This is a genomic window from Mariniflexile gromovii, assembly GCF_017814435.1.
Taxonomy (GTDB): domain Bacteria; phylum Bacteroidota; class Bacteroidia; order Flavobacteriales; family Flavobacteriaceae; genus Mariniflexile; species Mariniflexile gromovii.
Window position 1 is genome coordinate 1 of record NZ_JAGJCB010000007.1, and the last position, 57671, is coordinate 57671.

The window sequence follows — 57671 nt, forward strand, 5'->3', positions numbered from 1 at the left end:
GGTTTTTTTTGTTTTTTTTGCGCCTTTTTTTTCTTCTGGGTGGTTTTCAACAGGTTACGCACAAAAGTTTTTTGGCGCGGTGGGGACCCATGGGTTGCCGAAGGGGTTTTCGTGGGGGTTTGGGAAGGTTTGGCATTGGAAATTGGATGGGAAACTTACCCTTTTTTGACCGGCAACGTGACTTGGAGACCGATTTCTATCTTAAATATGTATATATTCTGTTTTTTACTATACTATATATATGTACAACATATTATCTATACCATATATAATGCCCTTGGCAAAAATGGAATGTTGACTGTACTATATAATAGGACTTGGCGGGTGGAAGCGTTAGGGATGGTAGCGGAAAGCCCACAGCGCCCCGACGTTTTAGGGGCGCGAGGACTTGCAGCGTACAGCCCGACCTTGCTTTTTGCAAGGGAACGCCCTAATTGTTTATATGTTAAAAATTATACCTATATATATATTGTATGTATTTGTTTATACTACTATCTTTGCACACTGAATTTAATTTTATTTAATGATACATATAACATTGCCCGATGGAAGTGTAAGATCGTACGAAGCGGACGTTACACCTATGGATGTTGCTAAAAGCATTAGTGAAGGATTTGCTAGAAATGTGATTTCGGCTAAATTTAATGGTACAACTATTGAAACTGTGACGCCTTTGACCACGGATGGGTCGTTGGTTTTATATACTTGGAACGATAGCGAAGGGAAAACAGCTTTTTGGCATTCATCGGCACACGTTTTGGCGCAGGCTATTGAAGAACTATATCCTGGCGTGAAACTCACCATTGGACCAGCTATTGAAAATGGGTTTTATTATGATGTAGATTTTGGTAATATTAGCATTTCTGAAAAAGACTTTAAAGCGATAGAAGACAAAATGTTAGAAATTGCTAGAGGAAAGCATGAGTTTAAAATGCGTTCGGCTACTAAAGCAGAAGCTTTACAACTATATAAAGGTAACCCATATAAAACGGAGCTTATAGAAAACTTAGAAGATGGCACCATTACTTTTTGTGACCATGCTACGTTTACCGATTTATGTCGTGGTGGCCATATACCTAATACCGGTATTATAAAAGCGGCTAAGGTTTTGAGTGTTGCGGGTGCATATTGGAGAGGTAATGAAAACAACCCACAATTGACGCGTGTTTATGGTATTTCGTTCCCAAAGCAAAAAGAGCTTACCGAATATTTAGAATTACTTGAAGAAGCTAAAAAACGTGACCATAGAAAACTTGGGAAGGAATTGGAATTGTTTACATTTTCGCAAAAAGTTGGTCAAGGTTTACCTTTGTGGTTACCTAAAGGTGCTGCTTTACGCGAACGCTTGGAGAACTTTTTGAAAGCCGCACAAAAGAAAGCTGGGTATGAAATGGTGGTAACGCCTCATATTGGACAAAAAGAACTGTATGTTACTTCTGGGCATTATGCCAAATATGGTGCTGACAGTTTTCAACCGATAAGCACTCCTAAAGATGGCGAAGAGTTTTTGTTGAAACCTATGAACTGTCCACACCATTGTGAAATTTACAATAACAGCCAGTGGAGTTACAAAGATTTACCTAAGCGTTATGCTGAATTTGGTACGGTATATAGATATGAACAAAGTGGTGAATTGCACGGTTTGACTCGTGTAAGAGGTTTTACTCAAGATGATGCCCATTTGTTTTGTACTCCCGACCAATTGGATGCTGAGTTTAAAAACGTAATTGATTTGGTGCTTTATGTATTTGGCTCGTTAGGTTTTGAAAACTTTACAGCGCAGGTATCATTAAGAGATCCTGAAAACCCTGATAAATATATAGGTAGCCTTGAAAATTGGGAAAAAGCTGAAAATGCTATTATGAGTGCTACTATTGACAAAGGTTTGAACTATACCGTTAAAACTGGTGAAGCTGCTTTTTATGGCCCTAAACTAGACTTTATGGTGAAGGATGCTTTGGGCAGACAATGGCAATTAGGGACCATTCAAGTAGATTACAATTTACCTGAACGTTTCAACTTAACATATAAAGGTAGTGACAATGAATTGCACAGACCGGTGATGATTCATCGTGCGCCATTTGGAAGCATGGAGCGTTTTATAGCTATTTTGTTAGAACATACAGCTGGTAATTTCCCGCTTTGGTTGATGCCAACACAGGCTATTATACTGTCAATTAGTGAGAAATATGAAAAATACGCTGAAAAAGTTTTAAATTTGCTAGAAAATGACGAAATTCGCGCCCTTGTAGACCATAGGAATGAAACCATTGGCAAGAAAATACGGGAGGCTGAAATGCAAAAACACCCGTATATGATTATTATTGGGGAGCAAGAAGAAAAGGAAAACAAAATTACTGTGCGACAGCATGGTGGAGAAGATTTAGGAATGATTTCTATAGAAGACTTCTCTAAAATCATAAAAACAGAAATAAGCAAAACGTTGAAATCGTTTTAAAAATAAGTTTAACTAAAAAAATATAAGGCCATAGCAATTAGAAGAAAATCGCAACCCGCTAAAAGGGTTTCACAAGAGGATAAACATAAAATTAACTCTAAAATTAGTTCACCCAACGTTCGTCTTGTAGGTGATAATGTTGAAATTGGTATTTATACCAAAGGTGATGCTATGAGAATAGCAAAAGAGCAAGAATTAGATTTAGTTGAGATTTCTCCTAACGCAGACCCACCTGTTTGTAAGGTTATGGACTATAAAAAGTTTCTTTATGAACAAAAGAAACGTGATAAGGCCATAAAAGCGAAAGCAACTAAAGTTGTTATTAAAGAAATACGTTTTGGTCCGCAAACCGATGACCATGATTATGACTTTAAAAAGAAACATGCCGAAAAATTCTTAAAAGAAGGTGCTAAACTAAAGGCATTTGTTTTCTTTAAAGGACGTTCCATCGTTTTTAAAGAACAAGGACAAATTTTATTATTAAGATTAGCCCAAGACCTTGAAGAATTTGGCAAAGTAGAGCAAATGCCTCAATTAGAAGGTAAACGTATGACTATGTTTATTGCTCCTAAAAAATAGATAAAAGTATATCCAACGAAATGACCCTTGGACTGCGCTCAGGGAGACAAGTTCAGGATTAAAGATAATTAAGCGAAATAATTAAAACCTAGGAAAAGAAAATGCCTAAAATGAAAACAAAATCTAGTGCCAAAAAACGCTTTAAGCTAACTGGTACTGGTAAGATAAAAAGAAAGCACGCTTTTAAAAGTCACATCTTAACAAAGAAGTCTAAAAAACGTAAGCTCGCTTTGACGCATGATACATTAGTAGATAAGGCGGATGAGAATAATGTTAAAATCATGTTACGTTTAAAGTAACAACATTTTAACCGGTTAAAACAAATTATAAACCCTGGAGTTAGGCCACAAGATTAACGATTGTAGATTTTTTATTTACGATTGTTGAAATAACAAAGTGTCGATTATCGACCGCCTACTACAAAAAAAAATTAAAATTATGCCAAGATCAGTAAATTCTGTAGCAAAAAGAGCCCGTAGAAAAAAGGTTCTAAAACAAGCAAAAGGTTACTTCGGACGTCGTAAAAACGTTTGGACAGTAGCAAAAAATGCGGTTGATAAAGCGATGCAATACTCGTATAGAGACCGTAGAAACAAAAAGAGAACATTCCGTGCATTATGGATAACACGTATTAACGCTGGTGCCAGAGTACATGGATTATCTTATTCTCAATTTATGGGAAAATTAAAAGCTAATGATATTGAATTAAACCGTAAGGTTTTAGCAGATTTAGCTATGAATAACCCTGAGGCTTTTAAAGCCGTAATAGAGAAAGTAAAATAAGGCGTTTCGCCTATTGTTAAACATATTATATTCGCTTAATATATTAAAAATCCGGTTCGAATGAATCGGATTTTTTTTATACTCCAAAAGCAGTAATTACTAGGTGTCTTGAACCACCATGGTTTCTGTGTTCACACAAATAAATACCTTGCCAAATCCCTAAATTCAATTTACCATTGGTTATAGGAATTTGCACCGAAGCTCCCAATAATGACGCTTTAATATGTGCAGGCATATCATCTGACCCTTCATAAGTATGTTTATAATAAGGTGCATTTTCCGGAACCATCTTATTAAAATGGCTTTCAAAATCGGTTCTTACGGTAAAATCTGCATTTTCATTTATAGATAGACTTGCCGAGGTGTGCTTTATAAACACCTGTAATTGCCCTAGGTTTATTTGATTGATTTCAGGAAGCGCATCTTCTACAACGTCTGTAATTAAATGGAATCCTCTTGAAAAAGGTTTCAGTTTTATCTGTTTTTGAAAAAAAGTCATTTTAATATTTTACAATTAATCTTTAAGTTTATAGTTATAAAAGTATGAAAGAAATACATTTTTTATGGTTTTATTACGCAACCATATAAAAAATTTATCATCTATAATCTATAAACCCAAATTAAAATTACGCTAAATGAAGTATACTATCATAATTGCATTCCTAAGTTTTGTTACGTTAACCAATTGTTCTCTTGAAGGTGACAACGAAATTAAAGACCAAGTTTATAAGACCTATTGGCACCTAACCAATGTTAGTGGTGGCATTGCGGGCGTAGATAATGATTTTGATTTAGATAAGATTATTTGGACTTTTAATGAAGACACCAATAAATTAGTAGTTAATAACACCAACACTACAGACGTAGAAGATGGATTGGATACTGGTAATTATACATACTCGATTACTGAAATTAAAGGGGAAGGTGAAAAAGTTGATTTGTTTCTAACAGTTGAATCCAATGAATTCGGAAAGTTAACATTTGATGCAACTGAGTTGGTAATAGACCAAAACATAACCACCAATGGCACTGGTGCAGATGGTTTTATTTACACTTTTAAACGCGTAGTAATTTTTGAAGACGCCGAATAAATTAGGTTTTCTGCTTTTTCTTTCTAGCTGCCGGAAATAGCACGTTGTTTAATATTAAACGATATCCTGGAGATGTTGGATGCAAATCGAGTTCGGTTTTAGCATCTCCTACCCTATGCTGATAATCTTCGGGATCGTGACCGCCATAAAAAGTAAAAAATCCCTTTCCCTTAATACCGTGAATGTATTTTGCTTCACCATTTAATTTTGTTTCTCCCATTACCAAAACATTCGACTTAATTTCATCTCTTGTAAAAGCAGTTGTTTGCCCCATAAAACCTTTTACCAAAGCGGTATGGTTTTGGCATAACATGGTTGGAATGGGGTCCCATTTCGCTGAAAACTCCATTAAAGAAAAATAATCGGACTCTTTAGATACTGCACGCTTTTGTGTCATATCTATTGAAGAAAACTCGTAGATATTTGGGTTTCTTTCCAAAATATAATTGGTAAACGCGAAAGTTTTATTGTAATCTATTTTGTTTTGGTAACCCGACTCGCTTCCATCGCCATCAAACATGGGTTCGCAAATATCGATCCCTTGAGCCGATAAAGCTATATCAAAACTATCGGTAGCGCTGCACATAGCGAACATAAAACCGCCACCAATAACATAATCTCTAATTTTTAAAGCTACATCCAGTTTTTCTTGTGACACTTTGCTGTAGCCTAATTTTGCTGCCAAGGCTTCAGCTTCTTTCTTTTCTTCAATATACCAAGAAGCCGCTTTGTAGGCACCATAGAATTTCCCGTATTGTCCTGTAAAATCTTCGTGGTGTAAATGCAACCAATCGAATGCCAAAAGTCCGTCGTTTAGTACTTCTTCATCGTAAATGGTTTCGTATGGAATTTCAGCATATTGCAATACCATCGTTACGGCATCGTCCCAAGGTAATTTCCCTTTGGGCGTATAAACTGCAATTTTAGGTGCTTTTTCTAAAACAACCGCCTCCATATTTTGGCTTGGGCTGCTAATTTCCTCTAAAATAGTTTCAGTTTTAGCATCTGAAAGGATTTCAAAAGAAATCCCTCTAATTTGACATTCGCGTTGAATTTCTTGGGTATCCGGCAATAAAAACGACCCGCCACGGTAATTAAGCAACCATTTTACTTTTTGCTCTTTACTGAGTATCCAATAGGTTAACCCGTATGCTTTTAGATGGTTTTTTTGGCTATCAGCATCCATAGGAATAAGGATATAGGATGCATGGGTTTTTAAACCTATAACTATAAAAAATAATGTGATAAATATCTTTTTCAAAATTGAGGCTAAACTTAATGTGATTTCTCAGTCATTCCTCCATGGAAATGACTAAACAACATATTTACGCTGAAAGATACTTAATTTTTTCTCCTTTCCGGATTGGTTTAACAGAAGATTAGATTTAAAATGGTACGTCGTTATCATCATCATCGTTAAACGAACTGCCAAAGGCTTGATCTGGGCTTGCTTTAAAGTTATCTGATTTAAACGTATCATCATTTGCAGCTGCGTTCATTTTAGAATGGAACTCGAACGGCGAATCGAAATCATCTAAATTATCAAACTTACCTAAATGCCCAATAAACTTCAAACGGATGTTTTCCAAACCACCATTACGGTGTTTTGCAACGATGAACTCCCCTTGCCCTTCGGTTGGAGAACGCTCTTCATCATCCCATTCGTCAATTTTATAATATTCAGGTCGGTAAATAAAACTTACAATATCCGCATCTTGTTCAATCGCTCCCGATTCACGTAAATCTGAAAGTAACGGACGTTTACTACCACCACGGGTTTCAACCGCACGCGATAATTGCGATAATGCTATTACAGGAACGTTCAATTCTTTAGCCAATGCTTTTAAGTTTCGGGAAATCATAGAGATTTCTTGTTCACGGTTTCCACCATGGTTACTTCCACCCGTCATTAATTGCAAATAATCAATCATGATAAGTTTAATACCATGTTGCGATGATAAACGACGCGCTTTCGCACGCAAATCGAAAATAGAAAGCGATGGTGTATCATCTATAAATAAAGGTGCCTTTTCAAGGCCTTTTACCTTTACATTAAGCTGTTCCCATTCGTGTTTTTCTAATTTTCCTGTTCTTAATTTTTCTGAAGACAGTCCCGTTTCACTAGAAATTAAACGGGTTATTAATTGTACCGAAGCCATCTCTAACGAGAAAAATGCTACGGGTATATTTTGATCAACCGCAATATTTCTTGCCATAGATAGGGTTAATGCTGTTTTACCCATACCAGGACGTGCAGCAATAATAATTAAATCGGATGGTTGCCAACCCGAAGTTAACTTATCCAGTTTATTAAACCCTGTTGGAATGCCACTAAGCCCTTCTTTATTTGAAATTTCTTCAATTTTCTTTTTGGCTTGAATTACTAATTCTTGAGCGGTTTCACTCGATTTTTTAATATTTCCTTGGGTAACCTCGTATAATTTTGATTCGGCTTGATCCAATAAGTCGAAAACATCTTTGGTTTCATCATACGAATCTTCAATAATTTCACTTGAAATTTTAATTAAACTACGTTGGATGAATTTTTGTAAAATGATACGTGCATGAAACTCAATATGCGCCGAAGATGATACTTTTTGCGTTAAAGAAATGAGGTAAAAATCGCCTCCAGCAAGCTCCAGCTTTGAATTTTTCTTTAACTGTGTTGAAACGGTTAATAAGTCGATTGGCTCACTATTTTCAAACAACTGAAAAATAGCGCTAAATATGTGTTGATGCGCTTCTTTGTAGAATGCATCAGGACTTAAAATATCGATAACTTCATCGACACCTTTTTTATCAATCATCATTGCACCCAACACAACTTCTTCTAAATCAAGTGCTTGAGGAGGTATTTTACCTTTCTCAAGACTGATAAGTGTGCTTTTGTCTACTTTAAATCCTCTAATTTGGTCGGGTTGTTTCATAACTGCGAAAGTAACTAAAAAGAACTTCTTTTTAATTAAAAAATAACTTATGATTGTTAACTAGTCTTCAACAATCTAACTGTTAATAACTTATAAATATTGTCAATAACACAAAAAAAATCTGAAGTTTTAAGCTTCAGATTTTTTACTTATATGATAATTAAACGTATTAACCTTTAAATACACCCATATGGGAATATTTATCCATTCGTTTTGCAACCAAATCTTTTGGTGATAAGTTTTTAAGCTCTTCAAAATTTTTGGTGATGGCATTGCTAACAGCTGCAAAAGTTTTTTCTCTATCTCTATGCGCACCACCTAGTGGTTCTTTTATAATTTCGTCAACCAACTTCTGTTTTTTCATATCGGTAGCGGTTAATTTTAGAGCATCTGCTGCTTGTTCTTTAAATTCCCAACTACGCCATAAAATTGATGAACATGACTCTGGAGAAATTACAGAGTACCATGTGTTTTCCAACATTAAAACCACATCGCCAACACCAATACCCAATGCTCCACCAGAAGCACCTTCACCTACAATAATGGTAATGATTGGCACTTTTAAACGGGTCATTTCTAAAATATTTCTAGCAATGGCTTCTCCTTGTCCGCGCTCTTCGGCTTCTAAACCTGGAAATGCTCCTGGAGTATCAATAAGTGTTACTACAGGAATGCCAAACTTTTCGGCTGATTTCATTAAACGAAGCGCTTTTCTATACCCCTCTGGGTTCGCCATTCCAAAATTTCTGTATTGGCGTGTTTTAGTATTATATCCTTTTTGTTGACCAATAAACATAAAACTTTGATCACCAATTTTACCTAAACCACCAATCATCGCTTTATCATCTTTAAAGCTTCTATCTCCGTGAAGTTCTAAGAAAGATTCACCACAAATAGCACGAATATAATCTAAAACATAAGGTCTGTCTGGATGACGTGACATTTGTACACGTTGCCAAGGTGTTAGGTTTTTATAAATTTCTTTCTGAGTGTCTGCTAATTTTTTTTCGATGTTTGCGCATGTTTCAGTAACATCCACTTCGCTCTCTTCACCTATAATTCTACATTTCTGCAATTGGTCTTCAAGTTCTTTTATGGGTAGTTCAAATTCTAAATATTCCATAAGAATTTTGTTTTGGCTATTAATTAAGTTAGTGTACAAACCTACATATTTTTTCATTTTAAATTAAGAAAAATCTAAAAATGTTGGTTCTATTTGACTTCTCTACAAAAATAAGCATTCTAAAAGAGAATAGAAAAACTTTTAATTTTGATATAGGTTTATTTTGATTGTCCTTTATTACCTATCATTTGCTATCTCCTCAAGCACAGTCTAAAGTTTATTCAATTAACTTGTATAATAATGAGGTCTCGACTGCGCTCGACCTGACAAAAAAACTCAATAATTACTGATTACTTAAATCAAATTTTCTTTTTAACAATCTTAAATTTTTTAGGACCGCATTTAGCAATACGGTAGTGATAATTATAACTGCTCCATAATAAAAAGATGTGCTCATATGTTCCTTTTCAGGAAACAAAAAAATGGCCATAAAAATACCGTAAATAGGTTCCATATTGTAGCTTAAAACTACGGTATACGGACTTATAACTTTCATTACGTGAACTGCGGCAATAAAGGCGTAAGCGGTACAAATGGAAGCTAAAATAAAAAGGTAACCAAAATCTGTAACACTTAGGTTAAAGAATTCTGTGGAAAAACCACTTCCAAAAATTAAAATATAAATGGATATAAATAAAACACCACTTAAAAATTCGTAAAATGAAATAACTGTTGCGGTATGTTCTTTTAGAAATTTGCCGTTCAATACCGCAAAAAGTGATGATAAAAAGGCCGATGTAATTCCTAAAACAATGCCATCTATATACTTTAATTCGCTTTTAGTAATGACAAAAACACCTAATATAACAATAATTCCAAAGAGGATTTCGTACCAAATAATACGACGTTTATAAATGACGGGCTCTATCAAAGATGCAAAAAAAGCACCACAAGAAAACATTGCAAGTGTTATAGATACGTTTGAAGCATCTATGGCTCCAAAAAAAGTAATCCAATGTAAGGCTATGATAATGCCAGCAACTGATAATCTTAGAATGGATTTCGGGTTAATTTTTACATCAATATTAGCTATTTTAACATAAATTAAAATTAAAATAGCCGCCATTACCATTCTAAACCAAACTAAAGGAATGGCTGTGATGGTAATCAATTCACCTAAAATAGCAGTAAAGCCAGCTATAAAAACTAAAAAGTGAAGATGTAAGTGATTTTTTAGCTTAACGTTTAGCATTGCGCAAAAGGAAAATAGCAAGAATACCAAAAATAACATTTGGAAACCAAACAGCTATTAGTGGAGAAAAATCGGATTGTTCTGCCATAACACCGAAAATTTTATCGAAAAACACAAAAACCATCGCAATACAAATACCAACTGCTAAATTTACTCCCATACCGCCTCGACGTTTTATAGAAGATACCGCCACGGCTATAATAGTTAGAATATACACAGAAACGGGTAAACTCCATTTTCTGTATAGCACCAATTTGAAACGCCCCACATTTGATGAACCTCGAGCTTCTTCTTTTTCTATAAATTGCTTCAAATCGCCGTACATTTTAGTTTCAGCGGCGTAAATTACAGGTATTAAATCATCAACATCAAAAGCAAAAAGTGTGTCCTTGGTTTGTTCAATCTCCAATACATCTTCATTGTCACCTATCGTTCTTTTAACGTAATTAGTCAACCTGTAAGTGGTGTCTTCTTCAATATATCTTATGTTATTCGCCGTAATTTTATACTTTAGTTTGTTTTTTTCAAAATGTTCTAAAGTAAAATTACTTCCGTTTTTATTTGCTACATCAAAACTACTCACATAAATCATGTCGTTGTCATTAATTTGCCTAAAAACATTTTGGTCAGTATCTTCAAAAGCCGTTTTTCCTTTTTTTAGATATTTATAAGTAAAATCATTAAATCCCTCACTCGCTTTTGGTGCTAAAAAAAGACCTAGCAAAATAGACAATATAGCTACCACAGTAGCCCCTATTAAATAGGGTCTTAAAAACCTTGAAAATGACACACCCGAACTTAAAAAAGCAATAACTTCGGTATTATTTGCTAGTTTTGATGTGAACCAAATAACCGATAAAAACAAAAACAGCGGAAACAAAAGGTGTGCAAAATAGATGGTAAAGTCATAAAAATAGATAAGAACCTCGCCAATTGGCACTTCATTCTCAAGAATTTTTCCAATTTTTTCAGCAAGATGCACCGTTATTCCAATAGGAATAAACAGCAACAACATCATAAAAAATGTAAACAAATAACGCTTTAATATGTACCAGTCTAGTATTTTCATCCTCTCCCAACCTCTCCAAAGGAGAGGAGTTTTGGTTTTTTGTTTGGTGTTTGGTTTTTGGTTTTTGGTTTTTGGTTTTTAAGTAGAAATAACTTTTAACTTTTAACTTTTAACTTTTAACTTTTAACTTTTAACTTTTAACTTTTAACTTTTAACTTTTAACTTTTTTTACAATCTATTATCCATTTGTTTTACCATTTGGTCTTTCCAAGTTCTAAAATCGCCTGCTAATATATGTTTTCTTGCTTCGCGAACCAACCATAAATAAAATCCTAAATTATGAATGGTAGCAATTTGCTTTCCTAACAATTCATTAACGGTAAACAAATGCCTTAAATAGGCTTTGGTATATTCGGTATCTACAAAGGTTATTCCCATCTCGTCTACAGGTGAAAAATCGGCTTCCCACTTTTTATTTTTAATGTTGATGGTACCATGCGCAGTAAACAACATACCGTTTCTGGCATTTCGGGTTGGCATCACACAATCGAACATATCAATACCTAACGCTATATTTTCTAAAATATTGATAGGCGTACCAACACCCATTAAATAACGCGGTTTATCTTCTGGCAAAATAGCGGTAACCACTTCGGTCATGGCATACATTTCTTCGGCAGGTTCTCCAACTGAAAGCCCGCCAATAGCATTACCAACTGCACCTGCATTGGCAATATATTCGGCAGATTGTTTTCTTAAATCTTTATAAGTACTTCCTTGTACAATAGGAAAAAACGCTTGGTTGTAATCGTATTTCAAAGGTGTTTTTGCTAAATGGTTGATACATCTATCCAACCAACGGTGCGTCATGTGCATCGAACGTTTTGCGTAGTTATAATCGCATGGGTAAGGTGTACACTCATCAAAAGCCATAATAATATCGGCACCAATGCTTCGTTGAATTTCCATCACGTTTTCTGGTGTAAACGTATGGTAGCTGCCATCTATATGCGATTTAAACTTAACACCTTCTTCCTTAATTTTTCTATTTGCTGAAAGCGAATATACTTGATACCCACCAGAATCGGTAAGAATGTTTCTATCCCAATTCATAAATTTGTGAAGTCCACCCGCTTTTTCAATAATATCGGTTTGAGGACGTAAATATAAATGGTAGGTGTTTCCTAGAATAATATCTGGATTTATTTCGTCTTTCAATTCGCGTTGATGCACCCCCTTTACAGTTCCCACCGTGCCAACCGGCATAAAAATAGGAGTTTCAATAACACCATGATCGGTAGTTATACTCCCTGCTCGTGCTTGACTTTGGGTGTCTTTCGCTTTTAATTCAAATTTCATCTAGTGTTTTTATCGCTTTTATAAGTTGGCTATGCATATTAAAATAGCACTTTGGTTGGCAAAGATAAATAACTGAAAAATGATATTGATTGTTATGAAAAGAAAATAATTTGATTTTGGCAGCGTTTTTGATAACATGATAACATCTAATTTTCGATTAACAAATAATCTAGATGCTAAATTCATTTGTATTATATAAAAAACACAAAGAATTATATAACACCTAAGGATGCTGCATTATATATTTTTGAAAAGAAAAAGAAAAAACTCAAGTCTAATTAAAAACGAACAACATGAAACATTTAAAAAGTAAATTGAATGCTAGCAAAAAAACAGTTTTACTAGCTTTATTTTTAGTAGCAACATTGTCTTATACTTACGCACAATCTGGCACTGGTTTTGGTTTAAAAGGTGGATTAAACTATAATGCCAATAGTGATTATTTCGAATCTATTGGGGATAATGCACAGCATCCAGACAGAAACGTAGGCTACCATATTGGTGTATTTGGAAAAATTGGAAACCAAATTTATCTTAAACCAGAACTAGTTTATACCAGCACAAAAAGTGATTATAACGATGATAGTTTTAAAATGCAAAAACTAGATGCCCCAGTATTATTGGGTGCAAAAGTAATTGGTCCTCTTAGTGTTTTTGCTGGTCCTTCATTTCAATATATTTTAGATTCTGAATTTGATGGAATTACAATAGACGATATTGAAAATGATTTTTCAGTTGGCTTGAATTTTGGTATAGGACTAAACTTTAATAAAGTTGGTATTGATTTGAGATATGAGCGTGGATTTAGTGATAATGAAGCTACCTTTATAAACAATAACGGTGTTGGTACTAGCCGATTAGACACCAGACCTGAACAGTTAATTTTAAGCTTATCGTTATTACTATAAACACAAACTGTCATAAAACAAAAAACCTCACAAATTGCGAGGTTTTTTGTTTTATATATTCCTATTTAACTCTTTTTTATTATATCGGTTTTGTCTAAATAATTAGGAATACCGTTTCCGTTTGAATCGTCGTTGGTTGGGTCTCCATCCTTATTGATATCTTCATTAATGGTTGAAATACCATCCCCATCATCATCTGTGTCTAAAAAATCAGGATTACCATCGCCATCAGTATCATCATCAGTAGTGTCTGATAAATCTTCATAATTAATATTGAACTGTCCATCTCCATTTAAGTCTTCAAGGTATGATGGAATACCATCTCCATCATGATCATTTTCAGAAGTTTGTAACAATTCAAATTTAAAAATTAAAGGTGAATACGCTGGAATTGCAGTAGTAGCACTTGAAAAATAGGCTAAACCCGAAGGAAGAAACATAATCCCTAGTCCTTTGTTTAGAAATGACACTGTCCCATCTCCATTTTCCACAAAACTTTCTGCTGTATTAAATTCTGGAAACACATGTCTCCAACCTTCTAAGACAACTTCAGTAATCAAATCAAAATCAGTTGGATTTACAGAATAATCAAAAACTGCATCATCAAGTGTAAAACCTTCATAATTTACTCTAATATCATCTGCAAATTTAGGCGATTTACTACCACCACCTTGGTTTAATCTAAGCACATAATACTCGTAATCTGTATCAGCATATTTTACAGATTTCTTTTCTAATTTTGGTGCCAAAACATCCCCATTTTTTAATAGTGTATGTCCAACAGGAATGTCTGCCGCTGTTTGATTCTCTAATAACTTAGTAATAACAATATCTGAAATACTAACATTGGTACCCAAAGATTCTATTTCTTCAGAATTATAATAATGTGTGTTTAGATATGTATTTAGAGAAATTATATCCTCCTCCTGTTGTACTGTCCTATCTCTTATTTCAATCAAAACGGGATCTGGTTCATCATCTTTTTTACACGCTAGTACACCAATAGTTAAACATATTAGATATAAACTTACTTTTCTTAAATTCATGTGTTTATTCAATTTTCTTAGCAGGTTTCTTGTAAATTCTTTTTTTGATTTAATAAATCTTAAAAGAATGTTTCAATAATCCTTATTTTTGAGGCGCAAGATACAATTTAAAATAATTTTGCATAACAACATTAACGTAGTTTTTTCAATAATTGTATGCGTATAGATAAGTATTTATGGTGTGTTAGATATTACAAAACTAGAACCCTAGCAACAACAGCCTGTAAAAAAGGGCACATAAGGGTAAACCAAGAAATTGTAAAACCCAGCAGAGAAGTTTATGCCCAAGATATTATTGAGTTACGCAAAGACCAAATAAACTACCGGCTTACCGTAAACGATATTCCTGAAAGTAGAGTTGGCGCCAAATTAGTGGATATTTATAGAACCGATACCACGCCTAAAGAACAGTTTGAAGCGCAGGAGCTTTTAAAATACTCGAAAGATTATTACAGGAAGAAAGGTGTTGGCAGACCTACTAAGAAAGACCGAAGGGATATTGATGATTTTAAGGATGATGATTCGGAGGAATAAAAAGTATAAAATTCCAAAAATAAAATTCCAAATTCCAGAAAATAAAAATTCCAAATTTTAAAAAGGAAACTACTATTTAAAAAAACAACTTCCTTTGAAAAAAAAAAATTAAAAGAAACAGGTAAAAATGAGTAATTTTATACCTTAAAACAATGCTACAGCTATGAACGTTACCAATAATGTAATATTAAACCACGACGAGATTAACCATAAAATAAGACGTATTGCTTTTCAAATATATGAAAACAATGTATATGAAAAAGAGGTGATTTTAGCTGGTATTGATAGTAATGGTTACATTTTTGCGAAAAAGTTAAAAACGGTACTTCAAAAAATATCAGACATAAACCCGATACTTTGTAAAGTGAGCATTGATAAAAAAAACCCACATTTACCTATAAAAACATCTATTCAGGTGGCTGATTATGAAAATAAATCGTTGGTTTTAGTTGATGATGTTTTAAATTCTGGCACTACCCTAATTTATGGTGTTAAGCATTTTTTAAATGTGCCTTTAAAACAGTTTAAAACGGCTGTTTTAGTAAATAGAAACCATAAAAAATACCCTGTAAAAGCCGATTTTAAAGGTATTTCTTTATCAACCTCGCTACATGAACATGTTAACGTTGTACTAGACGGTAAAAAATTTGAAGTGGTTTTAGAATAGCAGAAGTACTAATTCTTCAATAATATCCTTTTCTGTTTTGTTATCGGTCGTTAAAGTAACGTTTGCCAAACTATAAAACTGTGAGCGTTCAAAAAGGTGCTTCCCTATAAATTCGGCTAATAGCTCGTCCGTTTCAATATGAGCAATTAATGGACGTTTACCCTTCTCATTCTTTAACCGTTCAATTAAAGTGGGTATAGAGGCCTTTAAGTAAATACTTTTTGCGTTGGGTGCACTCAAAATCACATCCATATTATTACTGTAGCATGGTGTACCTCCACCTAAAGACAAAACCAGATTAGTTTTAGTAGCCAATAATTCACTTAAATATTGTGTTTCTATCTTTCTAAAATGAATCTCCCCTTTTAATTTAAAAATATCTTTAATTGTTGAATTTTCTTTATCTTCAATATAATCATCCAAATCTAAAAACTCATAGTTTAGTTTTTTAGCTAAAATTCGGCCTAAAGTAGATTTACCGGAAGCCATATACCCAATTAAAGTTACAATCATTTTTACCGTTATAAATTGATTATTAAAAACATACGTTTAAGAGATGCAAAAAAACAAAAAATTCTTTAAAAAAAGCCTTGTTTTATTGAAAATAGGTTTTATATTTGCACCCGCTAACAACAACACGATAGCACAACAAAAAAATGACCTGGTAGCTCAGTTGGTAGAGCATTTCACTTTTAATGAAAGGGTCCTGGGTTCGAATCCCAGCCCGGTCACTAAGTAGGATATCATCCGAAATCAAAACCTTGTTAATCATATGATTAGCAAGGTTTTTTGTTTTTTATCAACTCAATTCTGTAAACATATTTTAATTTAATAATTTCACGTTATTGCTTTAAATCATTTTCAAACATCCGTTGGGTGGCATCATTATAATCTACATTTTCTTTAGTAAGAATATCTATTGGAAGGTATAACTTGTCATTTAAAACTTTGTTTTTCACAAGATAATTTGATACAATTCTTACAGCTTCATACCCTTGGTCAAAAGGTTTTTGAGAAATTAAAAAAAGTACTGTATTGTTTTTTAAACAGGCTACATTTTCAGGTGTATTATCAAACCCAATCAATTTTAGATATTTTTTTTGTTCTTCAGATAACACATCAACCACCGCCGAAATTCTACTTGATGGCACAAATAACCCTTTTATTGATGGAAATTCTTCTAAAAATTGATGAACACTGGATGCCAAATTCATCCTATCTCCAAAGCTTTGTACTTTTAATTCGTATAACACACTTTCAATTGGACTCCCTTCATAATAATCCTTAAACCCTTGGATGCGTTTTGCAATGGCTTGATTATCGCCAGTACTTGTACTTGTTTTCAGAATGCCACAACCCGATCCATCGGGCAAACTCAGTTTCATTAATTTACCCGCAATATACCCCGACATATAAGAATCTTGACCAACATACACGCTACCTTCAACACCTTCAATATCTACATTTAAAAAAACATACGCTGTCTCAGTTTTTTTTAATTCTCTAACAATTAAATGGGTCTCCTTAATAAACATGGGTACTAACACCACCGCTTTAGGCTTCGTTTTAATCAAATTATTAAAAGTCTCAACATAAGATTCTGGACTATATTGGTTAAATTTAAAGTAAGTTACATTTACCCCAATATTCTTAACTTCTTCACTTCCTTTTAGCAAACCTAAATATGGTAATTTCCAAAAGGAGTCGGTTTTATTATATTCCGGAATTAAAACAGCTAAATTATGGTTGTTTTTCATAGCCAACGCACTAGCAACAGGATTAATACTAAAATTTCTGCGCTCAAGTATTTTTTTAATTTTTTCCTCTGTTTTCTTTGAAACACCACCCCTGTTATGCAAAACCCTATCAACCGTTCCTTCTGAAACATTGGCTTCTATTGCTATATCTTTTATTCTTACCATGAACTATTTAAAGATTTTAATTGCTATTGAAAGTCATCAATATTTTTAGCAAGTTAACAATTAAATTTATAAAAACGTGTGCGCACACTATTTTTTGTTATATTTGTATTCGTTCAAAAAGAAGCATACAATATTATCAACTAAATAAAAAAGAATTAATGAGTAAAGTAGTCGTATTAACAGGTGCCGGAGGGGTGCTTTGTAGCACATTGGCAGAAGCTTTGGCTAAACAAGGGCACAGAATAGCGGTATTAGATTTAAAACTAGAAGCTGCTGAAAAAGTTGCCAACACTATTAATGCCGCAGGTGGTAATGCCATTGGTGTAGTTGCAAATGTTTTGGAAAAAGCATCTTTAGAAACTTCAAAAAAGGAAGTAAACGCCAAGTTAGGTGCTTGCGATATTTTAATAAATGGTGCCGGTGGAAACCACCCACTAGGAACAACTTCAAATCCTTTTTTGGTTGAAGAAGATTTAAAAAATACGGCTGAAGGTTTTAAAACCTTTTTCGATTTAGATTCTGAAGGGATTCAGTTTGTATTCAATTTGAATTTTATTGGCACGCTATTACCTACTCAGGTTTTTGCAAAAGATATGGTTGGCAGAAAAGGTTGTAGTATTCTAAATATCTCATCAATGAATGCGTTTACACCATTAACCAAAATACCTGCATACAGTGGTGCTAAAGCAGCCGTTTCAAACTTTACACAATGGTTGGCAGTACACTTTTCAAAAGTTGGTATACGCGTGAATGCGTTGGCTCCTGGATTTTTCTTAACAGATCAAAACAGAACCTTATTAACCAATACAGACGGTAGTTTAACCCAAAGAGGTCAGCAAATAATTGACCAAACCCCTATGGGAAGGTACGGTGTACCAGAAGATTTAATTAGTACCACATTGTATTTATGCGACGATTCGTCTTCATTTGTTACAGGCGTTGTCATTCCAATTGATGGTGGTTTTAGTGCATATAGTGGCGTTTAAACTAAAAGTAAATTCCAAATAGCAAAAAGAGTAAATTCCAAAAAAACAATTAAGAAATAACACAAAAAAATGGAACAAACATGGCGCTGGTACGGACCCAAAGATCCCGTATCATTATCAGATATAAAACAAGCAGGAGCAACAGGTATTGTTTCTGCACTGCATCATATTCCCAACGGAACGGTTTGGACGGTTGATGAAATAAAACTTAGAAAAGAAACTATTGAAAAAGCAGGGCTTACCTGGAGTGTGGTTGAAAGCATCCCGGTACACGAAAACATAAAAACCCGTTCTGGAAATTTTCAAACCTATATTGAAAATTATAAAAAAAGCATCGAAAATTTAGCAAGCTGCGGTATTCACATTGTGTGCTATAATTTTATGCCTGTTTTAGATTGGACACGTACCGATTTAGATTTTCAAGTTGAAGATGGCTCTAGAGCGCTTCGTTTTGACGTCACAGCATTTGCTGCCTTTGAATTATACTTATTGAAGCGCCCTGGTGCTGAAACGAGTTATTCTGAAACTCAAAAAGCAGAAGCCAAAGCCTATATTGAAAACCTTTCGGAAGCTAAAAAAAAGCAACTAGTAAACAATATAATTGCAGGTTTACCAGGCGCAGAAGAAGGCTATACGTTGGAACAATTTCAAAACATTCTTGATACTTATAAAAACATTGATGCATCTAAATTAAGAGAAAACTTAGTCGCATTTTTAAAGGAAATTATACCCGTTGCGTCTCAAAACAATGTGTTGATGTGTATTCATCCAGACGACCCACCTTACCCAATCTTAGGCTTACCGCGTGTTGTTAGTACGGAAGCAGATTATGCGCATTTATTTGAACAAGTACCTAATAGATCTAACGGTATTACTTTTTGTACAGGCTCTTTAGGTGTACGTGCCGATAATAATTTGGCTCAAATTTTTAAACGTTTTGCAGATCGTGTGCACTTTTTACATTTAAGAAGCACGCAACGTGATGAAAAAGGAAACTTTTACGAAGCCAACCATTTAGAAGGAGATGTAGATATGTTCAGCATTGTAAAAGAAGTGGTTGCTGAAGAAAAACGCCGAAAAGCAGCAGGCATGAAAGATACGCTTATACCTATGCGCCCAGACCATGGGCATCAAATGCTTGACGATTTAAACAAAAAAACCAACCCTGGTTATTCAGGAATAGGACGTTTACGTGGTTTAGCGGAATTACGTGGATTGGAATTGGGCATTTCTAAAAGTTTGGCATAAACCTTTATTCAATTATTAAAATATAATTATCTAAAAACTCTGTATCAAGATACAGAGTTTTTTTCATTTAATTAGAGAACAAAATTTAACTTACTTAGTCTAATAATTTTCTTCATACCACCTATACAGAATAAAAAAATATTATTCTTTTTCTTTTTATTACACTATTTTGTAACTAGCTATTGGTCGTAAAAACACAAAAATCGGTAACATTGGTATTTCCGACCCACATATAATAGTGTTTAATGATATACTGTTTTTTATACAGTGGTCATGACGCTACTCCAAACGTCAAAACATGGATTATGAAAGATTGGCGCTTTTTTTTTGGTGGAAAGGCCAATTGTACCATATTTGGTGCTACTACCAAAAAACCGGATACAAATACAGAAAAACCATTATTACTTATTGTCATTTTGATGATGACGGAAACATTGTAAAAGACACTTCACTTTTAGACAAACACTTTAAACATGGTGTGGGACAATACGATGTTTCATGGAACAAAATAGAAGCTGAATGTTACTATGTAATTTCAGAAGGCATAAAAAAACAATTAGTTATATGAGGTATTTAGTTTCTGCCAAGCATGATGTAAATTAAAACAGTAACAACACAAAGAGCAATTGCCATAGGTTTTGTATACTTCCATTCTTTTAAATCTACAATGTGTAAATCTTCTTGATTAAAATCTTTATCGGAAGGATAAAAATAAGACACTCCAAACATCACAGCTAAGTTCAATAAAAACTCAATACCCCAAATATGCACAAAGTGAATATCTACCTTTAATATGAAAGTGGTTAAAATGTAAAATGCTAGCCCTACAAACAAAGCCGCTTTGGCGCCCAGAGCTGATATTCTCTTAAGAAAAAATCCTGCTAACATAATAGAAGCAATCGGTATGAAAAAGATACCATTCAATTGTTGTAAAAGTTGGTACAATCCATCTGGCGCATTCGCTACCATAGGCGCTACAAGTATAGCGAAAACGGCTAAAATAGTAGAAGTTAACTTCCCTACCATAACTAATTTTTTATCGCTACTGTTTTTCCCTAAATGCCTTTTATAAACATCAATACTAAAAATAGTGGCTGCGCTATTTAAAACACTGTTAAATGTACTCAATACAGCCCCCATTACAATAGCTGCAAATATACCCACTAAGCCAACAGGGAATACGTTTTTAATAAGTTCTGGATAAATCATATCCTGATTTTCATATAAGGAATCACCAAAATAATAATAGCCAATAACACCTGGTAAAATTATAATTATAGGAACTAGTATTTTTAAAACACCTGTAAACAAGAGTCCTTTTTGAGCTTCAACCAAATTTTTAGCTCCCAAAGCACGCTGAATGATAGTTTGGTTCATGCTCCAAAAATACAATTGATTAATAATTAAGCCTGTAAAAAGCACACTAAAAGGAAGCACCGAATCTTTAGCCCCTACTACATTAAATTTTTCAGGACTGTGGTTATACACTTTTGCTAAACCTTCTAAAGGATTCCCGTCACCAATACTTACCAATGCTATAAAAGGTACGGCAAGTCCGCCAATTAAAAGTCCATAACCATTTATAGTATCGGAAACCGCTACCGCTTTCAAGCCTCCAAAAATGGCATAAACAGATCCTAAAACCCCAATGGCAACCACGGTAATCCACAGGCCTTGTTCCTTAGAAACCTCTAAAACTTCTGAAATATTAAAGATACTTTCAATATTTATCGCTCCCGTATAAAGTACGATAGGCAATAGAGTAACTATAAAGGAAATCATTAAAAAGAGCGCCACCAAGGTTCTTGTGGTACTATCAAATCGTTTTTCCAAATACTGTGGAATGGTGGTAAGGCCCATTTTTAAATATTTAGGCACGAAATAAATAGCTGCTGCCACTAAGGCTAATGCCGATGTGACTTCCCAAGCAATAATGATGAATCCGTTTTTATATGAAGAGCCATTCATGCCAATAAGATGTTCTGTTGAAATATTCGTAAGTAGCATGGAACCTGCTATCACTACACCCGTTAGGCTTCTTCCTCCCAAAAAATAACCGTCTTTTGAATCTAATTTTTCTTTTCTAAGTTTATACCAAGAATAGAAAGCAACAAAAGCTGTGAAAGCAAAAAAGGTAAGCACAGTATACATAGGTGGTGGTTTAGTTTAGTTTTTAATAGGCAATAAAATATCTGTTGAATTGATGATTTTAACCAACTCAACAGATGACATATATTTTTAAATATATTTAGAAATTTAACTTTTCAGGTAAATATTTAGCGACCAATTCTTTGTAATAAGGCATTAGTTCTTTTACATTTGGCGGTACTGGTGCTTTTGAATACAAATCATAAGGATTGAATTTTTTAACCCATTCAAACATTTCAACGTCTTTATTATTCATTAAATGCCTATAATCATTTTCTCTGTGTTGAGAGTAAAATGAATGGTAACGAATCATATACAAAGCGGGGTCTGGCAAATGGTCTTTCATTATTTGATATAAATACTCGTCGTGCCCCCAACTCATTTTCACATAATCCAATCCGCAATTTGGTTCATAAACACCATATTTTGTATTGAAACGTTCGTTGGTATTGTCTGGATTTTCTTTAAAGAATTCTGGATATACAATTTTATTTGAAAAAGCACAGCCTACAGGAAACGTATCGCCTACAACTGCCCACTGTGGTTCACCAAACAAACATAAAATCTTTCCTAAATCGTGAATGAAACCTGTAAGCACGAACCAATCTGGATGTCCATCGGCACGAATCGCTTCAGAAGTTTGCAAAAGATGTTGTGTTTGATCTAAATCAATATCAGGATCGCTGTCATCAACCAACGTGTTTAGAAACTCCACAGCTTCCCAAATAGACATTTCCTTTTTATCGAACTTTAAAAATTCTGCTTCCTTATTACAAACAAAATCATAGGTTTGATATTCATGATTTATTCTGTAAAATTCTCTTACGGTATCTAATCGTTCAGAATCTACATAGTTTCTAAATTCTTCTTTTTCCTTTTTAGCTTCAGAAGGGTCTGGATATCTGTGTAATAAATTTTCTTCCCAATCGTCAACATTCTCCATCGGATTTTGCTGGTCTTTATGTAGTGACTCTTTCATCGTTTATAATTAAATTATACTTCAATACGAAGTTAAAATAAGTATTAAATATGGAAATGGATTATTACATCAAAAACATGGATGAATTTTATAAGACTATAAAGAGACTGCTTTTACTTTAGTAATTTACTTGGCGGAAACCCAAATTGCTTTTTAAAACACCTGCTAAAGTATAACGGATCATTAAAACCTACCATAGTTGTAACTTCGGATACGTTATGCTTTTTAGATTTTAGAAGTTGTGCCGATTTTTTTAACCGAATGGTTCTTATAAATTCATTGGGAGCCAAATCTGTTAACTCTTTTATTTTTCGGTATAATTTTGAGGAACTCATGCCTAACTCGTTGCATAAAAAACTAGTGGTTAAATCAATATTATTTAAATGGTCTTCTATGAGGTTCGTTATTTTCTCCATCAAATCTTTATCAATGGGAGAATGTGTTAACAAACCTACTTCACTTTCTACTTCTCCTGAAAATTTTGCTTTCAATTCAAGACGTGTTTTGATAATGTTTACTATTACAGTTTTAAGCAATTCAGGATCGAAAGGTTTTACTAAATACCCATCTGCACCTACATCATAACCTTTTACTTTATCTTCATTCTCAGAAAGCGCTGTGAGTAAAATTACAGGAATGTGACTAATAAACTCATCATTTTTTAATTCTTTACAAAATTCGAGCCCGTTTTTTACAGGCATCATTACATCGGCCACACATAAAATGGGCTTTATTTGACGGCAAATTTGAAGACCTTCTTCGCCATTTTCAGCTTCATAAACTTTGTAATAATCAGATAAATAATCAATTAAATATTTTCTAAGTTCTAAATTATCTTCAATCACCAATACTTTTTCCTTAATTTCAGTATTACTAGTTACTTTTTTAACAGGAATATATTCTGGCGCTTCTTGTTTTTCTTTTGATGGGACAAATTCAAAAATCTCTTTTTTAGTATAAGCTTCCTTATTTATGGAAATTTCTACGGTAAACACACTGCCTTCATTAGGTTTACTTTTCACCTTTATCGTGCCTTTATGCAATTCAACTAAAGACTTCACTAATGATAAACCAATCCCTGAACCTGTATTATTCTCTTTACTATTGGTGGCTTGGTAAAATCTTGTAAATATTTTTTCTTGACTTTTTAATGGGATACCTATTCCGTCATCACTTACTTCTATAACCAAAACCTCTCCCTTATCATCTTTCAACCTCACATACAATTCAACATGGCCGTATTTATTGGTAAATTTGATAGCATTGGACAAAAGATTATATAGAATTTTATCATATTTATCTTGATCTATCCACCCCAAAAAAACGTCATCTTCTGTATTAAAATTCATTTCAATTTGCTTATTGTATGCAAACTCTTTAAAGGAGTCGAAGGTGTTTTTAGTATACGATAAAATATCGGTTTGTGATACTTTTAGTTTTAATTCACCTGTTTGTGCTTTTCTAAAATCGAGTACCTGATTTACCAAATTTAAAAGTCTACTGGCATTTTGATGTATTAAATTATACCTGCTTTTTTGATACTCGCTACTTTGGCTATTCCGCTCACCAGCTTCAATCAATTGTTTTACAGGGCCTAAAATAAGGGTTAAAGGCGTTCTAAGTTCGTGTGATATGTTGGTAAAAAAACGAAGTTTCTCGTTATTCAATTTAATATCACGCTCTCTATTAACTTTTTCTGTAACTAATTCTTGTTTTAGGCGAATACGGTTTTTAACTTCCTTTCTAATTAAATAAAAAATTAAAAACAAAAGCAATAAAATTAAAACAAGCGCTTTATAGGTTAACCAAAACGGCGGCGTAATTTTTATTTTATATGAAACAACATCGCTCCAATGCCCATCGCTATTGCTGGCCTTAATTTTAAACACATAATCATCCGGAAATAAATTAGTGTATTGAATGGTTCTAGAATTGCTGCTAGCAGCGATCCAATTTTTATCAAAACCCTCAAGCATGTACTCAAATTTATTTAACTTTTCATTAGCGTAAGATGGTGTTGAAAACTGTAGCGAAAAATTTCTATTCTTATAATTAAGTTCAACACTTTTAGTTTCGTTTAAATCTTTCTGTAAGGGAATTTGATCATTAATTTCTAAACCAGGTTCTATTTCTTTATTCTGAATTTTAAATTCCGTAATAATAGGCTTAGGGGCTATTTGATTTTCTTTTATGGTATAAGGGGAAAAATAAATGATGCCGTTTTTCCCACCTAAATAAATATTGGAATTTCCAAAATTGAAGAACCCGCTAGAACTAAAAACATCCAACCTATTTCCGCTGTTTACATGGTAAATATTAAAGTCTTTTAGGTTTTTCCTAAACCTCGCAATACTATTATTATTCATGTTTAACCACAAATCGCCATTAGCATCTATAACCATATCTGTTACCCACTTACCAGCAAGCTCACTTGGCTCTTTTATGGGTATAAAGTCGTTAATTTTAGTATCAAAAAAGCTTACTCCTTTTCGTGTGGCCGCCCAAAGTTTACCCGTTGCGTCAAAAGTAATATCACTCACGTTATTATGCGGAAGCCCCCTATCGGGGTTTGAAGTTGTTTTATAATACGATATAGATTTTGAATTTATTTCATACCTAACAACACCTATTTCGGTAGCAAACCATATGGCATTGTTCTTATCTTTAATAATTTCATTTATTTCAAAACCTTTTAACAATACACCTATTTTCTTATTTAACTCTAAACTTTTCGTATTTAAAACGGTAGCGCCCTCTCCAAAGGAACCAAACATAATTTCGTTATTACCCATATCCTCAAAAGCAAAAATGGGCGATTTTTCAAAACCTACATGAATAACTTTAGAGCTGTTATTCGAATAATTATAAACCAATACTTTTCCTCCCCACAAACCACAGTAAAATATTTTACCATCTATAGAATAAATGCTTGCAATATCTTTCTGGTTATTATATAATGGTTTAAAACTATCATTATCAGATACAAAAAGTCCGTTATGCCTGGTAGCTACAATCACTTTATTATCGTGCGTTTTAGAAAAACCACGAATTCTAGGGACTTGATTACCTATAGATTGTGAAATATCTTTATTAATATTGAATTGGTTTTCGTAGGGGTCGTACTTATCTAAACCATCTTCTGTTCCAATCCAAAGCACTCCTGAATTATCAAAATACAAAGCAGATACTAAATTATCTACCAACGATGTATTATCGGATAATACCGAAAAGTGCCATTTAAAATCACCTTTATGAATAGCGTCTAATTGATTGCACACAATTAAACCTCCTAAAGTGCCTACCCAATATTTACCGTCTGGCGCTTGAGCAACCGATATAAAGTAGGGACCTAAACTGTCTCTAACATCATTATCTGTTATATAGAGATTTACAAATTGATTTATACTCTTATTTAATTTGTAAAGGCCTTCTCGGGTTCCAACAAAAACATCCGACTTAGCATCTTCATATATAAAATTTATATATGGGTTTTTTTCTTTTGAATTAGGAATATCTAAGGTATAGGTAATAACTTGATCGATTTCACCTTTTATATTTAGCTTTATTTTCGCTACAGAAGCCGATTCATAACTACCAATCCAAATATTGCCGCTTTTATCTTCAAAAATTTCTTTTATATAATTAAACCCTTCTAATTTTATTTTTTTAAATCGGTTCTCTTCAACAAAAAACATGTAAAGCCCTTCGGTTTTGGTACCTACCCAAACTCGATTAAACTTATCTACATACACCGCCCTTACTTCCTCATCTGGCAAACTATTTGCATCATTAGGGTCTGGTAAAAAGGTGGTGAATTTTTGGGTAGATGTTTCAAAAAGCGTCAATCCTTTTCGGGTTCCAATCCAAAGATTACCGGATGCTTCATCAAACTTTAATGCTGTGATGTCATCATTCTGAATCTTATTGTCTTTTGGAAAGGAACTTAAATAGGTTTTAAACTCATAACCATCAAACCGGTTAAGGCCTGAAAATGTCCCTATCCATAAAAAACCATGTTTATCTTGCACTATGTGCCGTATTGAATTATGGGAGAGCCCATCATTATCGTTATAATGCTCAAATTTTATGCTCTGGGATACAGCACAGTAAAATGACATGAAGCATAAAAATAGTATTGCAAAATGATGTCTCATTAAGATTTTGTAGTAATTTCTATTATTGGTTTATTGGCTCAATATTTTTTGAACTTAAATCTATTTTAAAATGATTTGATGGTTGCCCGTTTTTTGTTTTTTCAAAAATAATACCCCAAAGTTGAAATAATTCATTATCCGATCGCTTCAATTGCTCACAAACCAAGGTGTATTGATTTAAACGAGTTTCACCAATATCTGGAATGGCTAATGCATCTGCACTATGCATTCTACAAAAATCATAAATCATATCAAAACCAGTCCAAGTTTCAAATTGGCTTAAAGATAATTTTTCTGAAGTTAATTGTTCATTGATTTTAACTTTATCTGAGGAATTGATCAAGAGTAAATCCTTTCCTGAAGCTTCCAAAAAGATTTCAGAAAAGGCAACAGGCCAATCCTCTGGTAGAAATCTTAACCGCAGTAATTCTTTTAAATGCCATTGCGTTAATATCTTGTAGGTTTTAGAACTCAAAATATCTTTATTCCAAACCTGTGTCAATTTTTCAGCTTTTAAATGCGCATATTCTTGCTCATATAAAGGAAACAAACTATTAAAATTTGTAGCAGAATCAATCACAACCGTTTCTACTTCAAACTCGGTGTTACTTTGAATAGATAAAATTTTATAAGCAGGCATATAGGCCGCTAATGATGGACTTTGAATATTAAATAATGTGTTTCCCTTTTTTGTTGTTCTTACCCCAGTATCATTAATGTGCATATGCCCTCCAAAATGGATTTGAATGCCCGCATCAGCAAAGGTTTCTGCCACTTCTTCTTTTGGCACACGATGTAATTGCATTTTATCGGCTCCAAAAAAAACTTTCATTTCTTCTGAAGCGTCATCATTAAAATCTACCATAGGGTAATGACTAAAGGCAATTAAAATTTTTCCTTTTTGCTTCGCCTGGTCTGCTACTTTCTTCACCCAACCAATTAAATGACTTTTTTGTAAAATCACGTTATTATAACCAACACTGGCTCCTGAAAAATCTTTTGGATTTTCAGAAAAACCAGTTAAGTCTTTATTAGACATGTACACATTGGCATCTATAGCTAAAAGCCATAATCCGGGTGTAGGTTCTACCAAATAACTGGCATCGGGATGAAAGTTATGGACACCCACAGGATAAATTCTCTGGGTTAGAGAAGATTCAAGTATGGCCTTTTTTAAATTATAATTCTTATAGCTATAAGTTGAAAAAGGTGTTTCCCAATATAAATATTCTTTTTGCGGATAAAAACCAAAGGGAGCCATTTCATTTAAAATTTCTTGATACCCCCATTTTTTTATTTTTGAAGTGATGATTGGCTTTAACTGCCCGTCAACCACGGCTTTTAAATTATTAACTGAACTTATTATGATTTGTTCTTTTCCGCCTTCGCCTAAAAAATCGGTTTTACCAGCTTCTTCTGTAAAAGGTTTAGCTGGATCGTGATTGCCCGTGATTGCAAAAAAGAAGATACCGTGTTTCCCTGCATAGGCTTCTAATATTTTCCGTAAGCCTTTAACGTGGACTGGTTGTCCATCATCGCTAAAATCGCCCGGTAAAGCCACATATTTTATGCCTTTAGCTACTATATCATCCAAAGCAGCTATAAAAGCAAAATAATTTTCATTGAATAGTCTTGTGGATGTTAATTGAGACTGCATGGTTCTTATATTAACATAAGAATCCGATTCTGTATTTTTAATCCCTTGATATCCAGCATCTTCAAACTTAGCATAAATATCTTGAAAATGAGCATCAGCGATGAAGGCAATTTTAACATCTTTAAGTTCAGGCTTTAATCCTTTCGAACAAGAAACCAGTACAAACAGTATCAAAATCAATATAAAGCATTCTTTAAATCTCATAGTACAAAAACCTCCATCCTTTTACTTTTTATATTAATTTTTTATACGTTCGAATGTATTGTTTTTAAAACTTACATGATATGTTGATGGAAAAAACAGTGACGGTGTGTAATAATCGGTTGAAATAACTTGTGCTCCCGATGCTTCTGCTTTTTTAAACCGGGTATAATCATTAGACCGTGCTTCTTTAGTATCGGCATCGGCACGCGTTCTAACCATATAGCCTTTAGACACCAATTCTTTAATATAATTGAAATCGCCCACAGGGTTATTAACAATTCTAAACGCCGCTTCAGGATTCCCTTCTTTACTATTCACAAACAAAACCCTGTTTTTTAATGTTGGATGACCTTCTAAATACCTGTTTATTTTATCTTCCTTTTCATCTAAAACAAACAAGAATCGCCCCTTTACATCGTCTAAATTTGGCCAACCTTTGGTTAAAATAGCGGCTTCCAAAGTTTCAAAATTACCACGAACAAAATCTGGGGTTATTAGCTTATCTTCAGTTAAAACCGATTTAATTTCATTATCTATTTCATTTAAGGCTTCTTTAGTAAATGGAAGCGGATTTCGAGTTCTTTTAACTTTTTGATCTTTTGCATTAACAATAATGATAATAGGTAGGTGATCGGGGTTTCCATCCGACCAATTTTTAATTGCCGTTAAACCTTCTTTGAACAGCAAATAATGACTTCTAAAATCTAAATCTTGTATATGAAAAAGTTTCAACCCTGGTTGGTTTAGTTTCTTTTCTTCATCGTAGGGCAAGGGCGATTTTAGTCTAAACTTTACTAAACCTAGGCCTTTTGGTTTTGAAAAATGACCTCCATCAGGATCGTAAAACACATCGAGTTCTAAACTTCGCAACCCTAAATCCAATTGGTCTTCCATAGCTATATGGCCATATTGCAATTTTTTTGCCGTTTTAGAATCCATGGTGTTTATAATTTTCCACAATGGGGGTTCTATAGGTATTTTATACGAATTATGACTTCCAATCACTTGAATGTCGTTTAACTTATTGGGCCTTAATGTTTTTTCAAGCCATAGTTCGGCTAATTTTGGCCAAGTTTCACCCGCTATATTGCCATTACGCAACCCGTAACCGTGCCCTCCTTTTGGCAACATATGTAATTCTACAGGTATTTTATTATCTCTAAGTGCTGATGCAATTACCAATGCACTGTTACCATGCGCGTCATCCATGGTGCCGAAAACAAAACATGGCGGAGTGTTTGTGTCTATGGTTATTTCTGTACTTAAACTTCTATGTTCACTTTTATCTAAATATGCGGGATAGATAAGCATGGTAAAGTTTGGTTTACTTGAAAAGTCGTCGATACTATCAACTTTAGCATAGCTTTCTTTTTGATAATTGGTTGAAGCATTGGCCGACAAATGTCCTCCAGCCGAAAAGCCCATGACACCTATTTTTTCAGCATCTAAATGAAATGAGGTTGCATGACTTCTCACCCACTTTATGGCACGCTGTAAATCTTGCAAAGCACCTTCCCTTTTATTTGGAACCCTGTATTGCAGCACAAAAGCAGTATACCCTAAACTATTCAGCCATTCTGCAATTTCATAGCCTTCTTTATCAATTGCCAAAATGTTGTAACCACCTCCGGGGCATACTATAATTCCCGCTTTAGATTCATTAGGTATTTTGGGTTTAAAAACGGTTAAAGTTGGATTGGTAACATCGGTTAATCTTATAACATCATCACTGTTATTTTGTATTTGTCTAGCTACCTGTTTGGTTTGAATTTCATTAGGGACTTTATGAGGCCATAATGAAATTTCATCTTCCGTTTGAGCCGATATAACACAACTAATTAATAAGGCTATGGTTGCTAAAGCAAATTTCATGTTTTTGAGATTATGCATGATTTTATTTTAACTGTATTTTAAAACCAATTATAGGAATTTCATTTTGATTATCATCAGGCAGCTGAATTTTTAAACCGTCTTTTGTTTGTTTCCACACTACTTTTTCTGAAGTATTTAATTGGCTAACCGACTTAATTTTTATGTCTTTTTGTGCAGATAAAGATTTTATTAGAACTTCCTTTTCGGTTGGACTACATACATAAGCATAAATAAATCCATATTTACTTGTGAATCTTACTTCAGGGAAGATTTCTTTGGATGTACCATCATGTAAATTATCTTTCATGGTATTTTCTTCTTCTGAAGCATTCACCATTTCAGTATTTTTTGAAACCTCCGTAAGGCGTTCACTTTGTACGTTCCAAGGTTTAGTGCCATAGATGCCTTCAGAATTTTGCTTCATCCACACGCCCATTTCAGCTAAACGTTCTTGAGCTAAATTGGTAATTTCCCCTTTTGCCGTAGGTCCATTATTCAGTAATAAATTACCGCCTTTGCTTACTATTTCCAGTAATTGTCGGGTCATTAATTCAGATGATTTGTAAATGGTATCGTATTCAATATAACCCCAATTTTTACCCATGGTAATACAAGCTTCCCAAGGCTCCACTTCTAAGCCTTTTACAATTTCCTGTTCAGTAACTTTATAATCGCCTAAACTGTTACCTATGCGACTATTAATAATGCAATGCGGTTGAATACTTAAAATTAAGTCTTTTAATTCTTTACTTTCCTCCAAACTTATACCCTCTGGCGTATCAAACCAAATAATATCAATTTTCCCGTATTGCGTTAGGAGCTCCTTTATTTGAGGTGTTACTTTTCTTTCAAAATAGCGACTGAATACTTTTATATCCTCATCTGGATAATCTACCAAATTGCTTCGTCCGCCTTTAAAAGGCTTATTTGTTGGAACATCGGGATCTTCCCAATCACGACCTAAAGAATAGTAAAACCCAAATTTCATTTCGTGTTTATGGCAAGCATCTACCAATGCCTTCATAGGGTCTTTTCCATAAGGCGTTCTTTCAACAATATTATAATCGTTTGAAGGCGAATTGAACATAGCAAACCCATCATGATGCTTAGAGGTAATAACAATATACTTCATGCCCGCTTGTTTTGCGGTTAGCACCCATTTTTCGGCATCGTAATTTACAGGATTAAAATCGTTGGCAATTTTGCCATAATCTTTTAAGGAGATTTTTTCATGAATCATAAAATGTTCATTGCCTTTTGCTATATGGCCATCCCAATAACCCGCTGTTTGAGAATATAAACCCCAGTGCATAAACATCCCAAATTTGGCATCTTTCCACCAGTCCATTTTATCTGCCGTTTGAGCAAAACTATTGGTTAGAAATGCACATATAAAAACTAAAACATAGAGCTTATTTTTCTTAAATACTATTATCATCTTATTCCTAATATCTAACTATTTTTTAATAAATTCTACATTCGTAACTTTAACTACGATAGCATTGGGCCACACTTTATCATTATAAAGTCTATGTGCTCTACTTACTGATATTTCTAACAATTCTTCATGTTGAATATATCTTGAAGTTGGGGTGTTTTCTGGCCAATATTCTACTACTAAATCATTTTGTCCCAATACAGAAATAGTAGTGTTTTTTGTGGCCTTCATGTTTTTAAGCAAAAAATTCCTTCTAAAACCTTTAAACCAATCTATCTGGCCTGTTATAAAAACATAAGCTATATTTTCATTTTTAGCTTTTGTAAACCACATGTCTCCATCTTTTATAATGGTTGGCACCGTTCTTACGCTTTTAACCCCTTCATTGTTTACAAACATCCAAAGAGCTAGCTCTCTTAAACGCTCTTCTTGTTCTATCGGAATTTCTCCATTTGGTTTCGGACCAATATTTAATAGAAAATTACCTCCTTTGGCTCTTATCTCTATTAATTTATTAATAACTTCAGTACCACTTTTGTAAATTTCATTTGTTGGCTTATACTGCCATTGTGTTCCCATGGTCATGCAAGTCTCCCAAGGTCCAGGCATAGGCGCATCAGGGATTGTTTGTTCAGGAGTTTTTATTTCACCTCTTGTTACAAAAATATTAGGGTCTTTGTCATGTACAAATTGAACCAAATCTCCTTTTTTGAACGAATCAAAAAACATCATATCTGGATGAAACTTATCAATTAATTCTCCTATTTGTTTTTTATCATAAGCTAATAGCTCTGGGTTTTCTGTTACCTGGCTCATCTTGCTATTACGAGAAATTAAGTGACCCTGTTTCCTTAAAATACTGAAATCTTCAGGAGAAAAATACAAGCCAACCTTTAGATTTTGTTTTCGTAAAGCTTTAACTAACTGATCAACAATATCCTTCCCATAAGGTGTATTCATGATATTAAAATCGGTTGTTTTAGTATCCCACATACAAAAACCATTATGGTGCTTTGCAGTAAAAACCACATATTCTGCTCCCGCAACTTTAAACAACCTAACCCATTCATCGGCATCAAATTTATCTGGGTAGAATGTTTTAGGAAGCTCGTTAAAATATCTATTAACATAATCATCTGAAGCACCTACTAAAGAATGACTAATGACACTTCCTAATTGAGAATCTAAACTCCAGTGTACAAAAATACCAAAACCCATGTCCATGAATTTTTCATCGAGTTCGGGCTTATTTTTAAGTTGTGAGAAGGCTGAAAAAGTAGTTATTATAAGTGCTAGTAATGCAAGTTTTGTTTTCATTTATATATATTATTTATTTTGATTAGCTGTATTCGACATTTCTAAAATTAATTTACCGCCATTTATAATATCACTTTGAAAAATTTTATAATTTTTTACGGATTTGTTATTTAAAGTCACCTTATTTACATAAACATTAGTTGGGCTATTATTTTCAGTTTTAATAATAAATGATTTATTTGAATAATATTTTGGATTTAATTTAATAGTAATTTCATCAAAAATAGGACTTCCAATTTGATATTCCGGATTATCTTCGGTGCCGCCATTCATTTGAAACAAACCAATTTTTAAAAGTACATTTAAACTTCCCATCAACCCTTGATCTTCATCACCATTATAACCTGTATTGGGTGCCAGACCACTAAAGGTTTTCTTGATTACGAACCGTGTCCAATATTGTGTTAAATCTGGCCTATTTAATTGATTAAAAATAAAAGACGTTTGTATAGAGGGTTGATTACCAAAATTAATTGGTATTCTACTATACTCGGGGTGTAACTCTTGTGAATGGGAATTACCTGCTGTAAAACCTAATTTTTCAGCTACAATAAACTGATTATTTAGTTTTTCAACCGCTTTTTCTTTACCACCCATTAAAGTAGCTAACCCTTGAATATCGTGTGGTACAAACCAAGTAGATTGTGCTCCGTTAGACTCAATAAAACCGTTTTCTACTTGGTAAGGATCAAAATCTTTTTTCCAAATGCCATCTACATTTTTTGGTCGCATCCAACCTATTTTTGTATCAAATACGTTTTTATAATTTTTAGAACGCTCCATGAAATAATCATAATCTTCTTGGTGATTTAATTTCTTGGCCAATTGCGCCAAGGTCCAATCTTGATAAGCATACTCCATGGTAAGGCTTGCTCCATCTTGATGTCCACCAAATTTACCTTCTGGAATTGGGTAAGGCACATACCCTTGGTTCATGTAATATTTTAAACCACCTCCTAAATAGGTGTTATGTTCATAACCTGCTTTTTCCATAATTCCACCTAGCATATGGTTTTTCTTTAAGGCTCGATAAATATCTTCTAAATCGTCCTTTATAATGCCTTTTTGAATAGCTGTTACTAGAAATGGTGTAGATGAAGCTCCCGTCATGACATAGGTATAATTTCCGCCCGAAGGACCACGAGGAATTAAACCGCCATCTTTATAATATTGCATTAAGGAGTGTACAAAATCGTCCATAATTTCTGGATACACTAGCCCCCAAAGTGTATTGAGTGTCCATTGAGCCCCCCAAAAAGAATCGGAATTAAAATGATTAAATTTTGGTTTTCCGTTGGCATCTAAAGGGAGTTGACCCACTCTAAATTCGGCTCCCGTATTATCAGGATAAGCACCATTAGCATCATTAATAATTCGGCGTCCTTGTAATGCGTGCCATAAATCGGTATAAAATCGTTTTTGGTCGGTATCTGTACCTCCTTTTACATCAATTCTACCTAATAATCCATTCCATTCTTTTTTTGATTGAGACACTATCTCTTCAAAATCCCACTGTGGTAATTCTTCTTTTATATTATTTGATGCATTTTCTACAGAGGTATATGAAATACCTACTTTCATCAAGACTTTTTCGTTTGTTTCGGCCAAATTAATAAGGTAATTACCTGTTTTTTCATCCTGCTCTACGGAAGCAATATCCGTATTCAAGATGGCTTTAAAGTAAACAGTTACTGGTTTAGGTCTTCTATGCGTTGGTTCCATAACAAGCTTTCCTGAAAGCTCCTTGGATCCAATTTTTTCTAAAACACCTCCAGAATTTTTACAAGGTCCCAACACAGTATTTAAATTAAACAATATGGCTGCTTGCTGCTTCTTGGGAAATAAGTATTGATGAAAACCTACGCGTTTTGTACTTGTTAGTTCTGATGTAATTTGATACCTATCCAGTTCTAGATAATGATAGCCTGGTGTGACTTTTTCTTTTTCATGATTAAACTTTGAGTAAAAATCTGAATAAACAGTATTTTTATTTGCTTCTGAAATAGTTACCGGCATGACTGAAACACCCGACATTTGCCACGCGTGAATATGACTAAACCCTTTTATGGTATCTACTTTATAACGATACCCACTACCCCAAGCTCCATTTATTTCTGTATCTGGACTTAAATTTACCATCCCAAATGGACGGCTGGCTGACGAGAAGAAAAACCATCTAGAATTTTCGGTATCTAATTGAGTGTACACTTTTGCAGTATAATCAATCGATTTGTCCTTTTCTATCAATGTTATTCTTTTACCGTCATTCTTACATGAGATTAAAGAAATCATTACAAAAGCTATTCCTGCTACTCCGTTTATAATACTTTGGTTCAGCTTCATTCTTTTCTGTTTAAAGTGTCATTTTATTTAAATTGGCTTCAATATCCTCTAACATATCTGGAGTAGGAAAACCATTATTTTGTCTTCTAATTTTAATAGAATACCAATTTTTCCATTTTTCATCTATATCTCCCGATGCCCTGTTTTGGTAAACTACTTGTAATTTCTGTTTTGCTTCTGGAATTAGGGCTTTCGCTTTTTCCAATGCTTCATGGCTTTTGGTATCTTCAAATTCTTTTTTTAATACCGACATGTTGTGGAGTGTAGTTTCAAAAGCAATCAAATCTGAATATAAAACTACAGGCAGCAGTATATAAGCGTGATAAAAATTATCTTTCTCTTGCGTTAACTGATAACCTTTTTGTGCTTCTTCTAAAGACTTTTGTAAATAATTTTTACAGTGCGCCGTATTTTCTAAATCGCCTTCCACCCTTTTATAATCAAAAGGAATTGGTGTTTTACCAGGTCTTCTTATTGGTGCGTTTGATAAATAAGAAACTGCCTCGCGGATTTCCCATAAATGTTCCACATAGCCTTTTCGTCCTTCCTGTGCTTTGTGCAACCATTTCATTGAAGACACAGCATGTTGCGCTGCTTCCTTAGAAAAATAACGCTCTGTCCAAGATTTATAAAAGGCATTTCCATTAAAGGTTTCTGGATTATTACAAACTTCACTATACGCTTCTAAGTTTAATAAAAACGGTCTGAAGTTTTGTCCATTTACCAAACAATAGTTATCTGCTCCATAAGTTTGGAACATCTCTTTCATGACTGTTTCTACTTTTTCAGGATATGGGTTATGCACCGTATGGTTTGACCAATAACCGGCATGCATGTATGTTCCAAATTTATAGCCATCGGTAGTATTAGGAAGGTGCTCAAAATCACCAAACCCGTGGTCGGACCAAAGTACGGTCCAATCGGTTGGAGGTCTAAACCCTTCATTCCACATTTCCATGCCATCAGAATAACAAACCAATACTTTTTGTACGTTAGGTTTATATTCATCTACTAAATTCCCAAAAGCTTCATAAACCTCATTAAAAACTTCAATTTTACTTTCACCACAAGTGCTTTCATATTCCCAATCCCATACTTGGTGGCGTGGGCGTAAAATGAAAATATCGGTTTTAGCCAAAGGTGTCTTTTCAAAATAATAACGCCATGCTTGTAACCAATCTTCTTTATACTGTTTCCAACAATCTGCTTTTTCGGCTTCCATGGGATGAATTTGATAGCCTAAGGCGAAATCAACTGCTACTTTCATGCCTTTTTCGTGAGCATAATCAATCATTTTATCTACATAATTTATATCAATTTGATAGTCTGGTTTTAATGCTTTGTATTCGGGGCGAATAAAAAACTCTGGTCTGCCCAACATATCAAACAATTGAATAGAATTATATCGTAGGCGTACCAAAGAGTTTATCAATTCTGTATAGCTTTCCCAATCGTATTCTAGTAATTTCCCTCTGTAGTTTGCTAGTTCATCTACATCGTTCTCAAAATAAGTAAGCATGGGTACTTTTGGAGGTGAAATCGTTTTTGAAGTGAAACTAAATAAATCTTCCATAGTCTTTTTAATAGGTAATTTGCCTGTCCAATATTCCAAAGGGTCTACACCCAATATATCTTTTGAATAGTCGTAAATAGCATATTGAAGTCCTTCAATATCTGAACCTCCAATTATAATCGCATTTTGACCATTTGGCAGTATGGTTTTTGACCAAATACCACCTCTTGCTCCTGGAATATTACTGGATAGTTTTATTTGGTTGTCTATAGATAAATCTTTTATTAACCCACTAGTTTGAGGAGTTCCTAAAATGAAAAAAGCGCCTTTTTCTTTTAATTTTAATTGATTGGATTCTGATATGATTTGAATTTTTCCATCTAATACTTTGGACAAATCATTCTTTAAATCATTAACAGTACTTAATTCAACATTTGTAACAGATGAACCTATTACTAAATAATAATTTTCAATAGCTTCATTAGAACATGAAAAAAGCAACGGAAATGCTATAATAAAACTGAGTAAATAGAATTGGTTTTTAAAAAAAATAGGCATATAGTATGGATATGAAGAAATAAAATTTGATGTTCTATAATTATGTTATAAAATTTCACTTTAATGGAGCCTTAAAAAAATATCAATTTAAGGTACAAAATATGGTTTTATGTTATAAGTAAAAAATAGACAGACAAAAAACCCGCCTGTCTATTTTTTCTACTAAACTAACTCAAAAAAACAACTACTATTTGCTATTAATACTTAGGATTTTGTGTCATTGTATTGGGTGACAGTGTTATTTCTTGATCTGGAATTGGACGCAATAAATGTTTACTAGCATCAAAAGCACCATGGTTTACTACATGTGGATTATAAAGTTTTATTCGTTCTTCCAATTTCCCCGTACGTTTTAATACGGCCCATCTATTGTCTTCTCCTGCCAACTCTAAAGCTCGTTCAACCAAAATATCATCAATGGTTATTGATGTATAATGATTGGCAACCCCAGTGGCTCGCTCTCTTACTCTATTAATATGAAATAATGCTTTTGCTGAATTAGTTGCACCTAAAAAGGCTTCTGCAGCTATTAAATGTGTTTCTGCAACTCTAAATATAAACGTATCACGAGCTCCTGCTGTGTCAGCACTAAAATTTTCATCATCAAATTTTTTGAAAATTGGGAAGTTTGTTAACTCAGTATTTAAAGCATATTTATAATTAACATTTACTGTCAATTCAGCTGGTCTACCATATAAATATTGGTCTGGCTGATACACCCAATAACGATTTAATCTATCTGCTAATTCAGCAGCACCAAGAGCTAATTTAGGAAAATACACAACGGTATCTCCAACAGCAATATTATCGGCTCCAAGCACAGCAGCTTCATCTGCTATGATAGCGCGGTGTATTGTGGATGCCTCCCTAGTATCATTGGCAGCAAATAAGGAATAAAAATAAGGTGTGGGCATAGCACCAAAGCCAACATGTCCGTAAGGATTAGATCGACTAACTCCTGGCAAATTAAAAACCTGATACATAAAAGCGGCATGCTTATTATTGTTTTTATCAACAGTAGCAGTACCATATTGTGCTGCAAATAACACCTCAGGATTTACTTGGTTATTATAAGCAAATACTTTATCGAAGGTTTGACTTCTAATATCATAAGTTCCTATAGCTTGTTCAGCCAAATTTGCAGCAGTTGTAAAGTCCGTACTCGACCCAAATGATTTATAAGCTCTTGTTAAATATACTTCTGCAAGTACATGTTGTGCTGCTCTTTTTGAAAATCTCCCAGCGGGTGGTGCATCTTGTAAATCTGGAATGGCTGCTTCTAAATCAGCAATAATTTGTGTATAAGTTTGTTCTTCAGTTGATCTTGTATAATCTGAACGTATACTTACAGGTTCATCTAATTCTAAAACAACACCACCAAATTGTTGTACTAAATTAAAATAAGCTAAAGCTCTAAGCCCTTTTGCTTGTGCTATACCATAAGCTTTATCTGCCAACTTTCCTGTACTCCAACCTATTTGATTCTCATAACGATTAATAGCTGTGTTTGCTTTTGCAATTACATCATAGTTGCTAGACCAAACACCGCTAGTATTTGGAGCTTCGAAGCCAACATAATCATTAGCTGCACTAATAGAAGTGACATCGTTTCTTGTTGTAAAAATATCCGTTCCATAATATTTATAGTCGTAATTTCTATAAACTCCAGGTATTTGCGAATAAATACCAACTATTAATTGGTCTGCAGTAGTTTCATCAATAAAATTTTCACTTGTAACACCTGAGAATATATCTTCCTCGATATAATTATCACAGGCATTTAACAGCATTGCAAAAACTACCAAAACCGTTATATTTTTTATATTTTTTAATAATTTCATCTTTATATAGTTTTAAAATTAATAAGACAATTTAAGTCCAAATAATATGGTTTTGGTCAAATATCCTCCGTTATAGTTATTCTGAAGTCCTGTTTCTGGATCTGATCCTGTATAATCTGTAAACGTAAAAGGATTTTGAATATCTAGTGTTAAACGCAAGCTAGACATTTTTAATTTATCTAACACAGGTTGTGTAAATTGGTAACCCATACCGATATTGCCAATGCGAACAAAATCAAAATCTGTATAATACCAGTCTGCATTAGCCCCATACTCCAATGCTGGATTTTTAGAAGTTGGATTATTAGGAGTCCAGTAATCTAAATCTACTTTATTAAATTTAGCATCATCTCCTTGCCATGGCACAGAAAGCTGGTTAAATTCAGAATGTCCAAAACTACCTTGTCTTGTATATACGTTAATAGAAAGATCAAAGTTTTTATAGCTAAATGTATTGGTCATACCTGCTGTCCAGTCTGGAGATACTTGCCCTAAAATTACTTTATCCTCATTATCTATTTTTGAGTCATTATTTACATCTCTAAACTTATATTCTCCTGGTTTTCTATTATAAACTGCTGCTTCAGCTACTTCATCTAATTGCCAAATACCAATTTGTTCGTGAGCCCAAATGGCATCAGCTGCTTGTCCTATTTGTAAAACACCATGATTTCCATAAGGAATTAAATCCAAATCGCCATCCAACTCTAATATCTCATTTTTGTTTTTTGAAAAATTGATATTCGTAGTCCAGTTAAAATTATTAGTTTGTACGTTTTTAGTGTTTAAAGTAAGTTCTACCCCTTTGTTACGAATGGAACCAAAATTACCTGTTGCACTACCATATCCTGTTATTGGTGATAACAATCTACTTAATATACTGCCTTCAGTCTTTTTATTATAGACCTCTATCCCTAATTTGATTCTGTTTTGTAGAACACCAAAATCTAAACCAAAGTTAAATTCTTTGGAACGCTCCCACGTTAAATCATAATTTGGCAATCCAGCTACAGTAACACCATTAGTTTGTGTATTACCAAACAAATAGTCACTATCACTTAAAAATGCTAAAGTATCATATGCATTAACAGAGGTATCATTTCCAGATTCGCCATAACTTAAACGTAATTTCAGATTACTTAACCAATCTGTATTTTGTAAAAACTTTTCATCACTAGCTTTCCAAGCAAAAGCGGCTGCAGGAAAGAATGCCCATTTATTAGTCGGGGATAATTTAGATGACCCATCATATCTACCCGAAAAAGTAAAAAGATATTTATCTAAAATACTATAGTTTACACGCGCTGCAAATGATGATATCGTTTCTTTAACATATTCAGTATTAGCAGTTCTTTTTTCTAAACCAGATTCTATATTATAGAATAAATAGGCATCCGTATCAAAATTTCTATTTTCAATATTACTCCACTCGCGTTGCTTATGATATACGGAAGATATAAGGGTCGTTTTTAAATTATGACCTTCTGCAACATCGAAATTTAAATCTACTGTATTATCCCAAGAATATGATGTATTAAAATAAGAATCATAATAAGCACGCACTCTTGTTGGATTATTCTCTGACGATTTTGTTAACAAACCTCTATACTCACCAAATCTAGTATTTTTAATATTAGGTGCAAACTGAGTTTTGAAACCAATCCACTTAGTGGGTTTGTAATCTAAAAACACATTGGCAATCACATCCATAGATTTTGTGTTATTTCTCCATGCGCCATTAGCATCAAAATAAGGATTTATAAATCGTGCATCTTGCTTGTCTGGAAACAAAATAATGTTCCCGTCAACATCGCGAGAATTTACAGTTGGAGCTAGTCGCTGAGTACTTCTATATAATTCCCTACTACCTTCTTCACGTTCTGAAAATGCTAAATATGTTTTTAAACCTACAGTAAATTGGTCTGAAACTTTTTTAGAAAGTGAGGCACTTATATTGTAACGCTCAAAAGCTTCAATTCCAACAACACCTTCATCACTTAAGTAACCTATAGTTCCATTATAGACCAAACCATCAGTTCCACCGGACATTCCTAAATTATGACTTGTTTGAATCCCGGTTTTTTGAAAATCTTTTCTCCAATTGGTATAACGTCTATTCGCAACATTGCTCGCTTCTTCGTTACTTGTTTGTATTTCGGTATTAATAAAATTTGCTACATTTATATTATTATAATCAGCTACCGTTCCTACACCATTGCTAAAAAGCTTCACCCATTCCCTACTTCTAATAACATCATTTACAAAATCTACATATTCATCGCCTGTAAAATAATCAGGTTCGTTTACAACTGAATTAACACCCAAAGTAGCCTCGTAAGTAAAAACAGTTTTTCCTTCAATACCGTTTTTAGTAGTTATTATAACCACACCATTAGCACCACGTGACCCATAGATAGCAGTTGCTGAAGCATCTTTCAAAATATCCATTTGTTGAATATCAGCTGGATTTAAAATATTGATGTCTTCAAAAAAGATTCCATCAACAACATATAAAGGTTTTGAACGGTCATCACCAGGGCTATCACTTAAACCATCACGACCTGCAATGTTATTTGTAATCGCTGTATTTCCTCTAATTCTAATATTAAGCGGCGCACCAGGTTTATTACTTAATGATCTTACATCTACACCAGACACCTGACCTTTAATAGCTTGACCAATATCGGTTTTTTTCTGTGCCGTTATATCTTCACTACTAATAGATGCTACAGCTCCCGTTAAATCACTTCTTTTAACAGAACCGTAACCAATAACAACCACTTCATTAAGTTGCGCTGCATCTTCTTGCATATTAACATTTAACGACGCTTGTCCTTTATATATTACTTCTTGCGTTTTAAATCCTAGATAAGAAAATACTAATACATCTCCCGATTTAGCTGTAATTTGATATTTTCCATCAAAATCTGTGGCGGCACCCTGCTTAGTGCCTTTAACAAGAACATTTACTCCTGGAATAGGAATGTTTTGACTATCGACTACCACACCAGACACTTTACTTTGCGCCCAGGAAGTCCCTGTAAAACCTATTAGTAAGGCCATCAATAAGAGTTTTAGTTTTACCATGTTTGTTTTATTTAGTTATAAATTGTTTTTGCTAATTTAGTGTTAAAGATTTCTTAACGAATGGACATATTTTTCCAAAACATGGACGTATTGGTTATATTCAAAAATTATTTCAAACCAGTAATTTTTCGGTTGAACAAAAAAAATGCTAAAAAGAAAAATTTGAAAATTTAAAAACTTATAAGTTTTGATACATTATGCGTTTTTGAAACTTACTTTGAATCTGAAAAAAAATCCATGTTATTGAATAATAAGTCCATGGTTGTTCATTCAATAAATCTTAATTTAGTAGACTAAATAATAATCAACATTAAACATGAAAAAAACACAGTATTACGGTAAAATATTAACACTTGCTATATCATTTATGGCTTTTGGTTGTGCAAACACTCCTAAAGACACTACCCCTTGGGTTAATTTATTTGACGGAAAAACCTTGAACGGGTGGCACCAAAAAGGCGGTGAAGCTAAATATGAAGTAAAAGATGGAGCCATTGTTGGTAGCACTGTACATGATACACCCAATTCTTTTTTAACCACCGATAAAATGTATGGTGATTTTATTTTAGAATTAGATTATAAAGTGGATTCTACCATGAATTCTGGAATACAAATAAGAAGCAATAGTTTTCTATATTATAAAGATGGTCGTGTACACGGGTATCAAGTTGAAATAGATCCATCTGAACGCGCTTGGAGTGGCGGTATCTATGATGAAGCAAGACGTGGTTGGTTAAGCACCATGGATAACAACCCAGAGGCACAAAAAGCATTCAAGCAAAACGATTGGAACCATTACCGCATTGAAGCCATTGGCGATACCATTAAAACATGGATCAACAATGTACCGGCTTCACATTTAATAGACGATAAAACAGCTACGGGCTTTATTTGTTTACAAGTACACAGCATTAAACCCGATAAAAAAGCTGGTACAGAAATTATTTGGAAAAACATAAAAATACTTACTGACAGTGTTTCAAAATATTCTAAAAAATCATCATTAACACCTATAAATACCAAAAACAATCTTACGGTTGATGAAGCTAAAAATGGATGGAAATTATTATGGGACGGTAAAACAACAAATGGATGGCGTGGTGCTAAATTGGACGCTTTTCCTGCTGAAGGTTGGAAAATTGAAGATGGTGTTTTAAGCGTATTATCTTCTGGTGGTGCCGAATCTAGAGCTGGTGGTGATATTGTAACCAATGAATTATTTGGCGATTTTGAATTATCGGTAGATTTTAAATTGACTCCTGGTGCCAATAGTGGTATAAAATATTATGTAGATACAGAAATCAATAAAGGTGATGGTTCTTCCATTGGTTTAGAATATCAAATTTTAGATGACGATTTACATCCTGATGCGAAATTAGGTAACCATGAAGGCAGTAGAACCGTAAGTTCACTTTACGATTTGATTAAAGCCGATGTTAATAAACCGATAAACCCAGTTGGCGAATGGAATACCGCTTATATCATTTCTAAAAACAATCATGTAGAACATTGGTTAAACGGTGTGAAAGTATTGGAATATGAAAGAAAAAGCGATGATTACAGAAAACTAGTATCGGAAAGCAAATATGTAAAATGGCCAAATTTTGGCGAATTGGATAAAGGCCAAATTTTATTGCAAGACCATGGCGACTTGGTTTCATTCAAAAACATAAAAATTCGTCCTATTAAATAATACTAAAGACTAAATAATGAGTTCAAACAGAAGAGATTTCATAAAAAAAACAGCTTTAGGTGCCATAGGAGCTACCATAGTTTCAAATAGCGCCAATGCCATGTCGGCAAAAAGTTATTCAAAAATAATAGGTTCAAACGACAGAATATATATCGCATTACAAGGTTTGGGCAGACGTTATGGTGCTTACCTGGGCCCTATAGTAGACAAAAAAAACAATATTGAAATTAGCTATTTATGCGACGTTATGAAAAGCCAACGCGATAAAGCGGCCGCTAATCTAGCTAATAAAATCAGCAATAAACCGAAGCTCGAAAATGATATCAGAAATATTTTAAACGATAAAAAAGTAGACGCTATTTTTATGGCAACACCAGACCATTGGCACGCTCCTGGAGCTTGTATGGCCATGCAAGCTGGAAAACATGTGTATTTAGAAAAACCTTGTAGCCATAATTTAGAAGAAGGCGAACTGCTTATAGCCTATCAAAAAAAATATAATAAAGTGGTACAAATGGGTAACCAACAGCGTTCCTCATTACAATCGCAAGAAATAATAAAAGACATTCACAACGGTGTTATTGGAGACGTTTATAATGCCATTGCGTTTTACACCAGTAAGCGTGGACCCGTACCGCACCAAACAAAAACTGCACCACCTGAAGGGTTGGATTGGGAACTTTTCCAAGGGCCAGCTCCAAGAAGAGCTTATACCGATGATACTTGGGATTATAACTGGCATTGGTACGGTTGGGATTACGGCACTGCCGAAATGGGGAACAATGCCACCCACGAATTAGACATTGCACGTTGGGCTTTAGACGTTAAATTCCCAGAACATGTTGAAGTTAAATCGGGAAAATTCCATTATAAAGATGATGGTTGGGAAATGTATGACACTATGGAGGCGACCTTCCGTTTTTCAGGAAACAGAACCATTCAATGGGACGGGCGCAGTAGAAATGGTTATGACAAATATGGCGCTGGCAGAGGAACTTTAATATATGGCTCTAAAGGTTCTACTATGATAGATAGAAATGGCTATAAATTATACGATTTAAAAGGTGAACTTATTAAAGAACATATAATTCCTGGAATTGAAGATGGCAATTCACTAGGTGGTGGCGGACAACTTTCTGCTGCACATACCCTTAACTTTTTTGATGCCATTAGAGGAAAAGCAGAACTAACCTCTCCTATTGAGCAAGGTGCCATTAGCCAAACGTTAACGCACTATGCTAATATTGCTTCAAGAATAGACCAATCTTTTGATGTTGATGAAAACACAGGACGTATATTCAACAGAGATGCCATGAAATTATGGTCTAGAACCTACGAACCAGGTTGGGAAATTAAACCTGTATAGTTTTTTTACTTATAAATAAAAATGCTTGATTGAGCTTATCGAACGCCTCTTATTAAGGTATGTTTCGATAAGTTCGACATGGCATTTTAGAAGACAATTAGCCATAAATTTAATTTCTACCAAACCATAAAAGCATAAAACAATTCGTGAAAAGAAAAGAATTTATAATCAAAAGTTCCGTAGCAACTGCAGCCCTAACAACTTCGGCTGTAGCTTTAGGAAACGTTATTGATTTTAAAAATGCAAATGAAACATTAAACATTGGAGTTATTGGTACTGGAGATAGAGGTACCGGAATGATTTCAAACATCAATAAAATCAAAAATTTCAATGTAATTGGGTGTTGCGATGTTTTGCCATTTAGACTAGACAATGGCTTAAACGCCGTAAAAGGAAAAGCCAAAGGCTATACTGATTACCGTAAATTATTAGACAATAAAGATATTGATGCCATATTGGTTACCACACCGTTCAATACACACTCTAAAATTGCTATAGATGCTCTAGATGCTGGAAAACACGTGTATTGCGAAAAAACAATGGCAAAAGGGTTTGATGGTATTCATAATTTGGTTGAAAAAGTGAATCAAAGTAAAACCGTTTTCCAAACTGGGCATCAGTACCACAGTTCCAGATTGTACACCCATGTTGTTAATCTTATAAAAAATGGCGAAATAGGAAAAATTGCCGCTTTTGAATGCCAATGGAACAGACATGGCAATTGGAGACGCCCTGTACCAAGCCCTGAATTGGAAAAGCAAATAAACTGGAGAATGTACCGAGAATTTTCAGGCGGATTGGTTGCCGAACTTTGTTCGCACCAAATAGATTTTGCCAATTGGGTTCTTGATGAAAAACCAACCCAGGTTATGGGAACCGGAGGTGTCGATTATTGGAAAGATGGTCGCGAAACTTACGACAATATCCACTTAATTTACAATTACTCAAGTGGTGTAAAAGCTAAATTTACCTGCCTTACAAATAATGCTAAAGATGATTACCAAATAAAAGTATTGGGAGACAAAGGCAGCATTATTTTAAATTATACAAAAGCCTGGTTTTATCCTGAAGGCGGCAGAAAAAAAGAATTAGGTATTGTAGACGGTGTTTCGGGTGCTACAGCTAATTGGGAACAAGGACTTGGAACTCCAATAACCATTGAGCACACCGAACCTAGCGAACAAGCTTTAATTGATTTTAGAGACTGTATTGTTTCAAACAAAAAGCCTATTTCAAACATTATAACAGGTGCAAACACCGCCATTTGTATACAAATGGCCTTAGATGCCATGTACAACAATAAAATAATTAACAGCCCTGTTTTTTATTAATATTGAATAAAAACCTAATTTGCAGGTTTAAATATGAAAATTTTAAAAAACAGCTTGCTAACCCAGTACGCTGTTTTTATTTAGTTAAACACATTTCAAATGAAAAAACACCTTCTTTTTCTTCTATTAACATTGGTTTTATCCAAAGTTACAGCTCAAAATAAAACCGATGATTTAGATTTAAAAACATCATTAATCAGTCCTGAAAAAATAATAAACATAAGTGAAGGGCATTATTTAATAGATTTTGGAAAAGCTTTTTTTGGAACTGTAGAAATTACTTCCAAAAGAGCTCAAAACGATTCGTTAATATGTCATTTAGGTGAAAAATTAGAAACAATTAATACTATTGATAAAAAACCTGAAGGTACCATTCGATATCAAAAAGTCGTCTTACAAAACCTAACAGCAAATAAACCTACCACCCTTCAACTAAAACCAGATAAAAGAAATACAGGGCCTGCCGCCATTAAGCTACCGGAACATATTGGTGTTATCATGCCTTTTAGATATTTGGAAATTGAAAATCTAAAAATCCCTATCGAAGCCCTAAACATTTCACAAAAGGCCGTTCACTATAAATTTAATGATGATGCCAGCTACTTTTCATCTTCAAACAAAATAATGGACTCTATCTGGCAATTGTGCAAACACACCATTAAAGCAACCAGTTTTATGGGCTATTACGTAGATGGTGATAGAGAGCGCATTCCGTACGAAGCTGATGCTTACATCAACCAATTAAGCCATTACAGTGTAGATAATGAATACACCATGGCAAGAAGAACCAACGCTTATTTTATTGAAAACCCCACATGGCCCACCGAATGGTTATTGCATACGGTTTTAATGTTTTATACGGATTATATGTACACTGGAGATGTTGCGCCTCTAAAAGAACATTATGAAAACCTGAAGCTAAAAACACTTATGGATTTGGAACGTACCGATGGTTTAATAAGTTCTAAATCTCCAAACTTGAATGAAGATTTAATTTTAAGATTGGGCTTTAAAAAAGCCGATACCAAAATAAAAGACATTATCGATTGGCCTCCCGCACAAAAAGACACCGGTTGGAAATTAGCAACCGCTGAAGGTGAACGCGATGGTTATGATATTGTACCAGTTAACACCGTGGTTAATGCTTTTTATTATTACAATTTAAAGTTAATGGCTGAAATTGCCACAACCATCAACAAACCCGAAGATGCTATTTTCTTTAGAAATAAGGCCAATAAAGTTAAAAAGGCAATAAACACTAAATTATTCAACCATTCAAAAGGTTATTATTTAGATGGTGAAAACTCAACCCACTCATCTTTACACGCAAACATGCTACCATTGGCATTTGATTTGGTTCCTAAAGAACATATAAAAACTGTTACCGAATTTGTAAAATCCAGAGGAATGGCTTGCAGCGTTTACGGTGCACAATATTTGTTGGAAGGTTTATACAAACACCATGAAGAAAAATACGCTTCCGCCTTGATAACCGATACTATTGGAGACCGCAATTGGTGGAATATGATAAAAGTAGGTGCTACCATGACCATGGAAGCTTGGGATATGAAATACAAACCTAACTCCGATTGGAACCATGCTTGGGGTACTGCTCCTTTAAACGCCATTACACGTTATATGTGGGGCATTAAACCAAAAACACCGGGGTTTGCTGTGGCTGAAATAAACCCGAAATTGGGCGATTTAGTTTCTTCTAAAATAAAAGTACCTACACAGCACGGATTTATTTATGCGGAACATCAAAAAGAAAACAATAAAACCACCTTTAAAATAACCATTCCTGAAGGTATGACTGCTGAATTTTTGCACCCAAAAACAGCTTCAAAAGTTACTTTAAATATGAAAAAAGTAAAAAAGAAATCAGCTTCATTGATGCTTGAAAGTGGCTTGCATGTTATAGAAGTATTTCTCTAAAAAACAATCATTTTTAGTAGACCTCACAGGTTTTAAAAACCTGTGAGGTCTTTATCTAAAAGAATATAGTTTCAGTTAAAACAAACCAAAACTTACCTTCTTAATCATTTAAAGGCAGTATTTCAAACTCTTTTTGCAAATGGATATCAACTGAAGAACTTCCTATTAAAACCTCAAAAGTTCCGGGTTCTACCGTCCAATTCATATTTATGTCTAAAATTTTTAAATCGTCTGGGGTTAAAGTCATGTGTATCGTTTTCGTTTCTCCAGGTTGCAATGGTACACGCTCAAAACCTCGAAGTTGCGATTCGTAAGTGGTAACACTACTCACTTTATCTTTTAAATACAATTGCACAACCTCGTCCCCTGCTCTTTTTCCAGTATTTTTTACTTTAAAGGATACTTCCATAGTACTCTGTGCTTGCTTCGTTTTTTGATTCACTACCAAATCGCTATAGGCAAACGTGGTATAACTCAACCCATAACCAAACGGATACAAGGGTCCTAAAACACGCGTATTTCCATAACCATTGGGCCCTTCACCAGGTTGTCCTGCTTGCGACCCCGGTTTAAACGGGAAATTTAAAGGAATTTGACCAACTGACTTAGGAAATGTTACTGATAATTTTCCGCCAGGGTTATAATCACCAAACAAGGTTTCAGCAATAACGTTACCTGCTTCGGTACTTGGAAACCATGCTTCTAAAATAGCTGGTAAAAATTTATGCTCCCAATTTATAGTTAATGGTTGCCCATTTATAAGCACTAAAACAACGGGTTTTCCAGTGGCATACAACGCTTGTACCAATTGAAATTGACGCCCTGGAAGTCCTAAACTGGTACGCGACTTCGTTTCGCCTACACCCTTTTCGTCTTCACCAACTACGGCAATGATAACATCGGATTGTTTCGCTTTTTCAACCGCAGCATCAATATTTGCTTGTTCTTCTTTTGAAAGTGGCGTTGGAATAATCTCGCTTCCTGGCCAATCGGGATCGATGATATCACAACCTTTTTCAAAATTTACTTCAACTTTATTGCCTGCATATTTTTTTATACCTTGATATACAGATGTTGAAGGATTAAAAGCAGGTCCGTAACGGCTATAAGTAAAATTCAGTTCGTCTGCCAAAGGACCTGTTACCAAGATATTTTTCACTTTGGAAATATCAAGTGGCAGCAAATTATTTTCATTTTTCAACAAAACCAAAGACTCTCTATTTATTTGTTTAGAAAAATCTTCATCAGCTTTTGTATGTACTACCTTATCGGCTTCTTTTGGATTTTCAACATAAGGATTGTCAAACAAACCTAACCTGAATTTTACTCGCAACACATCGGCAACACGTGAATCTATTGTTTTCATTGAAATTTTACCTTCAGCAATTAATTCACGTAAAGGCTCGATAAACGATTCTGGCGTTCTGAATGTAGTACGCACATTCAAACCAGCTTCTATTACTTGACGCACTGCCTCTTTATAATCTTTGGCAACGTGGTGTTTTTCTGAAACATATTCCACAGCTTCACTATCTGAAACCACATAACCTTTAAAACCATATTGTTCACGCAATAATTCGGTTAAAAAATAGCGACTTGCCGTTACTGGCACACCATCATAATCGTTATAACTACTCATAACACCCATAGGGGCTGCTTCTTCAATAACGCGTTTAAAAGGGTACAAATGCAATTGATGCATTTCTCGAGGCGCCACATGTGGGTCTGTTCTGGCATCACCATCTCTAGCACCTTTTGGAATGCTATACACGGCAAAATGTTTGATGGTAGAAGCTACGCCCTGCGATTGGATGCCCGATACCATTTGCTTACCCATTTCTGCAATGTGAAATGGTTCTTCACCATAACATTCCAATACACGTCCCCAACGTTGGTCGCGTGCTACATCTAAAATAGGTGCATACACATTGGTATAGCCTAAAGCTTTTGCCTCTCGCCCAACCATAGTACCTGCTTTATAAACCAAGGCTTTATTCCAAGTACTACCAATACCAATAGGAGCTGGTAATGGCGTTGCTTTTTCATGGCATAAACCGTGTACGCCTTCGTTGGTGAAATCGACAGGAATTCCCATTCGGGTTTCTTCAACGAACCATTTTTGAACTTTATTGATGGCTTCGGCGTGTGTGCTATACGGGTAGGCATAAGGCGTATGTGTTTTTTCTTGATTCCAAATGGTGTTTAGATGCTCATCGATATTAGCAATTCCATCTTTCCATACACGGTTTTTCCAGTTTGGTGTTGGAAATTCATCTTCCAAAACACGCGCAAAACCATATAATGTAGTGAGCTGACATGTTTTTTCTTCAACATTCATTAAAGAAAGTAAATTGGAAACTCTGGCATCTATATGTGCTTTGGGATCTTCAAACACATCTTTAATTCCGTTCTTATTGAAATCTATCCAACCTTTTTTGTAAATAGATTGTTTATCGGTTCTCATTCCTGTGCACAGAAAGGAAATTGTAATAACTGCTATAACTTTGAATGACTTCATTTTATGATTGATTAAGTAATTTGCACGAATTAATTTTCAGTTTAAAAAAAAACGCCACTCAAAATTTACTTAAGAGTGACGATTTTCTTTATAAATAAGTAAACTTACTATATTTAGTTAGTAGGTTTAAAATTTTCAGGAATTGCCAATGGTAAGAACCAGTTGTCTGGATTCATTAATTTTTGTTGTACCGTTGTTGCTGTTGCCGCATCGCCTGCTGATGCAAACTTACTTGCCACGGCATCTGCCACAATACTTGGATCGCTATTACGCTTAGCAAAACGTATTAAATCTTCCCATCTGGTACCTTCAAATGCTAATTCCAAAGCTGCCTCGTTTAAAATAATTTGTCCAACAGCTTGAATAGTTTCTTGTTCAGATAAATTAGAATCTACACTTATTGGTGCCACATCAACTCGTCCTCTTATACCTTGATTACCAGCTGTTATTGTACCACTTGAGTTTGCTATATAATATGTACCTGTAGCAAAGTTTAAATAGCTCTCTGGATTATTTAAAAATGGTGAATTAGAAGTTGTTGGAATGGTAGTTGAATTGAAAATACCGTTAACAACAGCTAAAGCTTGTTCTGTATGGCCAGCATAATTAATAGCTTCAGCATATCTAAGATACACTCTTGCTGCTCTGTTCCAAATAAAATACTCATATTGATATTTAGCTATTCTAGCATTTTCTCCAGAGCCAAAATACGAACTCGGGTTACCGTTATTATCTGGTATCGTTCTATTGTCTCCTTCACCTCCTGGATAGGTTGCTCCTCCTAAATAACTCTTAAACTGAGAGTCCCAGTTTGAAATAGCTAAAGTTGAAGGTTTCATTTGATTTGTAAGAACTTTAAAACTACTGTTTGGTTGTCTAAATTGATCGCTAAATGCCGTATAGTTAATCACTTCGTTATTTGTTACAGATTCCGATAAGAAAATTGAAGGCCAACCGGTTGAAACACTATAATTCCCTCCACTTAAGTTAGTAGCTACAGTATTTGATGTTAAATTATAACTACCAGTATTAAAAACATTTTTATCAAGAAAAGTTTTATAATAGGTTGCTGCTGTAACATAACTTCCTTTCCATAAATGTAAATCGCCTAAAAGCACATCATTATCCGGTATCATACTAAAAATATTATAACCCAATGAGTTTTCATATTTAGTAACATTTTCTATTCCAGCAACAGATTCTAGATTTTGGATTAACTGATCTATCCCTTGTTCAAAAGTAAGTAATGGGTAGTTTTCTTTTAAATCTTGAGTGTTAGCAATAGGCTTTGTAATATATGGAAGCTTCCCGTAGTTTATTAAAATTTGTATTTGTGCCCATGTTCTAATTCGCATGATAGAAGCGTAATCGTCTTCCAAAATACCATCATAAGCTTCGGTATCAATGCCATTAATAGCGAAATTACAATTGTTTATTATCGAGAACAATACTGATGGATTAATATATTTATTGTTTGGGTTTATGTTATGCGTATTAATTTGTCTAATATCGTCTTCTGCGTTTGCAGTAACATCTGCCAAATCGGCTCTCATTTCACCCAACACAATATACTGACCTGTAATTTCTTGCATTTGCGATAAAACTCCGAATAAAGCTGACCTTGCATCAAGCTTGTTATCGCCTAAATAATCTTCTTCCAATAACACTTCTTCTGGAGAAACGTCTAAAAGACTTTCACACGACGTTAATAGAGTTGAAGCGAAAAGTAGGCTTAAAAAAATATTTTTATACTGTTTCATTTGTTGTTTTTTAATGATTTCAATCTTCATATTCAATAAAATTATAGTCCTAATCTAACACCAATTAGTACAGAACTGTATTGTGGTGTAAAACCTGCATCTATGCCTTGTAAATAACTTACTTGAGACGCACTTACCTCAGGATCGTAACCTAAATAATCTGTGATTGTAAATATGTTATTTGCTGTTACATAAAACGTAGCGTTAAATATATCTGGGCTATATGATAAAGATATTGTTTTAAGACGTATGTAAGAACCATCTTCTATCCATCTATCTGAAAATCTTGAATTTCCAACAGCATCGCCGTAAACGGCACGTGGTATATTGGTGTTTTGGTTATCAACCGTCCAACGGTTAACTGTTGCTAAACTTTGGTTAGATAAACCATCCATAGACTCTGTTCTCCATCTTAAAGCGTTGTAAACATCGTTACCTTGGCTAAATGAGAATATAGCTGATAAGGTTAACTTTTTATAGGTGAATTTATTGTAAACCATCCCTGTGAAATCTGGATTAGGGTCTCCAATTACAACTCTATCATCTTCATTAATTACATTGTCTGAACCATTCGTGTTTACAAATCTTACATCACCGGCAACAAATGGTTGATTGAAACCTGCAAAATCCCTCCAAACCAACCCAGCGGAAGAAGCTTCTGCTGCATTGTTGTAAATACCGTCTGTTTTATAACCATAGAACAACCCTAACGCTCTTCCTTCTTCGTTTAGAATGGTAGCATTTAAGCCTTCAACGTTAATAACTTGTCTGTCTCCAGGAAGTGAAGTAATTTCATTTTTATATCTAGAAATATTACCTCCAATATCCCAACTAAAATTAGTTGTGTTCACTACACGTGCATCCATACTGAATTCTAAACCAGTATTTCTAAGTTTTCCATCGTTACTAATATAATTGTCGTATCCGTAAATAGGACTTATTTCAGTATTATTAAGTAAACCGTCTGTTACGTTATTAAAGTAATCAATATTGAAAGATAAACGTTCGTTAAATAAACCAACATCTAAACCAACGTTTGCCTTAGCGGTTTCTTCCCATCTGATAGAGCTGTTAGCTATATTACCACTTACAAGACCTGCGCCTTCTAAAAATCTTCTAGAAACAAAGTAAGATTCTGCATTGTAATTACCAATACCATCGTTACCAGTTAAACCGTAACTAGCACGTAACTTCAATTGGTCTATAGTTGAATTATTTGCCATGAAATTTTCTGAAGAAATTAACCAACCTGCACTAAGTGCTGGGAAAATACCAAGTGATTTATCATCTCCAAAACGAGAAGAAGCATCGGTAGAAATATTATAACTAACAAAATACTTATTTAAGAATGCATAATTTGCATTAGCGTAAATTGAAGCATAATTCCAGTTTCCTATACTACCCGATGTAACATATGTTAAATTACTACCACCTTCTAAAGATGTAAATTGATCATCTGCAGAGTTTCCACTGGTAGAATATGAATTTTCATAATTGTTTGTATGGTAACGGAACCCTAAGTTTACTGAAAAATCGTGAATGCCACCTACACTATTTTTGTAGTTGAATCTTGTATCGTTGTAGAATGCAAATAAACTTTCAGCATTTACCTTAGATGTTCTATTCTGTGCATCACCATATTCGTTAAATTCGGTAGAAAGTCCTAAATCTGGTAAAAACACATTTTGTCTGTTTTTTAAATAATTTGCTCCAAATAAAGAATGAACGTTTATTTTATCTGAAACCTTGTATCCAAAATCGAAAAGTCCGTATAGGTTATAATTTTTAGCTTGGAATGTAGCATTATCCACAATTGCTCTTGGGTTGCTAAAACCACCTATGTTATCTATATCTTCATAAATATCTGTTACAACACCGTCTGCATTTGGTACAAATGGTGCTAAAAATGGCGACTTATTAAGCGCAGAATAAATAGGTGACGTGCTGTATAAACCATCATCATACAAATTACGTGTAGTATAACTTACACTTAAGTTAGTATTTAACGATAATCTTTCAGTAATATTCGCTTCTGCATTAAAACGCGATGTAAATCGGCTAAAATCGGCATTTGAAACCACACCTTCATTAGTTGAATAGCCCACAGACAACCCATATTTTGCTACTTCATCTCCCCCTGTTACTCTAAAATAATATTCGTTTACATAATCATTACTGAATATTTCCTTTTGCCAATCGGTAGCATTATGATACTTTTGGTAATCTTGAAAAGCTGTATTTTCATTAAAGAAAGGCATATTAGTTATTTGGCTATTGGTATATAAGCCAGAGTTGTTTAATTGATCAGATAAATAAGATCGGTATTGATTATTGTTCATCATTGGAAGGTTCTTTGGTGCAAAATTTAAACCTCCTTGAACATAAAAATCTATTTTAGTTGAAACATCAACCGTTTTATTTGTTTCAATTAATATAACACCATTAGCACCTCTAGAACCATAAATAGATGCTGCATCTTTAATAACTGTAATGTTGGCAATATCCTTAGGATTTAAATCTGATAAAGGATCGTAACTATAACCATTTATTAACGTATTGTTAGTAAATGTGTTTGTTTCAATCATCATACCATCTAAAATGATTAATGGTTGTGTTGACCCATTTAAAGTATTGTAACCTCTAATAAAAATGTTAGCTCCGATTCCAGGGACACCAGAACGCATGATGGTACGTGTACCACTCATCTCGCCATTAATCATATTGGCAACAGATTCTTTAGGTACAGAAATAGCTCCTTCTTTAGTGGCTATGGCACTTGTAATTGAAGCTTTGGATTGATGTCCCGTAGGCATATTAGCATCTTTGTAATACGATTCAAAATCGTTATTGTAAATTGCAATTGATACACTTTTTCGTCCTTTTAATGCTACCTCTTTCGTTTGATAATTAGGGCTACTAACAATAAGAGTTGCTCCGGCGTTAGGTACTTTAATTGAGAACTTACCAGTTTTATCGGTTAGTGTAGATGCAAAGGTTCCTACTCGAACGTTAATCCCCGCTAATTGTTCTTTGCTAGCAGCATCCACTACCGTTCCTGTTACAACAATTTCAGATTTCACTTGTGCTCGCAATGCAAAAGTGATTCCTAAAAATAAAATGCAAAACAGGGTGTACGTATTTTTTAATTTCATCATAGTCAGATAATAATTCATGTTTAATTTTTAGTTGTCTTATTCGGTTGGAACTAGTTTTGCATAATCTATACCAAATGTGCGATCAAATAGTATGAGTTCAGGCTCACTAACATCAACAAATATCTTTAGTTTTACAAAATAACTATTGGCCTTTTGTTTATTAATAAACACGGGGATATCGTATGTACCACCTATTTGGATTTCCCCATCCTCTTGGTTATTTACTTCTATAGCAGGAATGTTGTCTACTACTGTGTTTTTGTTAGCATCGGTATAGCTAAATTGGAACTTTAACTTTGTGTTTTTAGAAGCTCCAACAGGTACAAACCTTAAGTGTAGCGTATAGCTTGCCGATAATACATTGCTAAAAGAAACTTCAAAATAGTTGTTGGTTTGTCCCGCATTTGGATTTTGGGTTAAATTAACTACGTTGTAGAATTGACCCGAAGACGTTCTATTAAACCTTTTTTGAATTGTTAATGCTGTGGCATTACCAATGGTTCTTCTATCTGTGTTTTCAATTTCGTAAAGTACCGGTTTGTAAATTACATTTTTAGGGTCGTAATTTAATTCATTTACTACAAATACATTTCCATTGCTTAAAGCGATATTCTCTGAAATAGAACTAGAATTTAAGTTAACTGAATTTCCTGTTGTAGTAGTAATTAGATTACCATTTAAATCGTTAATATCTACAACTGGAAAATTTAAGTTACTAAAAATGGTTCTATCTGTATTTGCCTTAATAGTATCTGCTACAGGATAACTATAGTAATCTTTAAATATATCGTAAATTCCTGTATAGGCTTGTTCTGTTAAACCTATAAAAGAATAACGTCTTTCTTCAGAACTTAAATCACCTATAGTCTTGAAATAAGAATTTGATGAAACAAAAACCGAATCGTAAACCGACTGTCCTAAAGAATTGGTTCCTATTTTAACACTACTAGCCTCATCAAAAACAGTTTCG

General features: G+C 34.0%; 40 protein-coding genes and 1 tRNA gene (1 of these 41 running past the window's edge). 16 read left to right on the forward strand and 25 right to left on the reverse strand.

Annotated elements, in window-relative coordinates; all coding sequences use genetic code 11:
- Positions 1 to 523: 523 nt before the first annotated feature.
- From thrS to rplT, 4 genes are all read left to right on the forward strand, one after another.
- On the forward strand, positions 524 to 2458 hold the full coding sequence (thrS, locus tag J8H85_RS08915) for a threonine--tRNA ligase (RefSeq protein WP_209654727.1): 1935 nt from the start codon (positions 524 to 526) through the stop codon (positions 2456 to 2458).
- A gap of 30 nt (positions 2459 to 2488) precedes the next feature.
- Entirely contained in the window at positions 2489 to 3037 is a 549-nt protein-coding gene (gene infC / locus J8H85_RS08920; RefSeq protein ID WP_209654980.1) for a translation initiation factor IF-3, read from the forward strand.
- A 101-nt stretch (positions 3038 to 3138) separates the two neighbouring features.
- Positions 3139 to 3336: a 50S ribosomal protein L35 gene (rpmI, locus tag J8H85_RS08925; RefSeq protein WP_132219486.1), complete on the forward strand. Its 198-nt coding sequence runs from the start codon at positions 3139 to 3141 to the stop codon at positions 3334 to 3336.
- A 139-nt stretch (positions 3337 to 3475) separates the two neighbouring features.
- Positions 3476 to 3820: a 50S ribosomal protein L20 gene (rplT, locus tag J8H85_RS08930; RefSeq protein WP_209654729.1), complete on the forward strand. Its 345-nt coding sequence runs from the start codon at positions 3476 to 3478 to the stop codon at positions 3818 to 3820.
- Positions 3821 to 3896: 76 nt separating this feature from the next.
- Here rplT and J8H85_RS08935 read toward each other — a convergent pair whose 3' ends face one another.
- Entirely contained in the window at positions 3897 to 4319 is a 423-nt protein-coding gene (locus J8H85_RS08935; protein ID WP_209654738.1) for a secondary thiamine-phosphate synthase enzyme YjbQ, read from the reverse strand.
- Between the two features lie 136 nt (positions 4320 to 4455).
- Here J8H85_RS08935 and J8H85_RS08940 point away from each other — a divergent pair, with 136 nt between their 5' ends.
- On the forward strand, positions 4456 to 4911 hold the full coding sequence (locus J8H85_RS08940) for a hypothetical protein (protein ID WP_209654740.1): 456 nt from the start codon (positions 4456 to 4458) through the stop codon (positions 4909 to 4911).
- 1 nt (position 4912) lies between these two features.
- Here J8H85_RS08940 and J8H85_RS08945 read toward each other — a convergent pair whose 3' ends face one another.
- The 6 genes from J8H85_RS08945 to tgt all read right to left on the reverse strand — a co-directional run bounded on the left by J8H85_RS08945 (position 4913) and on the right by tgt (position 12521).
- Positions 4913 to 6097 (reverse strand): type 1 periplasmic-binding domain-containing protein, encoded by a 1185-nt coding sequence (locus J8H85_RS08945; protein ID WP_209654981.1) that lies wholly within the window; start codon positions 6095 to 6097, stop codon positions 4913 to 4915.
- A 199-nt stretch (positions 6098 to 6296) separates the two neighbouring features.
- A complete protein-coding gene (gene dnaB, locus J8H85_RS08950; RefSeq protein ID WP_209654742.1) occupies positions 6297 to 7838 on the reverse strand; it encodes a replicative DNA helicase in 1542 nt (513 codons plus the stop codon).
- 169 nt (positions 7839 to 8007) lie between these two features.
- Complete coding sequence (locus J8H85_RS08955; protein ID WP_209654982.1) at positions 8008 to 8961, reverse strand: acetyl-CoA carboxylase carboxyltransferase subunit alpha; 954 nt, start codon at positions 8959 to 8961, stop codon at positions 8008 to 8010.
- Positions 8962 to 9244: 283 nt separating this feature from the next.
- A complete protein-coding gene (locus J8H85_RS08960; RefSeq protein WP_209654744.1) occupies positions 9245 to 10153 on the reverse strand; it encodes a DMT family transporter in 909 nt (302 codons plus the stop codon).
- Positions 10140 to 11222, reverse strand: coding sequence for an LptF/LptG family permease (locus tag J8H85_RS08965; RefSeq protein ID WP_209654746.1), 1083 nt, complete (start codon positions 11220 to 11222; stop codon positions 10140 to 10142). The genes J8H85_RS08960 and J8H85_RS08965 overlap by 14 nt, the downstream gene beginning before the upstream one ends.
- A gap of 168 nt (positions 11223 to 11390) precedes the next feature.
- Positions 11391 to 12521 carry a tRNA guanosine(34) transglycosylase Tgt gene (gene tgt / locus J8H85_RS08970; RefSeq protein WP_209654748.1) on the reverse strand — a complete coding sequence of 377 codons (1131 nt, stop codon included), beginning with the start codon at positions 12519 to 12521 and terminating at the stop codon, positions 11391 to 11393.
- 293 nt (positions 12522 to 12814) lie between these two features.
- Here tgt and J8H85_RS08975 point away from each other — a divergent pair, with 293 nt between their 5' ends.
- Complete coding sequence (locus J8H85_RS08975; RefSeq protein ID WP_209654750.1) at positions 12815 to 13429, forward strand: porin family protein; 615 nt, start codon at positions 12815 to 12817, stop codon at positions 13427 to 13429.
- Positions 13430 to 13494: 65 nt separating this feature from the next.
- Here the strand turns inward: J8H85_RS08975 and J8H85_RS08980 are convergent, their stop codons facing one another.
- Entirely contained in the window at positions 13495 to 14475 is a 981-nt protein-coding gene (locus J8H85_RS08980; protein ID WP_209654752.1) for an FKBP-type peptidyl-prolyl cis-trans isomerase, read from the reverse strand.
- Between the two features lie 156 nt (positions 14476 to 14631).
- Between J8H85_RS08980 and J8H85_RS08985 the strand changes: the two genes are divergently transcribed.
- Positions 14632 to 15009, forward strand: a complete 378-nt coding sequence (locus J8H85_RS08985; protein WP_209654754.1) for an RNA-binding S4 domain-containing protein — start codon at positions 14632 to 14634, stop codon at positions 15007 to 15009.
- A 163-nt stretch (positions 15010 to 15172) separates the two neighbouring features.
- The gene (locus J8H85_RS08990; protein WP_209654756.1) at positions 15173 to 15676 is read left to right on the forward strand and encodes a phosphoribosyltransferase family protein; all 504 of its coding nucleotides are present in this window, start codon (positions 15173 to 15175) and stop codon (positions 15674 to 15676) included.
- On the opposite strand, the gene J8H85_RS08995 is transcribed toward J8H85_RS08990, so the two are convergent.
- The gene (locus J8H85_RS08995) at positions 15668 to 16189 is read right to left on the reverse strand and encodes a shikimate kinase (RefSeq protein ID WP_209654758.1); all 522 of its coding nucleotides are present in this window, start codon (positions 16187 to 16189) and stop codon (positions 15668 to 15670) included. The two genes, J8H85_RS08990 and J8H85_RS08995, sit on opposite strands and share 9 nt — an antisense overlap.
- Before the next feature lie 145 nt (positions 16190 to 16334).
- Here J8H85_RS08995 and J8H85_RS09000 point away from each other — a divergent pair.
- Positions 16335 to 16407: transfer RNA gene (locus tag J8H85_RS09000), tRNA-Lys, on the forward strand.
- A 111-nt stretch (positions 16408 to 16518) separates the two neighbouring features.
- Here the strand turns inward: J8H85_RS09000 and J8H85_RS09005 are convergent.
- A complete protein-coding gene (locus J8H85_RS09005) occupies positions 16519 to 17598 on the reverse strand; it encodes a substrate-binding domain-containing protein (RefSeq protein ID WP_209654760.1) in 1080 nt (359 codons plus the stop codon).
- A 158-nt stretch (positions 17599 to 17756) separates the two neighbouring features.
- Here J8H85_RS09005 and J8H85_RS09010 point away from each other — a divergent pair, with 158 nt between their 5' ends.
- The 3 genes from J8H85_RS09010 to J8H85_RS09020 all read left to right on the forward strand — a co-directional run bounded on the left by J8H85_RS09010 (position 17757) and on the right by J8H85_RS09020 (position 20400).
- On the forward strand, positions 17757 to 18584 hold the full coding sequence (locus J8H85_RS09010) for an SDR family oxidoreductase (RefSeq protein ID WP_209654761.1): 828 nt from the start codon (positions 17757 to 17759) through the stop codon (positions 18582 to 18584).
- Between the two features lie 69 nt (positions 18585 to 18653).
- Positions 18654 to 19832: a mannonate dehydratase gene (gene uxuA / locus J8H85_RS09015; RefSeq protein WP_209654762.1), complete on the forward strand. Its 1179-nt coding sequence runs from the start codon at positions 18654 to 18656 to the stop codon at positions 19830 to 19832.
- A gap of 298 nt (positions 19833 to 20130) precedes the next feature.
- Positions 20131 to 20400, forward strand: coding sequence for a hypothetical protein (locus J8H85_RS09020; protein WP_209654763.1), 270 nt, complete (start codon positions 20131 to 20133; stop codon positions 20398 to 20400).
- A 5-nt stretch (positions 20401 to 20405) separates the two neighbouring features.
- Here J8H85_RS09020 and J8H85_RS09025 read toward each other — a convergent pair whose 3' ends face one another.
- The 11 genes from J8H85_RS09025 to J8H85_RS09075 form a co-directional block, all read right to left on the reverse strand.
- On the reverse strand, positions 20406 to 21983 hold the full coding sequence (locus J8H85_RS09025; protein WP_209654764.1) for a solute:sodium symporter family transporter: 1578 nt from the start codon (positions 21981 to 21983) through the stop codon (positions 20406 to 20408).
- A gap of 97 nt (positions 21984 to 22080) precedes the next feature.
- On the reverse strand, positions 22081 to 22959 hold the full coding sequence (locus J8H85_RS09030; RefSeq protein WP_209654766.1) for an inositol oxygenase family protein: 879 nt from the start codon (positions 22957 to 22959) through the stop codon (positions 22081 to 22083).
- 113 nt (positions 22960 to 23072) lie between these two features.
- Positions 23073 to 27113 carry a hybrid sensor histidine kinase/response regulator transcription factor gene (locus J8H85_RS09035; protein ID WP_209654768.1) on the reverse strand — a complete coding sequence of 1347 codons (4041 nt, stop codon included), beginning with the start codon at positions 27111 to 27113 and terminating at the stop codon, positions 23073 to 23075.
- 22 nt (positions 27114 to 27135) lie between these two features.
- Positions 27136 to 28950, reverse strand: a complete 1815-nt coding sequence (locus J8H85_RS09040) for a metallophosphoesterase family protein (protein WP_245243773.1) — start codon at positions 28948 to 28950, stop codon at positions 27136 to 27138.
- Positions 28951 to 29007: 57 nt separating this feature from the next.
- Positions 29008 to 30864 (reverse strand): Ca2+-dependent phosphoinositide-specific phospholipase C, encoded by a 1857-nt coding sequence (locus J8H85_RS09045; protein ID WP_209654771.1) that lies wholly within the window; start codon positions 30862 to 30864, stop codon positions 29008 to 29010.
- A gap of 4 nt (positions 30865 to 30868) precedes the next feature.
- Positions 30869 to 32194, reverse strand: coding sequence for an alpha-L-fucosidase (locus J8H85_RS09050; protein WP_209654774.1), 1326 nt, complete (start codon positions 32192 to 32194; stop codon positions 30869 to 30871).
- A 108-nt stretch (positions 32195 to 32302) separates the two neighbouring features.
- Positions 32303 to 33601 (reverse strand): alpha-L-fucosidase, encoded by a 1299-nt coding sequence (locus J8H85_RS09055; RefSeq protein ID WP_209654776.1) that lies wholly within the window; start codon positions 33599 to 33601, stop codon positions 32303 to 32305.
- Positions 33602 to 33610: 9 nt separating this feature from the next.
- Positions 33611 to 35944, reverse strand: coding sequence for a GH92 family glycosyl hydrolase (locus tag J8H85_RS09060; RefSeq protein WP_209654777.1), 2334 nt, complete (start codon positions 35942 to 35944; stop codon positions 33611 to 33613).
- Positions 35945 to 35954: 10 nt separating this feature from the next.
- Positions 35955 to 38015, reverse strand: a complete 2061-nt coding sequence (locus J8H85_RS09065; protein ID WP_209654778.1) for a glycosyl hydrolase 115 family protein — start codon at positions 38013 to 38015, stop codon at positions 35955 to 35957.
- A gap of 197 nt (positions 38016 to 38212) precedes the next feature.
- Positions 38213 to 39856: a RagB/SusD family nutrient uptake outer membrane protein gene (locus tag J8H85_RS09070; RefSeq protein WP_209654779.1), complete on the reverse strand. Its 1644-nt coding sequence runs from the start codon at positions 39854 to 39856 to the stop codon at positions 38213 to 38215.
- Between the two features lie 18 nt (positions 39857 to 39874).
- On the reverse strand, positions 39875 to 42919 hold the full coding sequence (locus J8H85_RS09075) for a SusC/RagA family TonB-linked outer membrane protein (protein WP_209654780.1): 3045 nt from the start codon (positions 42917 to 42919) through the stop codon (positions 39875 to 39877).
- A 391-nt stretch (positions 42920 to 43310) separates the two neighbouring features.
- Between J8H85_RS09075 and J8H85_RS09080 the strand changes: the two genes are divergently transcribed.
- The 4 genes from J8H85_RS09080 to J8H85_RS09095 all read left to right on the forward strand — a co-directional run bounded on the left by J8H85_RS09080 (position 43311) and on the right by J8H85_RS09095 (position 49268).
- Positions 43311 to 44636, forward strand: a complete 1326-nt coding sequence (locus J8H85_RS09080) for a 3-keto-disaccharide hydrolase (protein WP_379937161.1) — start codon at positions 43311 to 43313, stop codon at positions 44634 to 44636.
- A gap of 16 nt (positions 44637 to 44652) precedes the next feature.
- Positions 44653 to 46002: a Gfo/Idh/MocA family protein gene (locus J8H85_RS09085; RefSeq protein ID WP_209654782.1), complete on the forward strand. Its 1350-nt coding sequence runs from the start codon at positions 44653 to 44655 to the stop codon at positions 46000 to 46002.
- 146 nt (positions 46003 to 46148) lie between these two features.
- Complete coding sequence (locus J8H85_RS09090) at positions 46149 to 47333, forward strand: Gfo/Idh/MocA family protein (RefSeq protein ID WP_209654784.1); 1185 nt, start codon at positions 46149 to 46151, stop codon at positions 47331 to 47333.
- Between the two features lie 99 nt (positions 47334 to 47432).
- Positions 47433 to 49268 carry an alpha-L-rhamnosidase-related protein gene (locus J8H85_RS09095; RefSeq protein ID WP_209654791.1) on the forward strand — a complete coding sequence of 612 codons (1836 nt, stop codon included), beginning with the start codon at positions 47433 to 47435 and terminating at the stop codon, positions 49266 to 49268.
- Positions 49269 to 49368: 100 nt separating this feature from the next.
- Here the strand turns inward: J8H85_RS09095 and J8H85_RS09100 are convergent, their stop codons facing one another.
- The 4 genes from J8H85_RS09100 to J8H85_RS09115 form a co-directional block, all read right to left on the reverse strand.
- Positions 49369 to 51786 carry a glycoside hydrolase family 3 N-terminal domain-containing protein gene (locus J8H85_RS09100; protein ID WP_209654793.1) on the reverse strand — a complete coding sequence of 806 codons (2418 nt, stop codon included), beginning with the start codon at positions 51784 to 51786 and terminating at the stop codon, positions 49369 to 49371.
- 113 nt (positions 51787 to 51899) lie between these two features.
- Positions 51900 to 53546 (reverse strand): RagB/SusD family nutrient uptake outer membrane protein, encoded by a 1647-nt coding sequence (locus J8H85_RS09105; RefSeq protein ID WP_209654802.1) that lies wholly within the window; start codon positions 53544 to 53546, stop codon positions 51900 to 51902.
- Positions 53547 to 53587: 41 nt separating this feature from the next.
- Complete coding sequence (locus J8H85_RS09110; protein ID WP_209654812.1) at positions 53588 to 56719, reverse strand: SusC/RagA family TonB-linked outer membrane protein; 3132 nt, start codon at positions 56717 to 56719, stop codon at positions 53588 to 53590.
- Positions 56720 to 56737: 18 nt separating this feature from the next.
- Positions 56738 to 57671 carry the 3' portion of a fasciclin domain-containing protein gene (locus J8H85_RS09115; RefSeq protein WP_209654814.1) on the reverse strand. 587 nt of this gene lie beyond the right edge of the window, so the window shows 934 of its 1521 coding nt (coding positions 588-1521); the start codon falls outside the window, past its right edge; the stop codon is at positions 56738 to 56740.

What these genes read in the sequence shown, in the direction of transcription:
- thrS (WP_209654727.1), top strand. Translation starts at nt 524, where the DNA reads ATGATACATATAACATTGCCCGATGGAAGTGTAAGATCGTACGAAGCG.
- rpmI (WP_132219486.1), top strand. Translation starts at nt 3,139, where the DNA reads ATGCCTAAAATGAAAACAAAATCTAGTGCCAAAAAACGCTTTAAGCTA.
- rplT (WP_209654729.1), top strand. Translation starts at nt 3,476, where the DNA reads ATGCCAAGATCAGTAAATTCTGTAGCAAAAAGAGCCCGTAGAAAAAAG.
- J8H85_RS08935 (WP_209654738.1), bottom strand. Translation starts at nt 4,319, where the DNA reads ATGACTTTTTTTCAAAAACAGATAAAACTGAAACCTTTTTCAAGAGGA.
- J8H85_RS08940 (WP_209654740.1), top strand. Translation starts at nt 4,456, where the DNA reads ATGAAGTATACTATCATAATTGCATTCCTAAGTTTTGTTACGTTAACC.
- J8H85_RS08945 (WP_209654981.1), bottom strand. Translation starts at nt 6,097, where the DNA reads ATGGATGCTGATAGCCAAAAAAACCATCTAAAAGCATACGGGTTAACC.
- dnaB (WP_209654742.1), bottom strand. Translation starts at nt 7,838, where the DNA reads ATGAAACAACCCGACCAAATTAGAGGATTTAAAGTAGACAAAAGCACA.
- J8H85_RS08955 (WP_209654982.1), bottom strand. Translation starts at nt 8,961, where the DNA reads ATGGAATATTTAGAATTTGAACTACCCATAAAAGAACTTGAAGACCAA.
- J8H85_RS08960 (WP_209654744.1), bottom strand. Translation starts at nt 10,153, where the DNA reads ATGCTAAACGTTAAGCTAAAAAATCACTTACATCTTCACTTTTTAGTT.
- J8H85_RS08965 (WP_209654746.1), bottom strand. Translation starts at nt 11,222, where the DNA reads ATGAAAATACTAGACTGGTACATATTAAAGCGTTATTTGTTTACATTT.
- tgt (WP_209654748.1), bottom strand. Translation starts at nt 12,521, where the DNA reads ATGAAATTTGAATTAAAAGCGAAAGACACCCAAAGTCAAGCACGAGCA.
- J8H85_RS08975 (WP_209654750.1), top strand. Translation starts at nt 12,815, where the DNA reads ATGAAACATTTAAAAAGTAAATTGAATGCTAGCAAAAAAACAGTTTTA.
- J8H85_RS08980 (WP_209654752.1), bottom strand. Translation starts at nt 14,475, where the DNA reads ATGAATTTAAGAAAAGTAAGTTTATATCTAATATGTTTAACTATTGGT.
- J8H85_RS08985 (WP_209654754.1), top strand. Translation starts at nt 14,632, where the DNA reads ATGCGTATAGATAAGTATTTATGGTGTGTTAGATATTACAAAACTAGA.
- J8H85_RS08990 (WP_209654756.1), top strand. Translation starts at nt 15,173, where the DNA reads ATGAACGTTACCAATAATGTAATATTAAACCACGACGAGATTAACCAT.
- J8H85_RS08995 (WP_209654758.1), bottom strand. Translation starts at nt 16,189, where the DNA reads ATGATTGTAACTTTAATTGGGTATATGGCTTCCGGTAAATCTACTTTA.
- J8H85_RS09005 (WP_209654760.1), bottom strand. Translation starts at nt 17,598, where the DNA reads ATGGTAAGAATAAAAGATATAGCAATAGAAGCCAATGTTTCAGAAGGA.
- J8H85_RS09010 (WP_209654761.1), top strand. Translation starts at nt 17,757, where the DNA reads ATGAGTAAAGTAGTCGTATTAACAGGTGCCGGAGGGGTGCTTTGTAGC.
- uxuA (WP_209654762.1), top strand. Translation starts at nt 18,654, where the DNA reads ATGGAACAAACATGGCGCTGGTACGGACCCAAAGATCCCGTATCATTA.
- J8H85_RS09020 (WP_209654763.1), top strand. Translation starts at nt 20,131, where the DNA reads ATGGATTATGAAAGATTGGCGCTTTTTTTTTGGTGGAAAGGCCAATTG.
- J8H85_RS09025 (WP_209654764.1), bottom strand. Translation starts at nt 21,983, where the DNA reads ATGTATACTGTGCTTACCTTTTTTGCTTTCACAGCTTTTGTTGCTTTC.
- J8H85_RS09030 (WP_209654766.1), bottom strand. Translation starts at nt 22,959, where the DNA reads ATGAAAGAGTCACTACATAAAGACCAGCAAAATCCGATGGAGAATGTT.
- J8H85_RS09035 (WP_209654768.1), bottom strand. Translation starts at nt 27,113, where the DNA reads ATGAGACATCATTTTGCAATACTATTTTTATGCTTCATGTCATTTTAC.
- J8H85_RS09045 (WP_209654771.1), bottom strand. Translation starts at nt 30,864, where the DNA reads ATGCATAATCTCAAAAACATGAAATTTGCTTTAGCAACCATAGCCTTA.
- J8H85_RS09050 (WP_209654774.1), bottom strand. Translation starts at nt 32,194, where the DNA reads ATGGACTGGTGGAAAGATGCCAAATTTGGGATGTTTATGCACTGGGGT.
- J8H85_RS09055 (WP_209654776.1), bottom strand. Translation starts at nt 33,601, where the DNA reads ATGAAAACAAAACTTGCATTACTAGCACTTATAATAACTACTTTTTCA.
- J8H85_RS09060 (WP_209654777.1), bottom strand. Translation starts at nt 35,944, where the DNA reads ATGAAGCTGAACCAAAGTATTATAAACGGAGTAGCAGGAATAGCTTTT.
- J8H85_RS09065 (WP_209654778.1), bottom strand. Translation starts at nt 38,015, where the DNA reads ATGCCTATTTTTTTTAAAAACCAATTCTATTTACTCAGTTTTATTATA.
- J8H85_RS09070 (WP_209654779.1), bottom strand. Translation starts at nt 39,856, where the DNA reads ATGAAATTATTAAAAAATATAAAAAATATAACGGTTTTGGTAGTTTTT.
- J8H85_RS09075 (WP_209654780.1), bottom strand. Translation starts at nt 42,919, where the DNA reads ATGGCCTTACTAATAGGTTTTACAGGGACTTCCTGGGCGCAAAGTAAA.
- J8H85_RS09080 (WP_379937161.1), top strand. Translation starts at nt 43,311, where the DNA reads ATGGCTTTTGGTTGTGCAAACACTCCTAAAGACACTACCCCTTGGGTT.
- J8H85_RS09085 (WP_209654782.1), top strand. Translation starts at nt 44,653, where the DNA reads ATGAGTTCAAACAGAAGAGATTTCATAAAAAAAACAGCTTTAGGTGCC.
- J8H85_RS09095 (WP_209654791.1), top strand. Translation starts at nt 47,433, where the DNA reads ATGAAAAAACACCTTCTTTTTCTTCTATTAACATTGGTTTTATCCAAA.
- J8H85_RS09100 (WP_209654793.1), bottom strand. Translation starts at nt 51,786, where the DNA reads ATGAAGTCATTCAAAGTTATAGCAGTTATTACAATTTCCTTTCTGTGC.
- J8H85_RS09105 (WP_209654802.1), bottom strand. Translation starts at nt 53,546, where the DNA reads ATGAAACAGTATAAAAATATTTTTTTAAGCCTACTTTTCGCTTCAACT.
- J8H85_RS09110 (WP_209654812.1), bottom strand. Translation starts at nt 56,719, where the DNA reads ATGAATTATTATCTGACTATGATGAAATTAAAAAATACGTACACCCTG.